Origin of the sequence: Sphingobacterium chuzhouense (assembly GCF_014692525.1) — a bacterium.
Classification (GTDB): domain Bacteria; phylum Bacteroidota; class Bacteroidia; order Sphingobacteriales; family Sphingobacteriaceae; genus Sphingobacterium; species Sphingobacterium chuzhouense.
Window position 1 is genome coordinate 1557126 of the sequence record NZ_JACNYL010000001.1, and the last position, 57671, is coordinate 1614796.

The 57671-nt window shown below is 42.3% G+C and carries 47 protein-coding genes and 1 tRNA gene (2 of these 48 cut by a window edge); 37 read left to right on the forward strand and 11 right to left on the reverse strand.

The window, feature by feature from the left end; genetic code table 11:
* From H8B21_RS06075 to H8B21_RS20875, 10 genes are all read left to right on the forward strand, one after another.
* Positions 1 to 1430: the final stretch of a SusC/RagA family TonB-linked outer membrane protein gene (locus H8B21_RS06075; RefSeq protein ID WP_190312849.1), read on the forward strand. Its footprint begins 1789 nt before the window's first position; only the last 1430 of its 3219 coding nucleotides appear in the window; its start codon lies beyond the left edge, outside the window; its stop codon occupies positions 1428 to 1430.
* 11 nt (positions 1431 to 1441) lie between these two features.
* Positions 1442 to 3301, forward strand: coding sequence for a RagB/SusD family nutrient uptake outer membrane protein (locus H8B21_RS06080; protein ID WP_190312850.1), 1860 nt, complete (start codon positions 1442 to 1444; stop codon positions 3299 to 3301).
* Between the two features lie 30 nt (positions 3302 to 3331).
* Positions 3332 to 5005: a DUF4957 domain-containing protein gene (locus tag H8B21_RS06085; RefSeq protein ID WP_190312851.1), complete on the forward strand. Its 1674-nt coding sequence runs from the start codon at positions 3332 to 3334 to the stop codon at positions 5003 to 5005.
* A gap of 47 nt (positions 5006 to 5052) precedes the next feature.
* On the forward strand, positions 5053 to 6789 hold the full coding sequence (locus H8B21_RS06090; RefSeq protein WP_190312852.1) for a fibronectin type III domain-containing protein: 1737 nt from the start codon (positions 5053 to 5055) through the stop codon (positions 6787 to 6789).
* 229 nt (positions 6790 to 7018) lie between these two features.
* On the forward strand, positions 7019 to 7462 hold the full coding sequence (locus H8B21_RS06095) for a PA2169 family four-helix-bundle protein (RefSeq protein WP_190312853.1): 444 nt from the start codon (positions 7019 to 7021) through the stop codon (positions 7460 to 7462).
* Positions 7463 to 7630: 168 nt separating this feature from the next.
* The gene (locus H8B21_RS06100) at positions 7631 to 8791 is read left to right on the forward strand and encodes a glycoside hydrolase family 88/105 protein (protein WP_190312854.1); all 1161 of its coding nucleotides are present in this window, start codon (positions 7631 to 7633) and stop codon (positions 8789 to 8791) included.
* Positions 8792 to 8828: 37 nt separating this feature from the next.
* Complete coding sequence (locus H8B21_RS20545) at positions 8829 to 11000, forward strand: nucleoside hydrolase-like domain-containing protein (RefSeq protein ID WP_223814856.1); 2172 nt, start codon at positions 8829 to 8831, stop codon at positions 10998 to 11000.
* A gap of 21 nt (positions 11001 to 11021) precedes the next feature.
* Complete coding sequence (locus tag H8B21_RS06110) at positions 11022 to 12530, forward strand: pectate lyase family protein (protein WP_223814857.1); 1509 nt, start codon at positions 11022 to 11024, stop codon at positions 12528 to 12530.
* Between the two features lie 51 nt (positions 12531 to 12581).
* Entirely contained in the window at positions 12582 to 12848 is a 267-nt protein-coding gene (locus tag H8B21_RS06115; RefSeq protein WP_190312855.1) for a hypothetical protein, read from the forward strand.
* 4 nt (positions 12849 to 12852) lie between these two features.
* Complete coding sequence (locus H8B21_RS20875) at positions 12853 to 12957, forward strand: hypothetical protein (RefSeq protein ID WP_380906631.1); 105 nt, start codon at positions 12853 to 12855, stop codon at positions 12955 to 12957.
* Positions 12958 to 12980: 23 nt separating this feature from the next.
* On the opposite strand, the gene pelA (H8B21_RS06120) is transcribed toward H8B21_RS20875, so the two are convergent.
* Positions 12981 to 14120 (reverse strand): pectate lyase, encoded by a 1140-nt coding sequence (gene pelA / locus H8B21_RS06120; RefSeq protein ID WP_190312856.1) that lies wholly within the window; start codon positions 14118 to 14120, stop codon positions 12981 to 12983.
* A 129-nt stretch (positions 14121 to 14249) separates the two neighbouring features.
* Complete coding sequence (locus H8B21_RS06125) at positions 14250 to 14513, reverse strand: hypothetical protein (protein ID WP_190312857.1); 264 nt, start codon at positions 14511 to 14513, stop codon at positions 14250 to 14252.
* Positions 14514 to 14564: 51 nt separating this feature from the next.
* Between H8B21_RS06125 and H8B21_RS06130 the strand changes: the two genes are divergently transcribed.
* Positions 14565 to 15074 carry a hypothetical protein gene (locus tag H8B21_RS06130; RefSeq protein WP_190312858.1) on the forward strand — a complete coding sequence of 170 codons (510 nt, stop codon included), beginning with the start codon at positions 14565 to 14567 and terminating at the stop codon, positions 15072 to 15074.
* Positions 15075 to 15123: 49 nt separating this feature from the next.
* Here H8B21_RS06130 and H8B21_RS06135 read toward each other — a convergent pair whose 3' ends face one another.
* From H8B21_RS06135 to H8B21_RS06165, 8 genes are all read right to left on the reverse strand, one after another.
* Positions 15124 to 17607, reverse strand: coding sequence for a glycoside hydrolase family 95 protein (locus H8B21_RS06135; protein ID WP_190312859.1), 2484 nt, complete (start codon positions 17605 to 17607; stop codon positions 15124 to 15126).
* Between the two features lie 70 nt (positions 17608 to 17677).
* On the reverse strand, positions 17678 to 18655 hold the full coding sequence (locus H8B21_RS06140; RefSeq protein ID WP_190312860.1) for a pectinesterase family protein: 978 nt from the start codon (positions 18653 to 18655) through the stop codon (positions 17678 to 17680).
* Between the two features lie 227 nt (positions 18656 to 18882).
* Positions 18883 to 20928 carry a RagB/SusD family nutrient uptake outer membrane protein gene (locus tag H8B21_RS06145; protein WP_190312861.1) on the reverse strand — a complete coding sequence of 682 codons (2046 nt, stop codon included), beginning with the start codon at positions 20926 to 20928 and terminating at the stop codon, positions 18883 to 18885.
* A 36-nt stretch (positions 20929 to 20964) separates the two neighbouring features.
* On the reverse strand, positions 20965 to 24321 hold the full coding sequence (locus H8B21_RS06150; protein WP_223814858.1) for a SusC/RagA family TonB-linked outer membrane protein: 3357 nt from the start codon (positions 24319 to 24321) through the stop codon (positions 20965 to 20967).
* A gap of 352 nt (positions 24322 to 24673) precedes the next feature.
* Complete coding sequence (locus tag H8B21_RS20550; protein ID WP_223814859.1) at positions 24674 to 24895, reverse strand: SGNH/GDSL hydrolase family protein; 222 nt, start codon at positions 24893 to 24895, stop codon at positions 24674 to 24676.
* Positions 24885 to 25181 carry an SGNH/GDSL hydrolase family protein gene (locus tag H8B21_RS20555; RefSeq protein WP_223814860.1) on the reverse strand — a complete coding sequence of 99 codons (297 nt, stop codon included), beginning with the start codon at positions 25179 to 25181 and terminating at the stop codon, positions 24885 to 24887. The genes H8B21_RS20550 and H8B21_RS20555 overlap by 11 nt, the downstream gene beginning before the upstream one ends.
* Positions 25182 to 25193: 12 nt before the next feature.
* A complete protein-coding gene (locus H8B21_RS06160) occupies positions 25194 to 26189 on the reverse strand; it encodes a pectinesterase family protein (protein WP_190312862.1) in 996 nt (331 codons plus the stop codon).
* Between the two features lie 4 nt (positions 26190 to 26193).
* Complete coding sequence (locus H8B21_RS06165; RefSeq protein ID WP_190312863.1) at positions 26194 to 27828, reverse strand: glycoside hydrolase family 43 protein; 1635 nt, start codon at positions 27826 to 27828, stop codon at positions 26194 to 26196.
* Positions 27829 to 28011: 183 nt separating this feature from the next.
* Between H8B21_RS06165 and H8B21_RS06170 the strand changes: the two genes are divergently transcribed.
* From H8B21_RS06170 to H8B21_RS06225, 12 genes are all read left to right on the forward strand, one after another.
* Positions 28012 to 28785, forward strand: coding sequence for a rhamnogalacturonan acetylesterase (locus H8B21_RS06170; RefSeq protein WP_190312864.1), 774 nt, complete (start codon positions 28012 to 28014; stop codon positions 28783 to 28785).
* Positions 28786 to 28869: 84 nt separating this feature from the next.
* Positions 28870 to 29880, forward strand: coding sequence for a zinc-binding alcohol dehydrogenase family protein (locus tag H8B21_RS06175; protein ID WP_190312865.1), 1011 nt, complete (start codon positions 28870 to 28872; stop codon positions 29878 to 29880).
* A gap of 185 nt (positions 29881 to 30065) precedes the next feature.
* Complete coding sequence (locus H8B21_RS06180; RefSeq protein ID WP_190312866.1) at positions 30066 to 31730, forward strand: glycoside hydrolase family 28 protein; 1665 nt, start codon at positions 30066 to 30068, stop codon at positions 31728 to 31730.
* Between the two features lie 7 nt (positions 31731 to 31737).
* Positions 31738 to 33651, forward strand: coding sequence for a glycoside hydrolase family 88 protein (locus H8B21_RS06185; RefSeq protein WP_190312867.1), 1914 nt, complete (start codon positions 31738 to 31740; stop codon positions 33649 to 33651).
* 9 nt (positions 33652 to 33660) lie between these two features.
* Entirely contained in the window at positions 33661 to 34704 is a 1044-nt protein-coding gene (gene pelA, locus H8B21_RS06190; protein ID WP_190312868.1) for a pectate lyase, read from the forward strand.
* A 4-nt stretch (positions 34705 to 34708) separates the two neighbouring features.
* On the forward strand, positions 34709 to 36226 hold the full coding sequence (locus H8B21_RS06195) for a tagaturonate reductase (RefSeq protein ID WP_190312869.1): 1518 nt from the start codon (positions 34709 to 34711) through the stop codon (positions 36224 to 36226).
* A complete protein-coding gene (locus H8B21_RS06200; RefSeq protein WP_190312870.1) occupies positions 36208 to 37854 on the forward strand; it encodes a UxaA family hydrolase in 1647 nt (548 codons plus the stop codon). The genes H8B21_RS06195 and H8B21_RS06200 overlap by 19 nt, the downstream gene beginning before the upstream one ends.
* 13 nt (positions 37855 to 37867) lie before the next feature.
* Positions 37868 to 39268: a glucuronate isomerase gene (gene uxaC / locus H8B21_RS06205; protein WP_190312871.1), complete on the forward strand. Its 1401-nt coding sequence runs from the start codon at positions 37868 to 37870 to the stop codon at positions 39266 to 39268.
* A 160-nt stretch (positions 39269 to 39428) separates the two neighbouring features.
* Positions 39429 to 40088 (forward strand): beta/alpha barrel domain-containing protein, encoded by a 660-nt coding sequence (locus H8B21_RS06210; RefSeq protein ID WP_190312872.1) that lies wholly within the window; start codon positions 39429 to 39431, stop codon positions 40086 to 40088.
* Between the two features lie 26 nt (positions 40089 to 40114).
* Positions 40115 to 41563 carry an MFS transporter gene (locus H8B21_RS06215; RefSeq protein ID WP_190312873.1) on the forward strand — a complete coding sequence of 483 codons (1449 nt, stop codon included), beginning with the start codon at positions 40115 to 40117 and terminating at the stop codon, positions 41561 to 41563.
* A 40-nt stretch (positions 41564 to 41603) separates the two neighbouring features.
* A complete protein-coding gene (locus tag H8B21_RS06220; RefSeq protein ID WP_190312874.1) occupies positions 41604 to 43223 on the forward strand; it encodes an NADP-dependent glyceraldehyde-3-phosphate dehydrogenase in 1620 nt (539 codons plus the stop codon).
* 82 nt (positions 43224 to 43305) lie between these two features.
* Complete coding sequence (locus H8B21_RS06225) at positions 43306 to 44313, forward strand: LacI family DNA-binding transcriptional regulator (RefSeq protein ID WP_190312875.1); 1008 nt, start codon at positions 43306 to 43308, stop codon at positions 44311 to 44313.
* Positions 44314 to 44316: 3 nt separating this feature from the next.
* Here H8B21_RS06225 and H8B21_RS06230 read toward each other — a convergent pair whose 3' ends face one another.
* Entirely contained in the window at positions 44317 to 45540 is a 1224-nt protein-coding gene (locus tag H8B21_RS06230) for an MFS transporter (RefSeq protein ID WP_223814861.1), read from the reverse strand.
* A 110-nt stretch (positions 45541 to 45650) separates the two neighbouring features.
* Between H8B21_RS06230 and H8B21_RS06235 the strand changes: the two genes are divergently transcribed.
* The 14 genes from H8B21_RS06235 to H8B21_RS06300 all read left to right on the forward strand — a co-directional run.
* Positions 45651 to 45723 (forward strand) — tRNA-Lys (locus H8B21_RS06235).
* Positions 45724 to 45868: 145 nt separating this feature from the next.
* Positions 45869 to 46471, forward strand: a complete 603-nt coding sequence (locus tag H8B21_RS06240) for a TetR/AcrR family transcriptional regulator (protein ID WP_190312876.1) — start codon at positions 45869 to 45871, stop codon at positions 46469 to 46471.
* A gap of 55 nt (positions 46472 to 46526) precedes the next feature.
* Positions 46527 to 47822 (forward strand): TolC family protein, encoded by a 1296-nt coding sequence (locus H8B21_RS06245; RefSeq protein ID WP_190312877.1) that lies wholly within the window; start codon positions 46527 to 46529, stop codon positions 47820 to 47822.
* A 52-nt stretch (positions 47823 to 47874) separates the two neighbouring features.
* Positions 47875 to 48747, forward strand: coding sequence for an HlyD family secretion protein (locus tag H8B21_RS06250; RefSeq protein ID WP_223814862.1), 873 nt, complete (start codon positions 47875 to 47877; stop codon positions 48745 to 48747).
* A 36-nt stretch (positions 48748 to 48783) separates the two neighbouring features.
* Positions 48784 to 49701, forward strand: coding sequence for an ABC transporter ATP-binding protein (locus tag H8B21_RS06255; protein ID WP_190312879.1), 918 nt, complete (start codon positions 48784 to 48786; stop codon positions 49699 to 49701).
* Positions 49702 to 49703: 2 nt separating this feature from the next.
* On the forward strand, positions 49704 to 50441 hold the full coding sequence (locus H8B21_RS06260) for an ABC transporter ATP-binding protein (protein ID WP_190312880.1): 738 nt from the start codon (positions 49704 to 49706) through the stop codon (positions 50439 to 50441).
* On the forward strand, positions 50441 to 51547 hold the full coding sequence (locus H8B21_RS06265; protein ID WP_190312881.1) for an ABC transporter permease: 1107 nt from the start codon (positions 50441 to 50443) through the stop codon (positions 51545 to 51547). The genes H8B21_RS06260 and H8B21_RS06265 overlap by 1 nt, the downstream gene beginning before the upstream one ends.
* Positions 51544 to 52665: an ABC transporter permease gene (locus H8B21_RS06270; protein ID WP_190312882.1), complete on the forward strand. Its 1122-nt coding sequence runs from the start codon at positions 51544 to 51546 to the stop codon at positions 52663 to 52665. Before H8B21_RS06265 ends, H8B21_RS06270 begins: the two co-directional genes overlap by 4 nt.
* 74 nt (positions 52666 to 52739) lie before the next feature.
* A complete protein-coding gene (locus H8B21_RS06275; protein WP_190312883.1) occupies positions 52740 to 53606 on the forward strand; it encodes a bifunctional helix-turn-helix domain-containing protein/methylated-DNA--[protein]-cysteine S-methyltransferase in 867 nt (288 codons plus the stop codon).
* Entirely contained in the window at positions 53593 to 54213 is a 621-nt protein-coding gene (locus tag H8B21_RS06280; RefSeq protein WP_190312884.1) for an alpha-ketoglutarate-dependent dioxygenase AlkB family protein, read from the forward strand. Before H8B21_RS06275 ends, H8B21_RS06280 begins: the two co-directional genes overlap by 14 nt.
* 93 nt (positions 54214 to 54306) lie before the next feature.
* Positions 54307 to 54765 (forward strand): hypothetical protein, encoded by a 459-nt coding sequence (locus H8B21_RS06285; RefSeq protein ID WP_223814863.1) that lies wholly within the window; start codon positions 54307 to 54309, stop codon positions 54763 to 54765.
* Between the two features lie 267 nt (positions 54766 to 55032).
* A complete protein-coding gene (locus H8B21_RS06290) occupies positions 55033 to 55317 on the forward strand; it encodes an HU family DNA-binding protein (RefSeq protein WP_093364748.1) in 285 nt (94 codons plus the stop codon).
* A 12-nt stretch (positions 55318 to 55329) separates the two neighbouring features.
* Positions 55330 to 56163, forward strand: a complete 834-nt coding sequence (locus tag H8B21_RS06295) for a tetratricopeptide repeat protein (protein ID WP_190312885.1) — start codon at positions 55330 to 55332, stop codon at positions 56161 to 56163.
* A 278-nt stretch (positions 56164 to 56441) separates the two neighbouring features.
* A protein-coding gene (locus H8B21_RS06300; protein WP_190312886.1) for an Rne/Rng family ribonuclease crosses the window boundary here: on the forward strand, positions 56442 to 57671 show its 5' portion. 324 nt of this gene lie beyond the right edge of the window; 1230 of the gene's 1554 nt are visible here — the first part of the coding sequence; its start codon is at positions 56442 to 56444; the stop codon falls past the right edge of the window.

The following is a 57671-nucleotide window of genomic DNA, read 5'->3' on the forward strand; positions in this document are numbered from 1 at the left end:
GACGAGATGGTTCCTCTCTTTTTGCGAAAGGCAATAGATGGGGTACTTTCCCATCCATGGCGTTGGCTTGGCGTATTTCCGAAGAAGATTTTATGGAAAGCACACGCGGCTGGTTGCCGGAGTTAAAAATGCGCTTTAGCTATGGGGCTGTGGGTAACAACCGTATCGGTATCGATTTGTACAAAACCATGTATGGTGTACATAGTAACTACTCCTATGCATATGGCGAAGCGATAACGCCAGGGTTTGCTCCGCTTTCGCTTTCTAACTCTGCTTTAAAATGGGAGACAACCGTATCCAGAAACTTAGCGTTAGACTTCGGTATTTTGAATAATAGAATCAATGGTTCGATAGATTTCTATATGAACAATACCAAAGACCTTTTATTGGATGCGCGTGTTCCAGCCACCAGTGGATATGCCACACAGCTAAAGAATATTGGTGAAACACAAAATAAAGGGATCGAAATCCAATTAGCAGGAACAGTGGTGCAAAATCGTAACTTCACCTATCAAGCGCAGTTCAATATAGCGTTTAACCGGAACAAGATTGTCAGCTTAGGCTTGAACTCAGACGGACAACCGCTTAATTCTTATCTGGAACGAGCAGGCTGGGTAAGCAGCCAATTTGAAGATTTTATTGTCGGCGTCGGTGGTCCAGTTGGGCAATTTTATGGATACGTTACGGATGGCTTCTATACAATTGATGATTTTGATTACAATGCTTCATCGCGAGCTTATACGTTAAAAGAAGGTATTCCCAGTTCTTACGCTTTTTTGGGGAACAAAGAACCGCAACCGGGAGATCTGAAGCTAAAGAAATTAAGCGATGATGGTGATCCAAGGATTAATGCTAACGACCGTACTATATTGGGAAATGCACAGCCGAAGTTCATCGGGGGTATGAACCATCAATTTGCTTACAAGAATTTTGACCTCAGCGTGTTTATGAACTGGTCGGTTGGAAACAAGGTATACAACGCGAATAAATTGGAATTTACCACACAATATCTGTATCGGGATAATAATATGTTGACGAGTATGAACGACCGTTTCAAATGGTTTGATGCTAACGGGGTAAAAGTAACCGATCCTGAAACATTGGAGGCTATGAATGCCGATGCTACTATGTGGACACCACCGGGAGGAGCCTATTTCTTACACTCGTATGCAATCGAGGATGGGTCCTTTCTGCGGATAAGCAACGTGACCTTGGGTTACTCTTTACCGGAGAACCTGATTCGTCGGTCTCGTATTTTTTCGAATTTTCGAATTTATGCCACAGTAAACAACTTGTGGACGATTACGAACTACACAGGATACGATCCGGAAGCGAATACACGGCGTAGCAATCCGTTAACACCTTCGGTGGATTATGCTGCATATCCGAGAAGCCGCTACATTTTGGCGGGTGTAAATGTTACATTTTAATCCTTAAAAAAATGAAGAACGTGAAAAATACATATAGGATAGGCGTTGTTTCTATGGCCGCAGCAGCTTTGCTGTTTATTTCATCCTGCGAAAAATACCTGGAAGTAGAGAACCCATCAAACTTGACACAGGATGCGGTGTTCGGAAGTGTGTCGTACACAAATTCTGCCATTACCGGCGTCTACAACCGACTCATGGGTGATGACGGCTATGGAAGCCGATTAGCTATTATTTACCCGCAATCAGCGGATGATTTTAAAACCTCGGGGTCTTATAACGCCCTGGATAGAAGAGGCATCAGCGAATATGGTGTAGCACCACAGAATACAGAGCTGAATAATCCTTTTCGCCAGTTATACGAAGGAATAGAAAGAGCTAATATCTGTATTAAGTTTATTCCGTTATCCGATCCTTATAATAACGGGACGGAGAGCGAAAAGACGCAGATGAGAAAGTTTTTAGGAGAAGCACTTGCTTTGCGGGCATGGTTCTTCCATGAGATTATCCGCAACTGGGGAGACGTGCCGGCTTCTTTCATTCCTTCCGCAGACCAACCGGATCTTTATCTGGAAAAAATGGATCGAGATGAAATCTATGATCAAGTGCTCGCAGATCTGGAACAAGCGATTACGCTGTTGCCTTGGCAAACGGAGTCCAACGACCCTTCCACACGGATCACGAAAGGGGCAGCAAAAGGAATACGGGCGCGTATTGCACTAGCACGGGGAGGTTACTCTCTGCGTCGAGACAGTCGGAAGATGGAGCGCCGGACAGATTATCAGTCATATTATCAAATTGCACGGCAAGAATGTCTGGATGTGATAGAGCGAGGAGATAACGGGCTTAACGCTAGCTTTGAAAATGTGTTTAAGTCATTGCACGGGCAGTCGTCTTTAGATGCTAGCCGCGAGATGGTATTCAAAGTAGGCGCATATGGCGGTAATGCGCGTACTGACAGTAAACTGGGATATGGAAATGGTCTGCGCCAAAACACAAGTTCCAGCTGGGGATATGCCAATGGTGGTGTTCGGGCAGTTCCGACATATTTTTACGAGTTTGGTATTGGTGATACACGCAGGGATGTGACTTTAGGATTGTTTGAGCTGACGGCGCAGGACAATAAACAAGTAGTAACTTCGATAAACATGACGGATGCCAAGTTTCGTAAATATTGGACAAATATCCACGATCAATCCCAGTCATTGGGTATCGACTGGCCTTTATTACGTTACTCCGATATTCTCCTGTTGTTTGCCGAAGCCGATAATGAACTGAACAGCGGACCTTCTGCACAAGCAGTACAAGCGCTAAAAGATGTTCGCATGCGCGCTTATGGAGGTAATGAAGCAAATGTCGGCGCGATTCCTATAGGTAAAGACGACTTTTTTAAGGCCATCGTTAAAGAGCGGTTATTGGAATTTGGTGGAGAAGGTATACGCAAGTATGATTTATTGCGGTGGAACTTATTGAAAACGACACTCGATGAAACACGCGAAAAATTGCGGCAATTTAGACTAAGTGAAGGTGTATATGAAGAAGTGCCGAATCGTATATTTTACAAACAATCGGCTTTTACCAACAGTACGGCTTCAGAGGAACTGACAAGTATTGACTTTGCGGGCGGAGCGATGGATGAGGTGTTTTTTAAACCTACCCCAGGTGGTGATAAAGCTGCTCCACCAGAAGGTTATACCTCTATCAACTGGCGGGAGGCTGTTACCAACGGCTATATCTACGGTGTGAACGAATCAGGAGCAGTCGACGGAAGCGGCTATGCACTATACTTCAAATCAGGACAAAGTGAATTGCTACCGATATACAACGAGATTGTGTCCGAAAATTATCGACTGACACAGGATTACGGTTATTAATAGTGGGGTGTAACGAGAAAAATAAAGAAAATGAAAACATTACATAAATATAGTATCCATTGGCTTCTGGCATTATGCTGTGTGCTTTTGTCGATTGCTTGCGATAAAAATAGCGAGCTTTTTAAGGAGTTCAATCCTGAACGGATGTTTATGCCGAGCAAGGAAATCGGTGCTGAAAGTGGCGAAACAGAAGTAAAACTGACATGGGGCGAGGCACTGAATACGGAAAAAGCCTCATACGTTGTTGAAATTTCAAAAGATACATTATTTGCCAATGGACCGTTGTTTTCCTTGGATACAGACACGGCAGGTGTTATCTTAACAGACCAACAAATAGAAGTGCGTACCAAATATTTTGCTCGGGTTCTTACTGTAGGGACTGGGCAATCAGATGATTCGCATTGGTTACATAGCAACGGATTTATGATAAGAGGTAAACAATTATTCAATTTATTGGATGAACAGGTAGATCTACAAGACAAATCGGTGCGCTTAACATGGCGGCCGGATGAAACAGCTACGACGATTATAATTGGAAAACTTACCGGAGAAATAAACGAAGAAACCGGTGGTGAAAAATTCGATATCATACATCAAATTAATTTAACGGCAGACGAGATTGCGTCGGGTGAACGCCTGGTGGAAGATCTGCAATCCGAAACACCCTATGTTGCCATATTGTATGCACGAGACGTACAAATCGGTATTTTAAAATTCACGACGAAAGCGACCAGTAATTTCACCATAGAGATCGGTCCGGAAGATGATTTAGCGCAGGTAATCGCTGATGCGGAAAACCAAGCTGTCATCGGGTTGCGGGCGGGGACTTACAACCTAACAGAAAATGTAGTACGAATCGAAAATAAACATATTACCCTAGGTTCGGTATCAGGCAATCCGGCAAACACGAAGATAAACCCGAAAGGTTTTGAGTTACGTGGTGATGGTGCGGGTATCCATTTCAACGATCTTACAATAGATATGTTGGGTACGCCAGACCTCTATTTGGTGGATTTGCCCGCCGGAGCGGCTACGTTTACGTCCATCCATCTACAGGGTTGTCGTATACATGGTATCGGTAGGGCACTTGTACGCGGTAGCCGTGCAGGAAATAGAGAACACAAGATTGATTATATCCGTGTGGAAAATAGTATTGTACAGGATAATGACCAAGATTATGCGCTATTTGAATTGCAGAAGTTACAAATGAACCGCTTTGAGCTGGTAAACTCAACGTTCAATAGATTGAGTACGAATATTCTACGTTATGACGTCAATATCGGCACACCTCGGGCAAGCATTCTTATCGATTATTGTACAATCAACGCTTTTGGTAATACAGGAGGCAAGCGTCCGCTGATGGATGTGAATACGCCAGCTGATATCGTGGTCAGTAATAGCATTTTGGCCAACACGGGTTGGATTTCGCCGCGGTTTACTTCGTTATCGATGAATAATGATTTGCTAAGAGCCGCAAATGGTGCTACAGCACGAATAGCAAATACAAATGTTTTCAATTTATTGAACTCCGCTACGCCACGTGCAAAACTTAATATTCCAAATGGGGTCGTGACAGCGACTGTATTAGAAGTGGCGCTTCCATGGGATGTTAATACCGATGATTTTACATTACCGGCTAATTCATCATTGCGTGAAGCAAGCAGTAATGCCGGACCTATCGGAGATCCACGCTGGGCGCGCTAAATGTAGGGGCAGAAGCCCCTACTTTACCATTAACTGTTATAAAAACAATGACGATAAAGAATATTAATTTGCAGATAAAAGATACTTCCCTGTTCTTAGTTGCTTTATGTATACTATGGGCGTCCGTAGGTTGCAGCAAAGATGTACAGGGAGAAGTCGGCAGCGCATTACCTCAACCGGAGAATTTTACAATAACGCCAGCAAGTAAATCAGCAACGTTCGAATGGTCTGCGGTTGAAAAAGCAGATGGTTATTTTCTAGAAGTCGGTACGAACAGTTCCTTTTCGGAGATTGTTGCGAAAACCGATACAACACAGCAAACCAAAGTGCAATTCAATGGATTGACACCGGCAACCTTTTACTATGCCCGTTTGCGTGCCATTCATAAAACCAATCCTTCTTTTACGTCCAACCGATTAGTGGAAACCTTTACCACGGCAGAAGAAGAGCAACCCGAACTGGCACTTGCTTTCCCGGGAGCGGATGGTTATGGCAAGATGACGACAGGCGGTCGTGGCGGTAAGGTTATTAAAGTGACCAACTTAAGCGATGCCGGAACAGGGAGCCTGCGTGCTGCAATTGAGCAATCGGGTTCCCGGATTATCGTTTTTGAAGTTTCCGGAAATATTAAGTTAAATAGCAGGCTGCGTATCAGCAATGGCGATGTCACGATTGCCGGACAGACAGCTCCAGGAGATGGTATTTGTATACAGGACCATGAAATGGTCATTGCAGCGGATAATGTCATCCTTCGGTTCTTACGCTTCCGGATGGGCGATCTTACGCGAAATGAACAAGATGCGTTGTGGGGTCGGTATCAAAAAAATATCGTTATCGATCACTGTTCGATGAGCTGGTCTATTGATGAATGCTCGTCTTTCTATGCCAATAAAGATTTTACGATGCAATGGTGTATCCTAGCAGAAAGCTTAAACAAATCGTTCCACGAAAAAGATGATCACGGTTATGGTGGTATATGGGGAGGTCATCAAGCGTCTTTTCATCATAATCTGTTAGCACACCATAATAGCCGTAACCCGCGCTTTGATGGTGGAAACCGCCCAGGTACGGGCGGACTAAACGCTCAAATTGGTGCCGACAAAGTCGATTACCGTAATAACGTGGTTTACAATTGGCGTGGTAATTCCGCTTATGGTGGAGAAAATGGAGAATACAATATCGTTGACAATTATTATAAATCTGGACCTGCTACCCCTTCGAGTAAACAAACACGGATTATGCAGATATCCAAGGAAAACAATGCGGACTATAGCCCGGGACATGGTGTATTCTTTATCGAAGGCAACCATGTATTTGGCAATGCCAATGTTACGATGAACAATTGGGCAGGAGGTGTTGATTTCGACTCCAGTGTTTCTATCGCACAAGCGCAAAGGACGACACCATTTCCTTTTCAAGCGCTGCGTACTCAACATACAGCCGAGCAAGCTTACGAACAGGTGTTGGAAAAAGCAGGCGCATCTTATAAACGCGATGCGGTAGATCAACGTGTCGTAAAAGAAGTCAAGGACGGAACCACCACCTATAATGGGTCAAAAACCGGCTTTCCAGGCATTATTGATTCGCAAACAGATGTTGGTGGTTGGCCCACATTGGCACAAACAACACCACCAACCGATACGGATGGAGATGGCATACCGGACGCATGGGAAATCGCCAATAACCTAGACCCGAATATACCAAATGCAAATGGAAGGGATTTAAGCGAGGTGTATGATAATATTGAGATGTATTTCAATAGTTTAGTAGAAGAGTTGTATTAATAATATAATACAATAATCTTGCCTATTTTCTTCGGAAGGCGCTCGCTAAGTGTTCGCAGTCTCTTCGCCCATTTACCGGGGTTTTTACGGTAAATTCTCGGTAAAACCTCGTAAAACACGGTAAATGGGCGAACAAGGTTTGAATAAGGTATGAAGCAGGCAATAAAAGAGGTTGAAACTTTTATTACGTTAAACTGTTCTTATCGTATAGTCACAAAACAAAAATATTATGAAAGCGATAGGACACTTAAAAAATTTAATAGAGATCAATAATGATCGTACATTAGGATTTAGAAAAGCATTAGAAGATCTAGAGCCAGTAAACGCTGACCTTAACATCATTTTTACCGAAGCGGCAGCGGAAAGCGAACGTTTTTCCCAAGAACTTACAGCGCTAGCAGAACAATATGGTGCAGAAGTGGACGAAGATGATGAAAGTGTAGCAGGTGCTATTCATCGTGCTTGGATCGATGTAAAAGCACTGTTCGGAGGTAAAGATCGAAAAAGTATTCTGGAAGAAGCCGAACGTGGTGAAGACGCCATTAAGGCTGCTTATAAAAAAGTAATGGATAGTGGAGATGTCACAGGACAGGCACTGGAAACAGTCCTTGACCAAGCCGCACAGATCAGAGTCTCCCATGATAGGATTAAAGCTTTACGCGATAGTGCGTAATAGCTTTTATAAATAACAATAGCACCCAAATTGTGCTACTAAACAGTGCAAACGTTGCCGGCAACGTTTGCACTGTTTTTTTATGCCATTTCCTATGTATTTACTTATCAAATACTTTTTTTTGTAAAAGCATCATATAAACCGAATATAAATATAAACCTCGCTTAGATGAAAAAGTTAATCATATTGCTATTTTCCGTTTTTTTTACCCTACACACTTTTGCGCAGAAAAATTATATCCGTATGGCAGATTCGGATATGAAGCGTAATCCCGAAGCGTGGATGCTTGATTTTTCAAAAACATTGAAATGGAACTATTGCCACGGACTGGTGATGCAGTCTATATTACAAGTTTATGATAAGACGGACAACGCAAAATATTATGATTATGTGTATGATTACGCAGACACGATGGTGAATGCTGACGGAACGATCAAGACATATAAACCTTTGGAGTATAATATCGATCGTATCAATACGGGCAAAATTCTCTTTCCTATTTTGGCGAAGACGAAAGAGGAAAGATTTAAAATTGCTCTGGATCTTCAGCGAGAACAGATGCGTACACATCCTCGTACAAAGGATGGAAGCTTTTGGCATAAAAAAGTCTATCCTCATCAAGTATGGTTGGACGGACTGTATATGGCGGGACCATTTTTGGCTCAATACGCTAAAGAAAACAATGAAACGGCCTTGTATGACGATGTTGCCTTACAGATTCTGGATGTCCGGAAATATTTGTATGATCCAAAAACCGGACTGTATTTCCATGGTTGGGATGAAAGCAGGCAACAACGCTGGGCAGACCCGAAAACAGGTCTTTCTCCCCACTTTTGGTCGCGTAGTATAGGCTGGTATATGATGGCTATTGTTGATGTTTTGGATTTTTTACCGGAAGACCATAAGGATCGACCAGCAATTATTAAGATCCTACAAGAACTATCTGGCTCAATTGCAAAATTTAGAGACACAGAAACTGGAATGTGGTACCAGGTCACCGATTTAGGAGGTCGAGAAGGGAACTATCTAGAATCAACAGGTTCTATTATGTTTATTTATTCCTGGATCAAAGGTGCGCAGAAAGGCTATTTGGATAAAGGATATCTAACGAAAGGAGAGCAAGCGTATGAGCAGTTTCTAAAACGGTTCGTCAAGCAAGAAGCAGATCGCTCCTTGTCCATTACGGACTGTTGTTCCGTCGCCGGATTGGGAGGAGAAAAGAATTATAGAGATGGAAGTTTTGAATATTATATTTCAGAGCCCGTTCGGGATAATGATCCCAAGGCTATAGGACCCTTTATCATGACGAGCGTGCTATTGGATCAGTAGCAGAGAAGAATACGATTATAAATTAACTCGTAACATCATGTTGAAGATATATCTCCTATCCTTGATAGGAATGGTTGCAATTACATTTGTTGTGGCACAAAGCACCACCAAACCTCGAATAATCATAAGTACAGATATAGGAGGAACGGATCCAGACGACAATCAATCCATGATTCATCTATTGATGTATTCGGATATGTTCGAGATAGAAGGACTCATTTCGTCGCCCTATGATAAGGGCAGAAAAAAGGATATTCTCGAAATGATTGATCTCTACGAAAAAGATTACTCTATATTAAGCAAAAGAAACCCAGCACTCCGTTCTGCCCATGAATTGCGGGAGAAAGTTAAGCAGGGAGTAATAGAAGCCGCGCCCTATAAAGGCTACGCTCAACCAACAGAGGGCTCCGAATGGATCATTACTTGTGCTAAGAAAGCAAATGACAAGCCGCTTTGGATATTGGTGTGGGGTGGTTTGGAAGATGTTGCCCAAGCACTTCATGATGCACCCGAAATTAAATCTCAAATACGAGTGTTCTGGATTGGAGGACCAAATAAAAAATGGGGAATAAACGCTTATAATTATATTGTTGAAAATCATCCGGATGTATGGTTCATTGAATCAAATGCAACCTACAGAGGCTGGTTTATGGAAGACGAAAATGCGCCAAAAGATATGCATGGGAGTGCTTACTATGATAAGTATATCAAAGGACGAGGGGTACTGGGGACCGCCTTTATAAATTATTATAAGGGACATATTAAAATGGGAGATACACCTTCTTTGGGTTATCTCATGAAAGGAAATCCGGATGACCCTCAAGATGAAAGTTGGGGTGGTCGATATACCCGAATTCGTCATAGTTCCAAAAAAATTTTTCAAGGTAACAGCGACTTCAGCGATAGTGTTCCGGCATACGGGGTAGTGGAATGGCAATTTCACGGTCCTAAACAATCTATTCCGCACGACTCCGTTTGCTTTACAATGGAAATTTTAGGACAAGTTTGGCCTGGATATTATATTGGCAACGGTATTTATGCTATTCGATATTCATCCAAAAAACCAGAAAAAGTCACGTATCAAACAAAGAGCGCTATTAAAGAGCTAAATGGATTGACTGGAGGATTTATCAGTACGACGCCTTGGCCAGGTAAGCAACAAGCCGGTGATTATAAACTTGGGGAAAATTGGTTTGGGGATCTGCCGGATGAAGAATTTTTTCTGGATGACCAACAAGGCGTGCGTACACTTTCCATTCATCGGGTGGATTTTTTAAGCGATTGGGCTAAACGATGGGCATGGTTAGAAAGTGCAAAAGCTGCGGTTCCGAGGGACACCTCTTTTACCTTGCAGGGAACATATTTGAAAGAGCGGAAATACCACCCGTATATCAGTATTGCGGAGACAAATGTGGATGAATCTATACACACCAGGCTAAACTTGGAGTATGATCGGATAGAAGAGCGACCATTATTTTTAGATGTATTTTATCCGAAGGGCGATACCTCAAAGCGTTATCCGGGTGTGCTGTTGATTCATGGAGGGGGATGGCAATCGGGAGATAAATCCCAAATGCATGCTATTGGCAAAGCGTTGGCTGCTAAAGGATACGTTGCCGTTGCTGTGGAATACCGCTTAACTTTGGAAGCGAAATATCCCGAAGCAGTATACGATTTAAAGTCGGCTGTGAGATGGATGCGTGCTAATGCCGATAAATTCCAGTTAGATATGGATTACATAGCTACCTTGGGAACCTCTGCCGGCGGTCAATTGGCAAGTCTCTTGGGGGTTACAAATGGAAATCCGGACTTTGAGGGAAACGGAAGAGGGAACGTCAAGTATACATCCGATATACAAGCTATCGTTAATATAGATGGAACACTCGCATTCCGGCATCCGGAATCTTTCGAAGGTAACGCAGCATCCAATTGGTTAAATGGTACTTATGAAGAAAACACCAAAAATTGGGAGTCGGCCGCCCCCCTTAACCATGTTTCTCAAAAATCAGTGCCGATTATATTTCTGAACAGTTCTATTCCACGATTCCATGCAGGAAGGGATGATATGATCAAAAAGCTAGATCGTTATGGCATCTATTGGGAAATTCGTGAGTTTCCGGATACTCCTCATCCATTTTGGTTCTTTAATCCATGGTTTCAACCGATGATGGATTATACCGTCGCTTTTTTGGATAGGAATTTTAAATAAAGGATTACATTATTTAATAGCATGAAAAGTCTTTTTATTTTCTTTCTGTCTATTTTTCCTACGCTATCAGGATTTGCACAGCATGACATTCCGGCTTTTCCGGGAGCCGAAGGTTTTGGGCGCTACACTACCGGTGGACGCGGAGGAACAGTATATTACGTAACTACACTGGAAGACAGTAACGAACCGGGTACATTCCGCCATGCTATTTCTCAGAAGGGCACACGCACGGTTGTATTTGATGTAGCAGGAACTATTTTCCTCAACAGCCGCCTGAATATCGTCAACGGCAATCTGACCATTGCTGGACAAACAGCACCTGGACAGGGGATTTGTATTGCACGCCATCAGGTATCCGTTAACGCAGATAACGTAATTATTCGTTACATGCGTTTTCGTGTGGGTAATGAGGGAGGCGGCGAGCCCGACGGATTAGGAGGGTCGAAAAACAAGAATGTCGTCATCGACCATTGTTCCATCAGCTGGTCGGTTGATGAAACCTGTACGTTCTATGGCGGCGAAAACGTAACGGTACAATGGTGCCTGATTTCGGAAAGCCTTCGTACAGCCGGACATGCGAAGGGAAAACATGGTTACGGAGCCATTGTAGGCGGACACCGGTCTTCATTTCATCATAATTTGATGGCTCATCACGAAAGTCGCGTGCCACGTTTGGGTCCTCATGTTTCGACGCAGGAACGCGAATATGTGGATATGCGCAACAATGTGTTTTATAACTGGGCGGGAGCCGGATCATACGGTGGCGAAGGAATGCACGTGAATATTGTCAATAATTATTACAAGCCTGGTCCTGCAACGCCAAAGAACAGCCGTGTCCGCTACCGTATTGCTGCTATCGGCGTGCGTACTTCCGAATATGTGACCGGAAAGAACGGTCAACCCAACGCATGGAAACCTATGGAGCATATTTGGGGACGTTTTTATGTAGACGGAAATGTGGTAGAAGGAGATAAGGAAACAACAAAAAATAACTGGCCAAAAGGAATCTATGAGCAAATTGCCCATAACAATGATAATACTTTTACGGAACAAGTGAAAAAAGAGATACGCCTTTGCACACCGCTGGAAACCGACGTTGTTACCACCCATACCGCTCAGGAAGCGTATCGTTTAGTTTTGCAATATGCAGGATGTTCAAAACAGCGCGACATCATTGATGCTCGAATCGTTGAAGAAACGAAAAACGGAACCGGGACTTATTTCGGCAGCATTTCTTTAGACGCTAAAAATTATCCCGGACTCATAGACGTTCCAGATGATGTAAAGCTCGTCGGGGCAGAGAGTGCATGGCCCGATTTAGCTGGCGGGGAATTTAACCCGGAGCTTCTGGAAGATGCTGACGGGGATGGTATGCCGGATTGGTGGGAAAATTCAAACAGATTGAATCCGAATGATGCCTCCGACGGCAATACCATAACGTTGAACAAAGCCGGATACACAAATCTTGAGGTGTATCTGAACGGTTTGGTAGAAGAGACTACCCAGAAACAAAACAGTGAAAGTCTCTAAAACAAATCGCGATATAAATTAACTTTAAAAACAAGTAGTGATGCGAAGAGGATGGATTGGACAATTAAGCCTTATGATAAGGCAAATCATCCACCTGTTGTGAAGCTTGATCATCCGGAATATATCAAAGCCAAATCCGGGGAGCGTGTGGAGCTTAGCGCCACAAGCACTATCGACCCAGACGGCGATGCGCTTTCTTTTGAATGGTTTTGTTATGAAGAGCGGGGTACAAGGCGAATGTCCAACTCCGCCACAGGTGTTAAGCATGATATTTATGCTTTTGATCAGCCACAGGTGGTTGGATGTAAAAACCAGTAGGGTGATGTCTCCAGGAACAGGTACTATGCATATCATCCTGGCAGTTACGGATCATGGAACACCTCGGCTTACCCGATATAAAAGAGTAATAATTGACGTTCAGGAATAAAATGGGTTAAACGTTGATTTTTTTTAGTCCACTCCCCATTTTTTATGCCATTCGGACTGCGTATCGAGCACGCGTTGCGGAGCGTTCGTATACCAACTGTAGCCATTGCGACGCTCAGCTCCAATTTCGTCCAACGCATACTTCTTTATACCGTCACGATCACAAAAGTATGGCTTACCCATTTCCAAATCATAGAATCGAGCCCATATCGAGGGTGCCTCCTTGTCTGTGACTACGACGGTGTTGCGGTTGCCGCGTGAATCTGTCTGCCGTTCCACGCGTATTCCTGAAATCTTATGCTCCTCAAACCACGCGCACGCACCGTCGACTGCGGCTATAATAGCCGGAGAAGGATGATCTAGATCCATAAGCAACGCGACAATACCCACAGACTCGGATCCGCTAAAAGACGCAAGTTCGTAAGATCGAGCTTTCACTGGAGCAAGCGTTTTGTAATGATGCTGTGCACACCATACCGTTGGTTTAGCATTAACTTTGATTTGCGTTTTAAGGATACAATCTATACCCCTATCGAACGCTTTACGTGCTTTGTCTTTTGTATTCGTGGCAATTTTTAAGGGTGCCAATTCGGGAACATCAGCATAGATATCCTTGAGAAAGTTCATGATGTTCACCATGGCATTATCATTATAGGTGATATGCATAGAATAGGGTTCGGTCTTGTCCGTACGTGTCTCCACCCCAGCATCTCTGACGGGATAGAACTGCGGCCAACCGCCATTATCGTATTGGGCCGAAAGGATGTAATTCAGTCCTTTATTGAAGGCTTCTCTATAGCTTTCGTCTTTAAAATGTGTATATACCTTGGCTAAAAATCTTAGCTCACTGATGGTGGCACCATTATCAAACGTACCCCCAACATCGTTTTTAGTCCGTTTATAATACGCCGTAAGGGAATCGGAAAAGACATGGTGATAGGGTTGATTTTTTACCCAGCCACCGATATCCTTTTGACTGACCAATACGTTCTCTGCGACCCGCTTAGCCTCGTCGGTGCCATACCAGTCTGTCGGCATTCCGGTCGCAACCGTTGTCCATCTCATTCTGAGGTAATTTTGAGCGGTAGAATTAGGTCTGTCTTGACCTATGACAATCGCTGAAGCAAGCAACATAACCAGTATACAAAAGTAGTTTCTAATCATAAGTATATAGCTAGGTTTATAGACGTTAAAGTTACGAATTTGATCAACTTATTTTTGCCTTACGGCGGCAAATAATTGACGAAATTGCCTCATTTTCAGTAATATTAACGTGACAATATATAGGTGTTTTTATGTTGTAGCGTCTATGAACAAGGGAAAAGTTCCCATTTTGCACATGTACATCGTCCCGTTGCGCATGTACTTAGCGACTACGTACAGTGTTTGCATCAACAAATCACTGTAGTTGACGGTTTTGTACCGTGTCAAAACGTACTTGTTGCCTGACATCACGACAATGTCCTTTGGATGGTCGATGACCGCACGGTACTTGTCAAAGATGCCACATGCATGAACAACGATGTTCTTGTAGTTGACCACAAAGTCACGGAACATAATCTATAACTCACGTGACATGTCAGCTTTGTTCTCGTACAAAACAGGAATGTGCTATGCAGGCATTCACATGTACATGTACAAAGCCTCAAAGAAATACGCTGTCGCTATTTTCCCGTACACCGACATGATCTCGTCGTACGACTTGAACCGTTCGTCAGACAACGACACGATGTCGCCGTATTGGGATACGGTCATCCCGTCCAGGGGGGTGATGGGGATGATTATCTGTTCCACCTCTTTGTGCTGAAAGATCATTCTTTTGTATGGCTGTATAGTACTTCCGCCCATCTGGATGAGTTTTCCGTTCGCCGGCATCATCTCCCTGCATATCGATACGTTGTCGGTATACCGGAAAAACGTTTCTTTGGACAGGAGCAACGTTGCCTCATAGGCCGAGATGACTTTCCCATATGCCGACGTGAAAAAGATGGACGGGAGTTGCGTAAAGTAGGGCAACGAAGTGATGTCGGCGTCCGTCGATATAACACTTCCGTCCGCCGACGTTACATTTCCGTTAGGGTCAGTGATAGGTATTTACGATCGCTTATGGCACCTTAGGAGAAGGCTATCATTCGGGTCATAAGCTTTGACTCTCCACATTTCCGCTCTAATGCTGATTAACAAAGGTATACATCCCACCTGCCTTCGTATCAAATTCTACTAATTTCGTGTCGGGTAAAACAAATCCTTTCAAATTCGCCTTTTCCGATCTTAATGGATCTTTGATAGAATGCACCCGATAGAATGGATTCGGGTTTTCTCCTTCTGCGACGTCCATCATGCGATCACCTTTCAAATTTGTTTCCTGCGCCAAGCGAAGACGACAGTTTCCGCCTAATGTTGATGTAACGGTCAACGTCTTTAGTTTGCTATCTGCCCAAGTCATATCGATTTCAAAACCTCCGCGAACTTTCAAACCACTGACGCTGCCATTAGGTAAAGCATCGGGTAAGGCCGGTAGGATAAAAATATTCCCGTCATAAGACTGTACCAACATTTCTGCAATACCAGACGTACAGCCAAAATTCCCGTCAATTTGGAAAGGGGGGTGTGCATCCAATAAATTTGGATAAGTACCGCCGCCCTGTCCTTTGTCGCCCACTGGCGGGCTCAGCTGTTCCTGAATGAGTTTATACGTTTGATTACCATCCAATAGACGAGCCCACCAGTTTACTTTCCAACCCATGGACCATCCGGTGGACTTATCGCCACGGTAGATCAACGAGTTGACGGCTGCTTCTGTCAAATCTGGATTGCGGAAAGGCGATATCTGCCCGGCCGGATATAACCCATACAAGTGAGAGATGTGCCGGTGTTGGTCGGTCGTTTTATCCAAGTCCTCCAACCATTCTTGCAATTGGGTGTGCTGACCGATCTGCATGGGCGGTAGCCTGTTTAGTGCCACTTTAACAGAATCTGCTAATGAGCTGTCTACATCTAATATTTTTGCGGCATCGATAAAATTATGGAACACATCAAAGATCAATTGATTATCCATGGTGGTGCCGGCTGAAACACCTACACTCCCCGGCAGATACGAGTTTTCCGGCGACATGGAAGGGCTGACGACTAACCATTGTCCTGAACGGTCTTCGTGCAGAATATCTAGATAAAACAGTGCTTTCCCTTTCAGAATATCATAATATTTCTGCAAAAAGGATGTTTGTCCGTTGTATAGGTAATGTTGCCATATATGTTGACTTAACCAAGCTCCTCCCATCGGCCACAGACCATAATAACCGCCATCCACAATGCCTGTAATACGCCACAGATCCGTATTATGGTGCATATTCCATCCACGGGCGTGGTACATTTCCCGTGCGCTTTCCTGTCCGGTTACCGAAAGATCTTCTAGCATAGAAAACAGTGGTTCATGCATTTCTGAGAGGTTTGTCACTTCGGCAGGCCAGTAGTTCATTTCGGTGTTAATGTTAACGGTATACTTACTGTCCCATGGCGGAGATAGCTTTTCATTCCATATACCCTGTAGGTTCGCCGGCTGACCACCAGGCTGCGAGGAGCTGATCAGCAGGTATCGCCCAAATTGAAAATATAAAGAGACCAATGCCGGATCGTGTACTGTTGCAAATTCTTGTACCCGTATATCGGTTGTCTTTTTGGCTTGTGCTGAAGTACCCAGATCTAACCGAACCCGATTAAAAAAATGTTGGTATTTTTTGCTGTGGTTAGCCAGTGCCTTGCCGTATTTTACACGTAGTGCCTTGTCCAATATCGTTTGTACCCGTTTGGAGGGGTTTCCACTTAAATCGTTATACCGGTTGAAATTGGTGCCGATAGAAATATATAAGATGACCTCATCTGCATCTGTGATGTCAAAGCTATTCCCGTTTACGGTTAGTTGGCCTCCTTTTAGGACCGGTCGCACGATACCCTCAAAATTTACTTTCCCCGTTTTGCGATCCACTGATCCGCTGGTACCCGAAAGGCTCAGCTGTTTTTCTGTTGCGGCTAACTTGTGCATCTTATGGGGGGTGCTGAGTCCCATGGAAAACGAAAGTGCATTTTTTTTGGAAGAAGTTAAACGAATAATGACGACATCGTCCGTAAAGGAAGTAAACACTTCTCGATGATATTGAACGCCGTCCACCTGATACGAGGTGCGTGCTACCGCATCTTGAATATCGAGCTCGCGATAGAAATCACGGAATGTCTCGTGTCCGGGAAAATTTAGCCATAGACTTCCAAATGTCTGATATGGCATACCGTAGTCTAAATCGTCCGGTGCTTGTCTGGGAAAAGTCGCGTTCGACAGATCTTGTGCTTCCTTGGCTTTTCCTTCGGCCAGTAGTTTTCGGATCGCTACAATCTTGTCGTATGTATTTTTGGGCACATTATTACCCGGTTCACCGGCCCAAATCGTTTCTTCGTTAAGCTGTATTTGCTCCTTCGCCGGATTTCCAAAGACCATGGCACCAAGCCGACTGTTTCCAATCGGCAGTGCTTCGTTCCAATCCGCGGCAGGTTTATCATATATCAGTTTTAGCTCCTGCTGTGCGTGCAACATGGTCCACGGAGCGAATAGTACCGTGGCCGCTAATAAAATCGTCTTTAATATATTTTTATTCCTCATTGTTTCTGTTTTTAGTTGCGTTTTACAGTCTCGATAATGGATATCTGCATAAGATTGTATCTAGGGAAAATTAATTGATCTGGATTTTTTCTTCTACAAATTTAGGGTGTTGATCACCGATAACCTTCTCATAGGTAAAACTCTTCGCTTCTTCCATCGTCAGTTGATGGGACCATGAAACTCGGGTATCTATACGAGCACCTGCACCGGTAGATTTGTATTCGGCATAGAACGCTGTTTTTTCATTGTCCGGGTTCCTCCAATTATGCCAACCGGCTTGCTGTATGTGCTTATCCATAGCACACTCCACGAATACGACCTTTGCATTCGGACGCCAGGGCCTACCAAGATAAACAGAACTTTTGGCTATCTCCGGGCGAGCGGTAAGGGTACAGTGATGAAATACATATCCATAGGTCTGACCTTCAGGAGTAGATGCCGCCGTAATATAACCATTTCGAGTACTCTCCAATTGGCAATGATCAAAGAAGGCGGTAGAGCCACCAAAAATGAAATCCACAGATCCTTCAATATAGCAATCTTTGACATATTGATAAGTTCCGTTGCCTGCGTACCAAGTGTCTTGGTGTCCTGAAAACCTGCAATTACGAAAAGAGGAACGTGCGCCACCAATATTGATCGCCAGCGCCTGTCCCGCATCGATACCTGCTGTATTTTCGAAAGTTATGTTTTCAGCAACGAAATTATTTCCATGTACGAAAAAAGAGGCTGAACCGCTCGTTCCATATTCAGAACCATCCGGTTTAAGTCGGCTGGCATAATTATCATACGTTAAAACGGTGGTTGCTTCGTTTTCCCCGACCAAGTATATATAATCTTTATTCCTCGGCACTGTAATGACCTCTTTATAAATGCCTTTTTTAATATAGATGTAGTAATATTTCGTCCTATTATTTGGTACGGCATTTATCGCGTCTTGCAGGGATGTGAAATCCCCGGTACCATCTGACGCTACAACGGCGTCTGCTTTGATGGTTTTATTCTCTTCTGCTAACGGTATCGCTCCAGAGGATGATTCCAAACTCATAGAACAGGACATCAAAATAGGGTGCACAGCTATTAGCAGGATGGAGCATAACATAGAAATACCCGGCATATAATTTTTTATTTTCAATATTGAAACTATACTATATTTATTTAATACTTACCAGACTGGTTAGAACATGATGTTAAATGACCTACCGCTTGTGAAGAGCCCACAAGCGGTGAGGTACAAAGTAATATGATGCAAAGCGTACGCAATTATCTGATAAATTAATTGTTAGGCAGCCCGTAACCGTTCCTTACTTTACCTTTCGATTGATCAATTACCGTCAATGGCATCGGATGGAAATAGCGGGGAGCTAAGTTTTCTCTACCCACTACGCCATCTAGAATGGCGGCTCGGTACATCGCCGGATTCGTACCAGCAGATATCGTAATCCCCCAATTCGTTCTTACATAACCATCTGCCTCTAAAGCCGCTGCCTCGGCTCCATTCGGATCAATGTAATTGTATAGCCCTTTTATAGCGAGATTTTTAGCCTCAATATTGGCATGGGCAGCTGCGTTCCAGTTAAAGATGCCTCGCCAGCCAGGGTAGAGTGCCGGATTGTTTGCATCTGTGCTTTCTTGGGTGACGACTGCGGCGGAGCTACCTGGGTTTATCTGTATATATTTCGTCCATATATAATTGGAAATCGTCCGACCGCTTGCAAAGGTATAGTAGCCGTTACTAGCCAATCCAGTCATCATGTTTTCCATTTCCTGGCGAACTTTAACAGCTCGCTCATTAAACTTTCCGGAGCGTATCATATCCCAACGGACATCGCCTTCGCCTAATAGTTCCAATCGCCGTTCTTCATAAATAGCGTCCAGGAGTGCTTCGCCCGATAGGGAAGCAATAGGATGGTTTGAATTACCGAAAGCCCTACTGCGGATCTGGTTCACTAGATTCACCGCACCGGCATCGTCTGTTCCGAGGATGGCTTTCGCTTCCGCCAACATCAACATAGCATCCGCCATGCGCATGACGGTGTAATTCATTCCTGAGTTACGAAAAGCATTATTTGGAATTAGTGGATTATCGCCGCGGTTTTGATCCCATTTGTTGATCGACGGACCACCGCCACCAATACGTGTACCTGCTCCGAGAGGCATTAATGCTTCCCGGCCCGTCGCAGCATCGCTACCCGTTACGACCATACTGACATCGCGACGTTTGTCGCCATCCTCGTAACCGTTGTAAAAGAAAGAAGGCACAATACGGATAGCGGCAAATGTATTTAATACAGAGACAGCTCCGTTATTGGATCCCGGACGTCCTTGCGAGTAGGGATGCTCTCCACCAAAGCCCGGAGAACAAGCAACTTCGTATAGCGATTCAGGGCTCACACGTCTGGAATTGATATGCTGCCAATGCATCTGAAATGGATTGTTGACCGATCTATCGTCCGAAGTGATCAATCGTGTTGTTCCATTATGCGTATTGACGGCGAGGGTAAGATATTGTTCTGCCATCCGGATGTAATCCATATAATCTTTTCGTCGGGCGTACACACAAGTACCGTCGTCGGTACCTTTATAATCAAACTGTACATCTCCATATAATCCCGGTACATCTGTACGGATGGTCTGCCAGCCACCAGCATGTAGGGCGATTTCTCCAATAAGCGCGTTGGCATAGGAGCGGTTAAGGCGTTCTGCTGTAACACCACCCTCACCTACTTTATACATAGAACCTTCTACCAACTTCAGTTCGGCGATAAGGGTATCCATAATGGCAAAGCGAGATTTCAGCTCGTAGTCTTGTACGTATTGGTTTTCGTAGCCAAAAGGTACATCTCCAAAATGACGTACTAATTCCCAACCACAGAGGGCCCACATGGTTTTCGCCTCACCATAGAGTTGCGTCCACTCATTGGTCTCGGTAGTCTCAACTACGCCTTTGTCCTGGATAACCTGCGCGATCCGGGAAGCACGGGCCAATATAATATTCAGACTGTTGTATTGTGTGGCAGCATTGTTCACGGCCGAGGCTTCGGGCTGTAGTCGTGCAATCACATTATTTCCGGTGGGATATTCACTCATGTATTCGGCATCGGAGCCTAACGGATCCTGCCAATTGTAATTTCCTCCGGCGGCTACGTTAGTTCGGTATTCTCCGTAAGCCCAGGATAAGGTTTTGGCTGCTTCTTCCGGGCTTGACATGACAAACTCGTTGTCGCTCTGCCCTGGGTTGGTGACATCTAGGTAGTCTTTACATTGGAGGAACATCGAGGATGTTATCGCCAAGCATATATATAAAGCTGTTCTTTTCATGGTTCTTTTGTTTAATTTTCTAATCAATCATCTTGCTTAAAATGTAGCACTTAATCCGATCACAAATTGACGTGGACGTGGATAAGTTCCCCAATCAAAACCCGGTGTTGGATAGCGGGAATTATTGATGTTTGGGTTCGCATTCACTTCTGGATCGATCCCCGAGTATCCAGTCAATGTCGCCACATTATAGATAGTACCATAAATACGTAAATTGCTTAAACCGATCTTGTTCATTAAAGATTTCTCCATGCTATAACCAAGTGTCAAGGTGTTCAACCGGAGGTAAGAACCATCCTCTATACCAATATCACTGACATAGCCTTGGTGTAAGTACGTAAGTGGTAGTGTAGCATTTTGGTTTAGCGCATCCAATGCATTTGGATCTGTTATTCGTTGGAGGTTTCCACTGGCGTCGATATCGTAGATTTTATAACCATCATTCACGATATCCAGTTTGTTGCCGTATAACCCGCCTCCCTTGTTACCGTTGTAAAGGGTAGCCAATTTGTTCGCATTGTAAATCTGGTTCCCGTAGCTCCAGTTGAAATAAGCTGCTAGGTCAAAGTTTTTATAATTAGCAGTGAGGCTAATCCCTCCGGTGTGCTTAGGAGTCATGTTTCCTATTTCTACGTAGTCTTTGGTATCGATTATACCATCCCCGTCGGTATCTATGAATTTAGGCATACCGGGATAGGCTTGTTGCCCATCGGGTACGACACCTTTATGGTGGGCAACGAATGCTGAGGCAAGATCTGCGATACCGTCTTTCAGCGTATACATTTGCGTAGCCGCATCGTAGTGGAAATCGCTCGTTTCGTAGTACCCTCTACCGGCCGTTTGATATCCCATGACGATACCCACCGGTTTACCTTCTTGCAAGATGTAATCGCTCGCCGGGATACCCGATTGTAAAAAAGTAGTGCCATAAGCACTTTGTACACCTTCTGCGAGCTCTTCAATTCTGTTTTTGTTGAAATTGATATTACCGCCTGCGGTGATGTTCCAGTCGTCGTTCTTGAATAGGGTGCCCGATAGCGAGAACTCAACCCCTTTATTGCTGGTTCTTCCTACGTTGGCATAGCTTGTATTGAAACCGGTGATCGAAGGGATATCGGTAAGCATCAACAGGTCTTTGGTACTGTTCTTGTAAACGTCCAACGTACCCCATATCCTGTTGTTCCATAACGTGAAATCAAGACCAAGGTTGCGTGTAACCGTGGTTTCCCATTTTAAATTGCGGTTGGCTAACTGTGCCGATGCCAAATCATAGGCCGGTTGAATGACGTTGCCCAAGGCCTGTTGGTAACGCGCATCGCTCTCTGCTTCCCAAAGCTGTGACCATTGGTTCGGATCCACCGCATCGTTACCCACTTCGCCGTAGGAAGCACGTAACTTTAGATCGTCTATCCAGGTTTGATTTTTCAGAAACGGCTCGTTTGAAAGGCGCCAAGCCGCAGCTACGGCGGGGAAGTAACCCCAGCGATGCTCTGGCGAGAAGTTTGATGAACCATCCGCGCGCATCGTTATGGTGAGCATATATCGATCTAAAAACGAGTAATTACTCCGGGCAAAATAAGAAAGGATCCTAGATGGGGTGGTAACACCACTTGAAACGACTAAGTTCGTTGAAACGCTGGTATCATACTGGTTGATCATAGCGAAGGCGTTGTCTTTCGTGAAGTTTGCCGGAAACCGCATAGCGTCGATACGCATATTATTTCCGCCTGTGTTGGTGACTTCCTGTCCCGCTAGGACGTTAAGCCGATGGGTATCATCCTGGAGGATGTCGTAGTTCAAAGTATTTGTCCAACGTAATCCCCACGAGTCACTTTTTCTTAAATCTGCATTACCGGCATATATAATCTTATCGATTGTTTCCATCGTGCCGGTAGCTATGTAGTAATTCGGATCGATGGTAGGACCTTCCCAGTTTTTATTGGTCGTATACGAGCGGGACAGAGTCAGTTCGGTACGATAGGTTAAATTATTAAGAATGTTCCAGTTAAGTCCTGTGGTGCCAAGTAAGGATTGGTTCGCGGTCAAGTTATCGTTATCCAAGGTTCTATTTACCCCGTTGGTTACATCATACATTACGGTATTTTCTTCACCTAAACTAGAATGGGTGAGGTAGGACAAATCTCCTTTAATATCTGCAATTGCGATTGGACGGAAACGGTAGGCCGACGATAAGATTGAACCTGCACCACTGACGGTACCTTCGCTTCCTAGAGACTTTCTATCGGTGTAACGCAAATCGAGATTGAATTTTAAGTTATTGCTGAGTTTTTGTTCAATCTTAAAGAAGGCAGAGGCACGTTTGGCATAGGACATCAATTTCATCCCCTGGTCGTCCATATAGTTTGCAGCAAACAATATTTTTGTTTTGTCATTTCCACCGGCAATGGACAAGTCATGGTTATGCGAAAAAGAGCTATTATAGAGTTCTTTTTGTAGGTTATAGGTTGGTACATCTTTATACGCGTCTATACCAGCACTGTTGCTCCCTCTGTTTTCACCAAGGGCAAATAATTGGGTGAAAGGCGTCACATAATCAATGTCTTCATAGGCATCTAACATGGCCCATTTAAATGCGAGGTAGTCATAGGGGCTTAGTGCCTCCATATAGCCGGTAGGTCTATTGAATTTGCTATATCCCGTATAGGTTACCGAGCTCCTGCCTTCTTTTGCCCTTTTGGTCGTGACCAGCACAACGCCATTGGCGCCGCGTGCACCATAAATAGCGGTGGCCGAAGCATCTTTTAAGACGTCGACACTCTCTACCATATCGCTGGGAATGTCCGAAATATTACCGGGTATTCCGTCAATGAGAATCAGTGGTTCGTTGCTTTGCGATATCGAACCTCCTCCACGTATACGGATGGAAACATCACCGTTAGGACGACCATCTTGTGACATAACGTTAACACCGGGCATTTTCCCTTGTAATGCTTGTGCGACGTTAATCACCGGAGCAGTTGCTAGATCTTTTCCTCCGACAGAGGCCACGGATCCGGTCAGATCGCGACGCCGAACAGTTTGATAACCTATCACAACCACTTCATCTAGCGCCACGTCATCTTCTGTCAATGTAATAGATAGGCTGGTGTTTTCTTTTGGAAGAACTTCCTGCATACTATAGCCTGTATAAGTGATTACCAAAATACTTTCGGCTGACACGCCAGGTAATACAAAATCACCGTTTTTATCCGTAGCTGTTTCGATTGTTGTGCCTTTTATTTTTACACTTGCACCAGCAATGGGTGCGCCGGTTTCGTCTATGACATGCCCTTTTTGAGTCATCGTTTGAGCGAAACTCCTAACATACATCGATAGAAGCAGGACTAGAATTAGCATGAAGCCATTTCTTCGCTTAAAGTTTATTCTTTTCATAACAGTATAAGGTTTAATTTAATAGTGCTTTAGCGATTGACCAAGATGGAATATTTCAAATTGCAACCGGTTGTTTAATTTTTCCAAAAAAACAAATTGCGAGACACTCGTCTAGCTTAAATTTGCTTTTAAAATGATATCTATTAAAAAGTTTATTAACTGGACTATCACTCCGTTTTTGAAGCATTACGCTTTCCTAGAAAGTGTATGCGGTTTATTAATTATGTTATTACAATAATAGGTTACTAACAAATTAATACCTAAGAATGTCGATAGAAAAGTTACGCAAACGTTGCCGGGAACGTTGCTCATACACTTGAGCAGATGTAATTTGTAACAACCGGTTGCATGATTACAGATCTTTCATCGCGTCAAAAACTAATTTAGCCACAGCTTTACCTCCTGCTACCTGGAAATGAGTATTATCTTTTTGTCCATTGGGATACGCTTGAAACCGTCCTGCAGGAAAATTCATAAAATAATTTTCTGTAACATAATCTTGTCCTTTTTCAGAAAAATGAGCCATAGACAGTTCGTTTAGATCAATTAATTTGACGTCCAATTCAGCTGCCACCTCTTTTGCAGCTGCGCCCACCTTTCGCACGATTGTCGATTTTCACCTGGTCTACTTTGCCCAAAAGATGTTCCACGTGTTTTAAACTATCTGTGACAAAGAAGGTTTGAAAAACTTGTCCCCATCCCACCAACGGATAGCGTTTGCTATCGTAATCGTCTTCTAGGGAATAATCCGCTACTGTCGAATCCCCAATGAGATATATCTTCGTTTTCTTTTGGTAGGAGAATGAGATGAGTACGACTGACAGTAGGAATACAACAGCGATTACGATATATTTATTCATGATTTTATGTTTTTATAAAGGATCCCATCCGTTTAAAACAAGTTTTAGACTATATTTTTTTAGATCTGATTTCTTTAACTGATGCGACCAAGTTACTCTTTTGGACAGATCCTTTGCACCTAATCCACGACTACCGTATTCGGCATAGAAGGCCGTTTTCTCTTTATCGGGAAAGTTTTTGTCTCCCGGCCAAGGATGCCAGCCCTCTGGTGTAATATGCGCGTCCATTTCCGTATTGATGAAAACCGTCTTGGCATACGGACGCCAGGGCCTGCCGAGGTAAACCTTATTGACCGTACTATCCCGAGCCGTTAAAGTACACGACTCAAATACAAAACCATAGCGATCTTGTTCATTAGTAGACGCTGCGGTAATATAGGAGTTGGATAAGCTCTCGATACGGCAACGGTAGAAGTATGCCGTTGCCGCACCAAAGATAAAATCAGTAGTACCGTTAATCGTACAGTTTTCGAGATAGATATGTGTACCTGCCCTTGCAAGATATAGTGTGTCTTGATTTCCGAGAATATGACAGTTGCGTACAACAATGCGGTCTCCCTCGGTATGCAAGGCTACGGCCTGCCCTACTCGACCAGCTGTGTTGGCAATCGTTAGATCCTCTAAGGAGCAATCGTTGGCGGTAACCAATACGGTATACGATGTGTAAGTGCTGTATTTGGCGTTTCCCGTAACATCGATTCCTCGGAACGGTTTGCCCGAGTAATCATCGAATTGAATAATGGTTTTTGCTGCGCCTTCGCCCTTTAAGGTAACGTTACGTTTAAACGATGGAATAACCACTTTCTCATTATAAGTACCCGCTTTGATATGGATGATTACACGTTTTTCGGCATGATCCCTTACCTGGTTGATAGCTTCTTGTATAGTCGCAAAATCACCCGTCCCATCTTGAGAAACGACGAGTTCAAACTTATTATCTACTGTTTGCGACATACACCCCAGGCTGATGAACCAAATAGATAAAACCAACAATACTTTACGTAACATACTCTTATTTTATCGCTTCTACTCTAAACCAATCAAACTCTGCATAACTACTATCATTGATCTGATTATCCCGTACGGCGTATAAACCTAATGTTGCACCAATCCATTTGCCAGGCTGTGCCGTAAAAACTTCGCCTACTGCGGTATACTTTTTACCATCCAAGCTATAGTACCATTGGCACATTGCGCCTTTGTTTACTTTTACACGCAGGTATATGTACTCCCCTTCTCTTAAATCGGTAATATCGGTGACCGATTCCTTGCCTGAAGTTAACCCTTTTTTACAACTCGCGTAATGTAGGGTTTGTTTACCTTTATCTTGCTTGATATACAGCTGGCTATAGTCTTCTCCTACCACGGCAAAACCAGCGCGTTCATTCTCGATTTTTTCGTGGCCGATAAGTCGCATTTTGGTCGTTGCGATAAATTCCTCAGCAGGAAACTTCTGCGTCAGCACGTTAGGAATATCCAACAAGTTTTTATAGCTTTCCGGAACTTGCTGCGTATACAATGTTAAGTGTCCATACTTGCTCGGCATAAGCCATGTACCATCCGGATTGGCTTGCCATTGCCATTGCTTGCCAAGTAACGGTGTTTCAAACTCATCTGATTCGGCAGGTGTTTCTACTGGGTAAGTTTTCCCAACATTTGGTTTTTTATGTATTGACACCGGCTCACCGGTACCCTTTATGTCGTTTTCTATACCAATAATAGGCCAATCGTCAACCCATTTCATCGGTTGCAAATGAACAATACGTCCATAAGCGTCCTTATCTTGGAAATGTAGAAACCAATCCTCTCCAGTTTTTGTGTCTACCCATGCGCCTTGATGTGGTCCATTAGTGGCGGCGTTTCCTTGATGCATAGCCACGTGGCGCTCATAAGGTCCATAAATGTTTTTCGAACGTAATACTAACTGCCATCCGGTAGATACGCCCCCTGCGGGAGCAAACAAATAATAGTAGCCATTGCGTTTATGCATTTTCGTACCTTCGATAGTGGGGTCATGTTCATGACCATCATATACTATAATACCACGATCTAGCACTTTGCTACCGGTTGCATTAAGTTTTGCAATAGCAACAACACTTTTTAGTCCAGCACGACTCCCCGCGTAAGCGAAAGACAAATAATTGTTGCCATCTTCGTCCCAAAAAGGACAAGGGTCTATTAATCCTTTTCCTTCAAATACCAACACAGGTTCTGACCAATCCCCTGCGGGATTTTTGGTCTTAATCATGTAAATGCCAAAATCGGGATCTCCCCAATAAATATAAAATTCACCCTCGTGATAACGAATTGCTGGTGCCCAGACGCCATTTCCATGTTGGACAGTACTGAATACATCCTCGGGAATTTGGCGAGGTAATGCGTGAGAGATAATTTTCCAATTCACGAGATCTTTAGAATGCAATATAGGAAGACCCGGTGCGTGATTAAAGCTTGACGCAATCATATAGAAATCGTCTCCGACACGTATAGCGTCAGGGTCGGAGTAATCAGCATACAAAATGGGATTTTGGTATTTCCCGTTCCCAAGATCAGCAACCCAAACCGAAGAAACATAGGGTGTCTGCGCGTAAGCGATAGCACCTGATGATAAGATTAAAGCAAATGAAAATAATGAAAATTTGTTCATAGTCGCGTATTTGATTTATGTATTGGTAATCACAAGGATACATATTTTTTAGGAGCGTAGCAAAAAGGAAATATGCAATCGTTGCCGGTAACGTTTGCGTGTAATTTTATCGATTAATTTTAAAAAAATACAGATATTAACATCCTTTAAGCAGGGAAATAAATATACATAAACCAGAAATAAATGAGCAAGCATATTTTTACCTCGTTAGGAGGATTACTTTTATTGGTTTTGGTATATAGTTTTATACCACAGCCTAAAAAAACAGTTTGGATGATAGGCGATTCCACGATGTCTATAAAGGTACCTGACAAATTTCCGGAAACGGGCTGGGGTGAAGCATTTGCCAAGATGTTTAAGACTAATGTGGATGTGATAAATAAGGCAAAGAATGGAAGAAGCACAAAGTCCTGTATAAATGAAGGTATTTGGAAAGAAGTATACGACGGGCTGAAACCGGGGGACTATGTTATTATCCAATTTGGTCATAACGATGAGAAGGTCCATAAACCGAATACAGGAACGACTATCGATGAATATAAAGCAAATCTATCGCTCTTTGTAACGGAAACACGTTCAAAAAAAGGGCAACCAATTTTGTTAACATCTATTGCCCGTCGTGCTTTTGAAGAAGGAAAGCTTGTCGATACGCATGGTGCGTACCCGGATGCAGTGAGAAAAGTGGCGGACAGTTTAGATGTACCACTTATCGACTTGACAAGACAAACTTCGGAACTATTGACAGAACTGGGGGAAGAGAAATCCGCAGGCATATTTTTGCATCTTCCCGAGGGGCATACCAACTATCCAAAAGGTGTCGTCGACAATACGCATCTTAACGAACATGGTGCCAGGACTATTGCCACGCTTGTTGCTCGAGAACTAGAACGGCAGCAAATGCCTTTAGCGAAAGATTTACTCGAGCTCTCATCAGCCGTAAAAAATAAAAATAAATAAATGAAACCATCACGATTTATTCAAACCACATAGGGGGATGAATAAATCTGATAGCTTCATCACCATTGAAAACAATTTTATACGATGAAAAAATTAGTTTGTGCCGAGCCAGGACGATTTGTGTATGAAGAGGCAGATATCCCAAAACCGGGAAAGGGGGAATCCTTATTACGTATCCGAAAAATCGGAATTTGTGGGACAGATATCCATGCATTTGCGGGTAAACAGCCTTTTTTTACCTATCCACGCGTGCTGGGACATGAAGTGGCTGCCGATTATGTAGAGGGTGATGCAGAAGGGATTGTGACAGGGGATAAGGTGACGGTAATTCCATATTTTACAGAAGGGAAGGATATCGCTTCGCGAATGGGGAAACCTAATTGTACGAACGATATGCGAGTTCTGGGTGTTCATATCGATGGGGCTATGGCGGAGTATGTGGCCGTCCCGTCGCATGCGATACGCAAAGCCGAGGGTTTGGATTATGACGATTTAGTACTTGTCGAGCCGTTGTCCATCGGCGCCCACGGTATACAGCGTGGAAATATTATTCCTGGAGAGTTTGTACTCGTTATGGGAGCGGGACCAATAGGTTTGGGCATCATTGCGTTGGCAAATATTGCCGGTGGAAAGGTTATTGCGATAGATGTTGACGATAATCGTCTAGCCTATGCAAAAGAGTTGGGAGCGTCATACACAGTTTCCGCACGGGATGTGGATATACAGGAGCAATTGGCCACGATTACAAATGGCGATATGCCTACGCTTCTGTTTGATGCAACCGGAAATACAGGAGCTATCAACAATGCTTTTCAGTATATGGCGCATGGTGCACGCTATGTGCTCGTAGGATTGCAAAAAGAAGAAATACACTTTAGTCACCCGGAATTCCATAAACGGGAGGGTACATTGATGAGCAGCAGGAATGCTTTGGCAAGTGACTTTGAATATGTTATGCAGCATTTGCAAGACAAATCGCTGGACGCACAACAGTTTATTACCCGACGTGTCAAATTCGAAGAAGCGTCGGACTTGTTTAGTGATAACAGTAAGCCATTGCTTTCGGGAATCAAGACGGTTATCGAGTTTGATTAACCGAGGCCTACGGAAAAAACTATTGCGCAAACGTTACCGATAACGTTTGCGCTTTTAATTTTAAGCTAACCCACTGTTAAACTGAATATTAATGTATAAATTTATCTTCAACCAATAGAAAGGGAGTAATGGAAAGGTGTAGTCTTTCTAAGAGAAGTAACCAAAATTTAAACAATAAGGGGGAAATGATAAAAAAACAACAACATATCAATATAATAATATATATCACCATACTGATGATGTGGATGGGTGTATGTGCATTAAAGGCACAGGAACCTGCACGTCCGGTTATTCAGCAGGTGAGTTTTCCGAAAGATACGTTGCGTATTACCGAATTTGGGGCAAAAGGTGATGGACAATATCTAAATACCGAAGCGATCAATAAAGCAATTACGACCATTAGTGAGAAAGGCGGAGGTGTGATAGTGGTTCCTGAGGGCCTATGGTTGACAGGCCCTATCGAAATGAAAAACAATGTAAACCTGCACGTTCAGCGGGATGCTATACTTTTGTTTACAGATGACTTTGATACGTATAAGCTCGTAGAGTCAAACTGGGAGGGAGAACCTGCCTGGCGAAATCAAAACCCAATTTCGGGAAAAAACTTAGAAAATATAGCGATCACCGGAGCGGGTGTCATTGATGGAAATGGGGGGGCTTGGCGTATGGTGAAACGAGATAAGATGACAGACTCGCAATGGAAGAAGCTTGTTGCATCGGGTGGTGTTGTGGACGAAGCGGGTAAGATTTGGTATCCGTCCGAAAGTTCACTACGTGGCGCAACAACGCAGAATGCAGGTAAAGGTCATGCCGGACAAACAGCAGCTGATTTCATGGATGTGAAAGATTTTTTACGTCCAAACCTATTGGTGTTTACTTCCTGTAAGCGTATTTTATTGGAAGGTGTAACCATTCTAAACTCGCCGGCTTGGAATATTCATCCTTTAATGTGCGAAGACTTGACCGTACGGAACTTAAATGTGCGAAATCCTTGGTATGGTCAAAATGGTGATGGCTTAGATATCGAATCTTGTAAAAATGTGTTAGTTGAAAATAGTACGTTTGATGTTGGGGACGATGCAATATGTATTAAATCAGGACGTGATAAATCAGGTCGCGATAGAGGAATGCCAACCGAGAATGTTATTATCCGTAATAATATTGTATACCATGGACATGGAGGTTTCGTCATCGGTAGCGAGATGAGTGGCGGTGCCAAAAATATTTGGGTTGAAGACTGTTCGTTTTTGGGGACAGATATTGGTTTGCGTTTTAAGACCACACGAGGTCGCGGAGGTGTGGTGGAAAATATATTCATCAACAACATCAATATGGTTGGAATTCCTGGAGAAGCGATATTATTCGACATGTATTATGGCTTAAAAGGGCCGCTTCCGAAAGCAGGAGGGCAAGGTGATGCGGTAGCGGAGATTCCGCCAGTGACGGAGGAGACGCCTCGATTCCAAAATTTTGTTATTCGTGATATCAATGTAAATGGTGCGGAAAAAGGAGTTTTCTTTCGTGGTTTACCGGAGATGTCCATTAAAAACATCATGATTGAACGTGTCAATATTGTCGCGAAAAAGGGTGTAGAGCTTATCGAGGCTTCAAATATCGTGGTTAAGGATCTGACGCTCAAAACAGCCGAAACGGATCCACTTATTCATGTCGATAACAGCAAAAACATTGTGTTCACAGATTTGAAACCGGGAGATGATATTGATCTACTTGTCCATGTATCCGGTGCACAAACTGAAAAAGTAGTGCTTACAGGAGCGAAAATAGAGGGAGTGAAAGAAATAAGTACGTTTTCGAATGGTGCATCGAAAAAAGCGTTAGTGATAAAGTAACAGGAAAATGAAGAAAAGTATAAGTTTCATAATTTGTTTGCTGTTGTTTATACTATTCGGTTTTGGACAACAAGCGTTATCCGAGAAGATGGCTATTACGGCGATGGATTCGCTGTATAAAGATGCCCGGTTTACGAATAAAAAGAAGGGGCCTGTGTGGACCTATGACATGGGGGTCGTATTGGAAGGCATGGTGGAAGTCTGGCGGAATACCGGAGATAAAGCGTATTTCGACTATGTACAGGGTTGGATGGATCAATTTGTAACCGAAGATGGTGATATTCGCAACTACAGACCAACCGAATATAATATTGACCACATCAAAAATGGCCGTTCGCTATTGTTTTTGTATAAAGTTACAGGGAAGCAAAAATATCTGAAGGCAAGTGAAAAGATATATAATCAGATCCTGAAACACCCTCGAACCAATGAAGGAGGGTTCTGGCATAAGAAAATCTATCCTTATCAAATGTGGTTGGACGGACTTTATATGGCACAGCCATTTTATACCGAATATGCTGCTCTGATGGGGATAGATAGCGCGTTTGACGATATCGTGAATCAGTTTATCTATATGGAAAATCACGCGCGTGACGAAAAAACAGGCTTGCTATATCACGGTTGGGATGAATCCAGAAAAGAAAAATGGGCAGATCCCGAAACGGGGCTTTCCAAACATTTTTGGGGGCGTGGCATGGGGTGGTATGCAATGGCTTTGGTCGACGTGCTAGATTTCTTTCCGGAAGAGCATGCTGGAAGGGAAAAACTAATACAAATTCTAAACCGTACATTAACGGCTGCTGCAAAGTATCAGGATCGCAAAACAGGCGTATGGTATGATATTGTTGATTTAGCGACTCGCGACGGGAATTATGTAGAAGCATCAGCATCGAGCATGTTTGTGTATGCAATGGCGAAAGCGGTGCGAAAAGGGTATGTCGCGAAAAAGGATTTTCAAAAGCATATTGATAAAGGATATTCCGGTTTAATAAAGCAATTTATCACTACGGGTGGTGCGGACCGGGTAGATATCAACCATGTGGTGACGGTTTCTGGATTAGGGGGCGCTAAGAATTATCGTGACGGTAGCTTTGAATATTATATGAGCGAACCGGTGAAGCCTAACGACCCTAAAGGTGTCGGGCCATTTATTTTGGCCGCCTCGGAAGTGGAGTTTGCGCAGTCGGCAAAAAGCCAAAAGACAGTTCATGTTACGTTAGATAACTATTATAATAACGAGTACAAGAAAGCACCGGACGGTCAACTGAAACCTTATCATTACCTTTGGGACGGTCAGGATAACAATGGTTTCTTTTTGTTGGGCCGTATCTTTGAACAGTATGGAGGGGTTTTGAACACATTGCGGGAAGCGCCGACACAACAGAAATTAGCGAATAGTAATGTCTATATTATTGTAGATCCGGATACTGAAAAGGAAACGACAAGCCCTAATTTTATGAATGAGGCCGAGGCGAATGAAATCGCACAGTGGGTTCGTGGAGGAGGCGTGTTAGTTTTATTGGCAAATGATGCGGGAAATTGTGAAATAGCAAAATTTAATACGCTGTCGCAGAAATTTGGGATTACATTTAATGAGGATAACCGCAATATGGTAAAAGGAAGCAATTATGCGGACGGCGCGGTCGTTATCCCTTCCAAAACAGGAATATTCAAAAAGACCCAAAAGATTTATGTGAAAGAAATCTCTACGATAAATGCGGTAAAACCAGCGAAACCGCTTGTGCAGGAGCAAGGGGATATTGTCATCGCGACCGCAAAATTTGGCAAAGGAACTGTTTTTGCCATTGGCGACCCGTGGTTGTACAACGAATATGTAGACGGACGTAAGCTTCCGGCTGAATTCCAGAACTTCGATGCAGCTCATGAGCTGGTGCAGTGGCTGATGAAGAAAGCAAAATAACGAGATAAAATGGCTTATATTAGATTTTCTATATCATTCTGTTGCTTGCTAGCCTTAGCTCAATCGGTTTTTGCACAGGAAAAACTGAAAGATAGCTTAGCGGAAAAAGTATTGATATACCAACTTCCGAACGGAGCATGGGGAAAACAATTGATAGATAAGAAAGCGATCAACTATGCTCTTCCATTAACGAAAGAATTGCTTCAGAAAATCAAAGCGACGGATGAAAAACACGCCACGATTGACAATGGTGCGACCACGCGGGAAATTAACATATTAATAGAGGCTTACGCTAAAACACAGAATGCCGATTATTTAAATGCAGCTCGCCAAGGGGTAAAATATCTGTTGGAAGCGCAATATGAAAATGGGGGTTTTCCGCAATACTATCCCAACAAATCCCTTTACCGAGCGCAAATTACGTATAATGATAATGCGATGATCAACGCATTGACGGTATTGGATAATCTAGCGAAAGAAATAGGTGGTTTTGAAACGTTAGCAGACGAGGGATTGAGAAAGCGTGCGGCGGAGGCGGTGGCAAGAGGCGTAGATTGTATATTGAAAACGCAAGTTTTACAAGATGATTCTTTGACCATTTGGGCAGCGCAATATGATGAAAAAACACTTCAACCCGAACAGGCAAGAGCGTTCGAACCAGTTTCGTTAAGTACATCAGAATCTGTCAATATTGTGCGTTTTTTGATGAAACAACCAGTCACACCAGCAATAGAAAAAGCGATAGAAGCGGCTATTCGTTGGTTCGAAGTACATGACCTAGAAGGTTATCGATTTGATAAGACAAAAAATCCAAAAACAGGAAAAACAGTTCGTGATTTAGTGCAAGATAGTACTTCTGTTATATGGTCGAGATTCTATGATATAAAGAATAATAAACCGTTGTTTGGTGATCGGGACAATAGCGTGACCTACGATTTTTCGGAAATATCAGATGAACGGAAAGATGGGTATGCATGGTTTGGTAATTGGCCTGCTAAGTTATTAGAAAAGGACTATCCCAAGTGGAAAAAAAATAAGGAGATAAAAAAGTAAAAAGATGATACTTTCAAGAGAGAATATAGAGAAAATAGATGCAAGCAAGGTCGAGTTGCCTAAAGGCAATTCCTTTGGGTTGCCGGAACGCGTATTGCAATTTGGAACGGGAGTGCTATTGAGGGGGCTACCCGATTACTTTGTTGATCAGGCTAACAAGGCCGGTGTGTTTAATGGACGGATTTTAGTGGTTAAATCGACGTCTTCATCGGGTACGGATGAATTTGCGGAGCAAGAGGGGCTATATACCTTATGTATCAAGGGCATAGAGGATGGACGCGAAGTCGTTCGATATAGTGTAAATAATGCGATTTCACGCGTATTATCGGCCTCGAAAGACTGGCAGGCTATCCTTGAAGCAGCGCACAACCCCGATATGCAAGTTGTATTTTCCAATACGACCGAAGTGGGAATCGTGTTGAGCAACGACAAGATAACGGACAGTCCACCCGCATCGTTTCCAGGGAAATTGTTGTCATTCCTATACGAACGTTACCGACACTTTGAAGGAGATACAACAAAAGGACTCGTTGTGTTGCCCACAGAATTGATTTCTGACAACGCCACAAAATTGAAGAAAATTTTACACAGTCTGGCTGCTCAAAATAGCTTGGGAAAAGACTTTTCGACATGGTTGGACGAAGCGAATGACTTCTGCAATACCTTGGTAGATCGTATTGTGCCGGGGCGTTTGCCAAAAGAAGAACAACAGCAGACGGAACAGGAACTAGGCTATCAGGATCAACTCATGATTATGGCAGAGCCATTCCGTTTGTGGGCAATCGAAACCGATTCACCACGTGTAAAGCAAATTCTTTCTTTTGCCGAAGTGGACAATGGCATCGTGCTTGTCCCGTCTATTGAGAAATTCAAGGAGATTAAATTGCGTTTATTAAACGGGACGCACACGCTAAGTTGTGCTGCAGCGTTATGGAGTGGCTTTATAACAGTCAAAGAAGCGATGCAAAACGATTCATTTAATGTATTCGTGCGTGACCTGATGAAAAACGAGATAGGCAAGTCTATTGTCGATGAAAATATCAAAACGCAGGATACCGAGGATTTTTCTAATAGCGTAATCGATAGGTTTAGCAACCCTTTCCTCGAGCATCGATGGGAAAACATTGCGTTAAATTATACCTCGAAGATGAATATGCGCAATATCGCGCTATTGGAGAAATGGTATACAAAAAATTTAGTCCCACCTCAGCACATTGCACTCGGTTTTGCGGCGTATATTAAGTTTATGGATACCAAAGAGCAAGACAAGCAATATGTGCAAGAGATTAATGGACAGAAAATAGTACTTCAGGATGAGTTTGCGCCAGTTCTATTTGGGTATTGGAAAAATAAGGAGAAGGTCGTACATGAGGTTTTGCGCGATGATAGTCTGTGGGGAAAAGACCTAACAGCGTATCCCGAGTTTGAATCGACTGTCGCGCAATATTTGGATGAGATAAACGCTAACGGCGTATTAAAAACAATTGAAAAGTTAAATGCAGCATGGCAAGTAGAATATTAAGGATCCACCCGAAAGATAACGTGTTGGTCGCGTTGCAGGATCTATCAAAAGGTGAGCATATAGAATTTGATGGTGTTATCTATATCTTACAGGACGATATACCAGCGAAGCATAAGTTTTTTATGCAGGACATGCACCTAGGGGATGAAATATATATGTATGGCGTACTTGTAGGGAAAACACAGTATACGGTGCCGCAAGGAGGGATTATGAACACAGATAATACAAAGCATGCCGCCGATCCATATACTTTTCGCCCTTATGAATACACATGGGAGGCTCCCGATGTTTCACGTTTTGCAGGCAGAACCTTTAATGGTTATGTGCGTGACGATGGCAGAGTTGGCACAGCTAATTATTGGTTATTTGTTCCAACGGTATTTTGTGAAAACAGAAACCTGGATGTTATCAAGGAAGCGCTTCATAATGAATTGGGGTATTCTGTAACGGGTAAATATCGAGCTTTTACACATGAACTGTTGACAGCTTATGAAGCGGGACAAGACATCAGTAGCCTATCTCCTGAGCAACTAAGTGTCACGACACATCAGCGGAATCGTGTGTTTAAAAATGTCGATGGTATTAAATTCTTAAATCACCAAGGAGGATGTGGTGGTATCAGGCAGGATGCTGCGGTTTTAGGAAAACTGTTGGCAGCATATGCTGACCACCCCAACGTAGCAGGCGTAACGGTATTGAGTCTAGGTTGTCAGAACCTACAGCTGAGTGACTTGCTGGCAGATATAAAAGAGCGAAATCCAAACTTTAAGAAACCGATTTATGTCTTCGAACAACAACAGTCGAAAAGCGAAGAGCAGCTTATCAAAGAAGCAATACAAAAGACCTTTATAGGGCTTATCGAGATTAATAAACTGGAACGTCAGCCTGCGCCGCTGAGTAAATTAACCTTAGGGGTGAAATGTGGAGGCAGCGACGGTTTCAGTGGGATATCAGCAAACCCGGCTGTAGGATATACGTCTGATTTGCTGGTTGCTTTGGGAGGTAAAGTGTTGTTGGCCGAATTCCCAGAGCTATGTGGAGCCGAACAAAACTTAATCGACCGAACAATAGAACCCGAAGCGGCGCATAAGTTTATTCGATTGATGTCGTCGTACAGCCAAGCAGCGGAAAATGTCGGTTCTGGGTTTCACATGAACCCATCACCTGGAAATATTCGGGATGGTCTCATTACAGACGCCATAAAAAGTACAGGAGCAGCAAAAAAAGGAGGAACGTCGCCTGTAGTAGACGTATTAGATTACACGGAAGAAGCAACTAAACCGGGATTAAATCTTGTGTGCACCCCCGGCAACGATGTAGAGGCAACAACAGGAAAAACAGCATCCGGAGCGACACTAATTTTGTTTACCACCGGGCTGGGTACGCCTACCGGCAATCCTGTATGTCCAGTTATTAAAGTAGCCACCAACAACGCATTGGCACAACGTATGGGCGATATTATTGATATCAATACCGGACCGATCATCGATGGCGACAAAACTATTGAGCAGATGGGCGAGGATATTCTCGAATATTGTATCAAAGCAGCCAGTGGCGAAATCATACCAAAAGCAGTTCAATTAAATCAAGACGACTTTATTCCTTGGAAAAGAGGGGTTAGTTTATAAAACTATTACGATCATGAAAGCATTTTTAGACGATAACTTTTTATTAAATAGCAAAACGGCAGAAACGTTATACCATCAGTTTTCAAAGAGTTTGCCGATTATTGATTATCATAACCACTTGATACCGGAACAAATTGTAAATGACACGCAATTTGAAAATATAAGCCAGGTATGGTTGAACGGAGACCACTATAAATGGCGCGCGATGCGTGCCAACGGGGTGAACGAGAAATATATTACCGGGGATGCATCTGATAAAGATAAGTTTTTGAAATGGGCGGAAACTGTTCCATATACATTGCGTAATCCGTTGTACCACTGGACTCATTTAGAACTTCAACGGTATTTCGGCATCAAGGATTTGCTATCCCCTAGAACGGCAGAAAAGATTTATGAGGAAACAGCCGCTAAATTGGCGGAGCCGGGCTATTCCGTACGGGGATTATTAAAGATGATGAATGTGGAGGCCGTGTGTACCACAGATGACCCGATAGATTCCTTGAATTTTCATCAGCAATTTGCACAAGAGCAGGAGAGCTTCAAGATGCTACCGGCTTTTCGTCCGGACAAAGCCATGAATTCCGACGATATTGAAGCATTGAATGCGTATATCGATCAAGTGGAGGCAGTGACCAATACATCTATTGGAAGTTACTCGGCTTATGTCGGCGCATTGAAGGCGAGGCATGATTTCTTTGCTGAAAATGGTTGTTCCGTATCTGACCACGGACTGGAACAGATTTATGCCGAAGATTATACCGATCAAGAGATTTCCCTTATTTTCGAAAAAATAAGGACAAAACAAACACTGACACATAGCGAGAATCTGAAATTTAAATCGGCTATGTTGGTGCAGTTTGCAGAATGGGATCACGAAAAAGGATGGGTTCAGCAGTATCATTTAGGAGCCTTACGTAATAACAACGCACGCATGTTACGTTTGAATGGGCCGGATACGGGTTGGGATTCCATCGGTGACTTTAGTCAAGCAAGAGCGCTTTCTAAATTCTTGAATAAATTGGATAACCAGGACAAATTGACGAAAACTATATTATACAATCTTAATCCGGCTGATAATGAGTTAATAGCAACCATGATTGGTAATTTTAATGATGGATCAATTAAAGGAAAAATTCAGTTTGGATCGGCTTGGTGGTTCTTAGATCAAAAAGATGGTATGACTAAGCAGATAAATGCGTTATCGAACATGGGGCTATTGAGCCGTTTAGTAGGAATGCTAACCGATTCCCGAAGCTTCTTGTCGTTTCCAAGACACGAGTATTTCAGACGATTAGTATGTGATATTTTTGGGGAGGATGTGGAAAAAGGAGAGTTGCCAAATGATATCGAGTGGATAGGAAAGATTGTAGGTGACATCAGCTATCATAACGCGAAGGAATACTTTAATTTCTAAACCTTCTGTTATCTGGACGCAACAAGAATCTTTAGCCAACTTAGGCAAGGTTATGGATTCTGCGTTCAAATGTTTATCTTTCCGAAATATTCTAATGACACCTAAACCGGTCAGCGAAAGATTGAAGGGAAGATCTTTAAAACAGAACAAGATTATTATAATGAGTAAAAAAAAAGAAGTTTTAGATGCGATTTTAAAACAGGGGATGTTGCCTTTGTTTTTCCACACAGATGTGCAAGAGAGTATAGCTATCGTAAAGACGTTATATGCCTCTGGGATTCGAGTTTTTGAATTTACAAATCGCGGAGACGAGGCGAAAAAGGTTTTTAAAGCGCTGATAAACGCCCGAAACGAGGAGATGCCTGAGCTTCAACTAGGTATTGGCACAATCAAGACAAATACGGAAGCAGAGAAATTTATCAGCTTAGGAGCAGACTTTATTGTTTCACCTATAGTTACCCCTAGCGTAGGGGATTTAGTGCATAGTCACGATCTATTATGGATCCCAGGTTGTATGACTCCGACGGAGATTGCCCTGGCACAACAAAATAAAGCTTCTTTGATTAAACTTTTTCCGGCAAATGTGCTGGGTCCAGGATTTGTATCTGCTATTAAAGACTTATTTAAAGGGCAGCTGTTCGTTCCTACCGGTGGCGTAGATATTGAAATCGAAAATTTAAAATCCTGGTTTAAGGCTGGTGTTTGTGCCGTGGGGATGGGGAGTAAATTGATCAATCCTAAGGATGTGGACGGACTTGCAGAAAAAACGCAACAAGCGTTGCAACTTGTCGCACAAGCGAAGGCTGAAAGTGAGTTATAAGTTATAAAAATAAAAAAGCTATACCAATGAATACGGAAAAGAAAAGCAATTATAGATGGACGATATGTAGTCTATTGTTTTTTGCTACGACGATTAACTATTTAGACAGACAAGTACTATCGCTTACGTGGAAGGATTTTATTGCCCCTGAGTTCCATTGGACAAATAGTGACTACGGATTGATTACCGCGTTATTCTCTATATTTTACGCTGTCAGCATGCTATTTGCGGGTCGTTTTGTGGACTGGCTGGATACCAAAAAAGGATTTCTATGGGCCATCGGTATCTGGTCTATAGGAGCAGTAATACACGCTTTTTGTGGAATTGCGACCTCTGGGATTGTTGCCGGAGAATGGTTCGTAGGGTTTGAAGGAGCGAAGGAAGCGATAGCACGGGTGAACGACGTTGGACTAGTGGTTAGCGTCAGTGTTACACTCTTTATTTTTGCCCGCTTCGTGTTGGCAGTTGGGGAGGCAGGTAACTTTCCGGCAGCTATTAAAGCTACCGCAGAATTTTTTCCTAAGAAAGACAGAGCTCTTGCTACCAGTATTTTTAATGCCGGAGCAACGATTGGTGCATTAGCAGCCCCATTAACTATACCGGTGATTGCTGCACACTGGGGTTGGGAGATGTCCTTTATTATTATTGGCGCGCTCGGTTTTGTGTGGATGGGTTTTTGGGTCTTCATGTATAACAAACCGGATGAGCATCCCAAAATTAACAAAGCAGAGTTAACGTATATCATGCAAGACGGCGATCATGTTATGCCGGAGGATGTCGTGGGTGTAGCTCCTGTGGAGAGGAAGAAAATGTCGTTCGGAAGTTGTTTTAAATACAAACAAACATGGGCTTTTGCTTTTGGTAAATTTATGACTGATGGCGTGTGGTGGTTCTTCTTGTTTTGGATGCCTGCATATCTTTCTTCCGTTTATGATATTAAATCGTCAGATACCGAAGGGCAACTGGCGTTATTTGTATTATATCTCATAACGTTATTATCCATTATTGGCGGTTGGCTACCTACATATTTTGTGGATAAAAAAGGCCTCAATCCCTATGATGGACGTATGAAGGCCATGTTGCTGTTCGCTTTTGTACCACTACTTGTATTGTTGGCACAACCGCTGGGCCATCTATCTTATTGGGTACCTGTATTATTTATTGGTTTTGCCGGAGCAGCACATCAAGCCTGGTCCGCGAATATCTTTTCTACTGTCGGCGATATGTTCCCAAGAAGCGCTATCGCAACAGTCACCGGTATCGGCGGTCTTGCAGGTGGGGTCGGTTCGACTTTCATCAACTTTGGTTCCGGAAAACTATTTGATCATGCCGCGGAAACGCAAATGGTCTTTATGGGTTTTCAAGGAGAAGAGGCCGGTTATTTTATCGTTTTCTCTTTCTGTGCGGTTGCTTATTTAATCGCTTGGTCAGTGATGAAGACCTTAGTGCCGAAAATGGAAATAATTAAAGAATAAAGTAAAATAGATAGATTTCAACCTAAACAGTTTTAAAAAAATGGATTTAGATTTAGAAAGCATTTTCTATAAGGAAGAAGACATTCCTGTAGAATTTGCTTTGGGGGAACAGATTGATCAGCGAGAGTTCCTGTCAAACGGAGAGATGTTGACCTGGACCGGTCAGATTAGTGAGGTGTTTTCGCCCATTTGTGTAAAAACAGAAAAAGGACTTGAACGAAAGCGTATAGGAAGCTATCCGGTATGTACTGAAAAAGAATCTATGGTGGCACTAGAAGCTGCTGTAAGGGCCTATGATAATGGTCGGGGCGAATGGCCTACAATGAGTGTAGCAGACCGGATTTCTTGTGTGGAACGATTCACAGAACAAATGTTGGAAAAGAAAGACATTGTAGTGAAGTTGATTATGTGGGAAATCGGCAAGTCATACGCGGACTCTGTTAAAGAATTTGACCGTACCGTAGAATATATTTATGCAACAATTGATGCTTTGAAAGATGTGGATCGAGACTCCTCCCGTTTCCAGATCGAACAGGGTATCATCGCACAAATTCGGCGTTCACCGTTAGGTGTTGTTCTTTGTATGGGACCCTTTAACTACCCATTGAATGAAACGTTCACAACGCTCATTCCAGCCCTGATTATGGGAAACACGTTATTATTTAAACCGCCAAAGCACGGTACATTGTTGCACTACCCGTTGTTGGAGGCATTTCGTACTAGTTTTCCGAAGGGAGTGGTAAATACGATCTATGGTCGCGGGAATAAGATTGTACCGCAATTAATGCAATCGGGCAAAATTAACGTATTAACACTTATAGGTTCCAGCCGTGTAGCGGATGAGTTGAAAAAACTCCACCCACGTGTGAATAGATTACGCGCGATATTAGGACTAGACGCTAAAAACGCAGCTATCGTTACTAAAGACGCAGATCTTGATTTGGCTGTATCTGAAACGGTATTGGGTTCGCTCTCCTTTAATGGTCAACGATGCACGGCTTTGAAGATTGTTTATGTGCATCGTAGCATCGCACAAGAGTTTTTGAAAAAACTAAGTGCCGAAGTTGGTAAATTGAAATATGGCATGCCCTGGGAAAAAGGTGTCGCATTGACTCCGCTACCGGAAGTAAATAAACCCGCTTATTTGACAGAGTGTTTGGAAGATGCGAAGACTAAAGGAGCTAAAGTGATTAACGAACACGGAGGAGAGTTTCTCGAATCGTTTTTCTATCCTGCCATCGTTTATCCTGTAAACTCACAGATGAAACTTTACAGAGAGGAACAATTTGGTCCGGTAATCCCTGTTATTCCATTTGATGATTTGGAAGAACCTATCGAGTATCTAATTGAATCCTCTCATGGGCAGCAAGTGAGTATATTTAGTAATAACCATGCTGTTATTTCGTCTTTGATAGACCCGTTAGTCAATCAAGTAAGTCGTGTCAATATCAACTGCCAGTGCCAGCGTGGTCCGGACACGTTCCCTTTCACTGGAAGAAAGGACAGTGCCGAAGGAACATTGTCGGTCGTGGATGCGCTAAGGTCGTTCTCCATCCGATCGCTCGTGGCAACTAAGAATACCGACGGCAATAAAAAAGTGCTTAATGAAATAGTGGGTGATCATAGCTCCAATTTCTTAAGTACGAAATATATTTTTTAATTCGTAAAATGGGCAGGTTAAATATCCTGCCCATTTCAATATGTCAGCTATTTTAGGTATTATTACAAGATAATTACCTATTATGGCGTTCGAGAACTATACGATAAAAGATATTGCAAAGGCTTTAAACCTTTCTACTTCCACCGTTTCCAGAGCGTTGCGGGACAGCTATGAAATCAGCACTGAAACCAAGAAATTGGTGTTGGAATATGCAGAAAAAATAAATTACCGTGCAAACCCTATTGCCCGCAGTTTAAAGGAGAGGAAAAGTTATAGTATTGGAGTAATTGTAACAGAAATTGCCAATAATTTTTTCTCACAAGTCATTGAAGGAATAGAATCGGTGGCGTATAGCAAGAACTATCAAGTTGTCATTTCTCAAATGCATGAATCCTTTGAACGTGAACGGTCGAATGTCGAGTATCTTTATTCGCGTTCAACAGATGGTCTGCTGATCGCGCTATCTTCTGAAACAACTGACTTGTCCTATCTAGAACAGCTGATAAATAAAGGCTTTCCAATAGTTTTTTTTGATCGGGTACCCAACGATCTACAGTCCCATAAAGTAATAGCAGATAATCGCCAAGGAGGATTTGAAGCTATTCAGTATCTTGTCAAAAAAGGAAAACGTAAGATTGCCCATCTTACCGGAACGAAAAAGCTTTCTATTACGAGAGAGCGGCTGGAAGGATATAAGATGGGGCTAGCAGCGAACAGGCTCCCATATCGACCCGAACTTGTTAAACATTGCGAATATGGAGGTCTTCACCAAGATGAAATTGAACAAGCGGTAAAGGAACTTCTACAAGAGGAGTATGATGCTATTTTTATCTCTGGAGATAAATTAAGCATGGGATATTTACAGGCTATGAAGGCACGTCCGGAAACAAACTTGACGAAAATAGAAGTAACAGGTTTTACAAATTCTAAAGTTGTAAATCTCTTTTCGCCTCCAATTACAGCAGTCCGACAGCCAGCATTTGAAATGGGCGAAAAAGCCGCAGAACTATTGATTCAGCAAATTGAAGCTAAACATCCAATAGAGAAGTTTGAAACCATTGTGTTTCCGACCACACTAGTAGAGCGGTAATCTTCACTTTTCATTAAACACGGTCAACCGACTGGTTAACCCAAACATCAATAAGCCAAAACAGGCGAATACGCCAAAAGAGTACCGTAAACTAAATACCTCGGCTATATATCCAATAAGCGGGGGACCCATCAAAAAACCTAGATAGCTTACGCTGGATACCATCGCTAATGCCACTCCGGAAGAGATGGTTTTGTGTGTTCCTGCAACTGAATACACAGATGGGATGTTACATGCAACACCTAATCCTACAAGCATAAAAGCGAGCGTACATAGAATAAGTTGTGGAAAAATAACCGCACCCATCATGCCAGCAAACATGAGGACTCCGCTAATCTGTAGTGTTCGTTTACGGCCGATTCGGCTGATAACAGCATCACCAACAAACCGGCCTAGCGCCATCATAATCATGAATGAGGCATATCCGAGAGTAGTCCATTTTTCTGGAGCGTGGACAATATCATGAAAATATACGCCACTCCAGTCAAACATCGCGCCTTCCGTTGCCATGCTACAAAAACCGATGACACCCAAGGATATTAACAAACGATCGGGTTTAAATGAGAAGGATTTTTTTTCGGTTGTACTGGCAATGTCCTGTACGAGATAAGCTTTATTCAAAAAAATATTAATAAGCATCAATCCCATAACAATATAGAAATGCGTTTGTGTGGATAAGTCTACATTAAGGGAAATCAAACCAATTATTGCGCCGGTAAAACCGGCAATGCTCCATGACCCATGAAAGGACGACATGATTGATTTCTTATAGAGGCGCTCCGCTAATACGCCTTGTGTGTTGACAGAGATATTACAGATATTACCCACGATGCCGAAAAGCAAGAGCGTGCCCCCAAGTTGCCAAGCGTCTGATGCAAAAGGGATGCTACATAAAACCATTAGATAGACTACGGCCGCAATAGGCATAATGCGGTGGCTTCCGTATTTACTAACAAGCTTTCCAGAAACGGGCATCGTCAACAATTGGCCGATAGGCAATGCCAGCAAAACCGTACCTAATTGTGCTTCCGTAAGTTGTAATTGTGACTTTATAACGGGAATACGACTTGCCCAGCTGGCGAAGGCTAATCCTTGTCCGAAATAGAATAGCGAAACCGCTAAACGTATCCGTTGTTTATTCCCATACACTCCGGTTTTTTGTGTGTTTGTTGACGAGTCCATGGCGACATCCTGATTTTGAGGCAAAAGTACGATAATTTTACGCATTAAATAAGCGAAAATAGTTAGATCGGAAGACGACAAATCTTAAAAAAATGAGCTGAAAAATTAAGAAATGGTTGTTATTTTATAGGAGAGCCCTTACATTTGTGTCAACAGACTCCGTAGCTCAGTTGGTAGAGCAACTGACTCTTAATCAGTGGGTCGAGAGTTCGAGCCTCTCCGGGGTCACCTATAAAAGTCATTTTCCTGCATGGGGAGGTGGCTTTTGTTTTAAACACACGTTACCATTACATTTTTTAATCATCTGATTAAAATGTTTGGTTAATTGAAAAATTAGTCTTTATATTTGTGGTTGTAAAGGACGTTTGGTTACATGGCGAAAAATAAAGAAGTAAAAAATTTAGATACATCTACAGAAGAGAAAATCATACAGGCAGCGAGTAAGGTATTTACACAAAAGGGCTATGTAGCGACACGTACGCGTGATATTGCCGAAGAAGCTGGAATCAATTTGGCTTTGCTTAACTACTATTTCCGTAGTAAAGAAAAATTGTTCCAGTTGATTATGGCGGAGAAGCTGCAGTTGTTATTTAGCGTAATATTACCCATAATCAATAATGATGATCTAACATTGGAAGAAAAGGTAGAAACCTTGGTGGAAAACTATATCAATTTGCTGGTTGATAACCCCGATTTGCCCCTATTTGTTTTAGGCGAGATTAAGGCCAATCCGGAAGGCTTTAAAGACAGGTTACAGATTAGGAAGCTATTGCAAAATTCTTCTTTTATCCGTCAGCTGCGAGAAAGAAGACCGAATATCGAGCCCGTACAGTTTATCACCTCACTTCTTGGGATGACGGTTTTCCCTTTCATAGCCAAGCAAATTCTATTTGCAGATGATAAAAGCTTTAAAATATTAATGGAAGAAAGAAAAGTATTGATTGCTAAATGGGCGAAAATGATATTGGAAACATAAAATATTTTTTTTATATAGATGTTAATCAAATGATTAAAACGAATTAATTAAAATCATGATTAGAATAATAAAGAACATAGTTTTTAGGCAGTCGGTTGTCGTCATAAGTTGCTGGCTCATAACTACCAACAATATTTATGGGCAGTCATCCCAATCACTAAACTTAGATGTTTGCTATCAACTTGCAGAAAACAATTATCCTTTGGTAAAACAATATGCACTGTTAGACAAGACCCGGGAATATTCATTGACCAACGCTTCAAAAGGTTATCTACCACAAATAAATGTAGGAGGACAAGCGAGTTATCAATCTGACGTAACACAAATACCTATATCCCTTCCGAACATCGATATTCCTTCTATAAGCAAAGATCAGTATAAACTATATGGAGAAGTGTCGCAGCCGCTCACGGATTTGTTTACGGTAAAACACCAAAAGGAACTTATTCACGCTAATTCGGCTGTGGAAGAACAAAAAGTAGAAGTGGAATTGTACAAACTGAAAGAACGTATAAACCAATTCTACTTTGGTATCCTATTGATTGATGCGCAGTTAACTCAGGCTGAGACCTTAAAAAAAGACATCCGTTCTGGGATGAACAAAAACGATGTTGCCATAGCCAACGGGATCGCTTTAAAAAGCAGCAGCGATATACTGCGAGCAGAGTTATTGAAAGCAGATCAGCGTACAATCGAGCTGAAAGCCATGCGGAAAGGATATGCCGATATGCTTTCCCTATTTATCAATCGTCCCGTTAAAGAAAACACGATATTGGAAAAGCCATATCGGGCAGCTTCGTTGATGACGAAGATCAACCGTCCAGAACTAAAATTGTTTGAAACACAGAAGAGCACCTTTGATGTGCAGAGCAAACTGATAGATACTAAGGCTTTACCCCGTTTCAGTCTTTTCTTCCAAGGAGGATATGGCAGACCAGGGCTAAATATGTTGAACAACAATTTTGATTTGTATTATATCGGTGGTGCCCGTCTGACATGGAACATCTCCAGTTTCTATACACAAAAACAGGAAAAACAACTGCTCAATCTAAGTCAGAACGCGCTGGAAGTACAAAAAGAAACGTTCGTTTTCAATACCAACCTTACATTAAAACAACAGGATAGTGAAATAGCAAAACTGGAAGAACTGATACAAACGGATCAGGATATTGTTCGCTTGAGGGAAAGCGTAAAGCTATCTGCGCAAAACCAGTTGGCGTACGGCACAACGACCACAAACGATTATCTCACGTATATCAACGCAGAAGACCAAGCAAAGCAAAATCTGATTATCCACGAGATACAGCTTTTGATGGCACAGTATAATTTTAAAACAACATCAGGAAATTAAACCGACAACAATGAATACAGCTCCAGAAAATCGTTACGTTTTATTTAAAATAATGGTAATAATTATTTTATCCGCGTGCAACACCAATCGACATTCTTTCGATGCATCAGGTTCGTTTGAAGCCGAAGAAACGATTGTATCAGCTGAGGCGCAAGGGATGCTGAAAGCTTTTGATATCCAGGAAGGGCAATCCCTACAAGCCGGGGAACGAATTGGTTATGTTGACAGTGTGCAATTGCATTTAAAGAAAAAGCAATTGGAGGCACAGATACGTGCATTGACCGGAAAGAAACCGAACATTCCGGTTCAGTTATCTGCCCTGCAGGAACAATTACGAACGGCCGAAAAAGAGAAAGTTAGAATAACCAATCTGGTAAAAGGTGATGCAGCGACACCCAAGCAGTTAGACGATATGAACGCACAGATTGAAGTACTGAAAAAGCAAATTGAAGCACAGCAATCATCGCTAAATATTTCTAGTGAAGGTATCAGCAAAGATGCTATCCCGTTGCAGATACAGATTGAACAATTGGAAGACCAACTGAGTAAATGTCATATTGTAAATCCTATAGCGGGAACCGTGTTAACCAAATATGCCGAAGCTAATGAGATGGCCACAGTGGGAAAGCCGCTGTACAAAATTGCAGATTTATCCAATATCATCCTGCGGGCTTATATTACGGGAGATCAATTGTCCCAAATCAAGCTCAACCAAAAGGTAAGCGTAAATACGGATGATGGAAATGGAGGGTACAAGAAAACAGAAGGAATAATAACCTGGATAAGCGACAAAGCAGAGTTTACACCAAAAACCATTCAAACGAAAGATGAACGGGCAAATATGGTCTATGCGATAAAAGTGAAGGTTAAGAATGATGGTGTGTACAAAATAGGCATGTATGGTGAAATTTTATTTGATGAGTAGGGGAAATCAGAAAGTGGAAAATAAGGGTCAATTATAATGAAAGACGTTGTTTTAAATAATATCTCTAAGACCTACCATAAAGGAATGGTGCAGGCGGTAAATGATGTAACATTTCACGTAAGCAAAGGCGAACTGTTCGGGTTGATTGGACCCGATGGTGCCGGTAAAACCAGCATTTTTCGTATCCTCACTACCTTACTTTTACCGGATGGAGGAACAGCTTCCGTAAATGGATTTGATGTGGTAAAAGATTATAAGGCCATTCGTAAAAATGTAGGCTATATGCCCGGTAAGTTCTCTTTGTATCAGGACCTCTCCGTACAGGAGAACCTGAACTTTTTCGCGGCTATATTCCATACCAGTATAGAGGAAAACTACGATCTTATCAAGGATATATACATACAGTTAGAGCCGTTCAGGGATCGGAGGGCAGGAAAGCTTTCGGGGGGTATGAAACAGAAATTGGCACTATGTTGTGCGCTAATACATCGTCCAACGGTACTCTTTCTCGATGAACCAACGACGGGTGTGGACGTTGTTTCCAGAAAAGAATTCTGGGATATGCTGAAACGTCTGAAACAGCAAGGAATTACCATCCTGGTTTCCACTCCTTATATGGATGAAGCCATGCTTTGCGAACGGATCGCCCTGATACAGAATGGCCAGATCATGTCTATCGATACACCTGAAAATATCATAAAACAATTCCCCGAAAACCTTTTTGCTGTGAAATCTGATACTATGGGAAACCTATTGCATGATTTAAAAAATATTGAAATAATAAAAAGCTGTAATGCGTTTGGTGCATATCACCATGTGACATTCAATCATGATGATCCAGAGATGAAAGAAAAACTCATCCGTATTTTGGAAGAAAAAAAGCATATGAATATAGAGCTAAAACCGATTACGCCAACCATCGAGGATTGCTTTATCAAATTAATGGAGAATTAGGTATGGACACTGTAATACATACTGATAAGCTTACCAAACGATTTGGCGATTTTATTGCCGCCAATGAAATCACCTTTGAGGTATATCAGGGCGAAATCTTTGGTTTTCTAGGGGCAAATGGTGCAGGAAAAACAACAGCTATGCGTATGTTATGCGGCTTATCCACACCTTCATCGGGAACGGCTACAATTGCTGGATTCGATATCTATAAAGAAACCGAAAAAATCAAAAAAAACATTGGTTATATGAGCCAGAAATTCTCGCTGTATGAAGATTTAACCGTCTTGGAAAATATCCGTTTTTTCGGCGGTATCTATGGTTTGTCGGATAAGCAGATAAAAGAAAAGAGCGGCCAGCTCATAGAATCATTAGGTATGAAAGGCGAAGCCAAAAAGATGGTAGGTTCATTGCCATTGGGCTGGAAGCAAAAGTTATCATTTTCGGTAGCCATTCTCCATGAGCCCAAAATTGTTTTTCTCGATGAACCAACAGGAGGTGTTGACCCGGTAACCAGACGTCAGTTCTGGGATTTGATATACGAAGCGGCGGGCAATGGTATCACGGTTTTCGTGACCACACATTATATGGATGAAGCTGAATATTGCAACCGCATCTCGATGATGGTGGATGGGGAAATAAAAGCACTCGATACGCCGGCAAAATTGAAACAACGGTATTCCGCCATATCGATGGACGAGGTTTTTTATGAATTGGCTAGAGGAGCAAAAAGAAGCGAATAATGAATAACATTTCCATTTTTATAAAAAAGGAGTTTCTGCATGTTTTTCGCGACCGGAAAACCTTGTTGATGCTGTTTGGTTTGCCCATAGTACAGATTATTCTATTTGGTTTTGCGCTGACCAATGAAATCAAAAATGCAAAAATCGTGGTCTGCGATTATGCAAAAGATGCCGCTTCAAAGCAAATTATCGGAAAGCTGCAAGCAAGCCAACAATTTGAAATACAAAATGCGTTGTTAAGCCATAATCAGATAGAAGCAGCTTTTAAAAATGGGAAAATAAAAATGGCGATTATTTTTCCTGCCAATTTCAATAACGACTTATTGCATCAGAATAAGGCGCAAGTGCAGTTGATTACCGATGCATCCGATCCCAATACAGCAACGACAATCAGTGGATACGCCAGCCAAATTCTCATGGATTATCAGAACGAACTGATGCAATTACAAAACCTACCCTATCAAATCCATACAGAGATGAGAATGATTTATAATCCCGAACTGAAGGCCGCTGTAAATTTTGTCCCGGGAGTGATGTCGTTGATTTTATTACTCGTCTGCGTACTGATGACTTCCGTTGCCATCGTGAAAGAAAAGGAAATCGGCACAATGGAGATATTGCTGGTCTCACCTTTTAACCCTTTTTTGGTTATCGTATCTAAAGCGGTTCCCTATCTTGCCTTATCCTTGATTAACTTAACGGTCATTTTATTGCTGAGTGTATTTGTGTTGGGAATGCCGATTAACGGTAGTGTTTTGTTGCTATATGCGGTGAGTACATTGTTCATCATTACAGCCCTTTCCTTAGGTTTGCTAATTTCGAATAGCACGGCTTCGCAGCAGGCGGCTATGTTGATTTCCCTGATGGGGATGTTAGTGCCGTCCATTCTATTTACAGGCTTTATGTTTCCGTTGGAGAATATGCCCTATCCCTTACAGCTCGTGTCCCATATCATTCCAGCCAAATGGTATTACATTATCGTTAAATCTATTATGGTAAAAGGGTTAGGTTTCTCGGCAATATGGAAAGAAACATTGATTTTATTGGGAATGACGCTCGTGCTATTGGTCGTTAATATCAAAAAATTTAAAATACGTTTGACATGAGAACGCTGAAATTTTTATTGCATAAAGAATTTAAGCAGATATTCCGCAATAAAGCCTTATTGCCGATGCTGTTTGTCGTGCCTATCATGCAATTGCTTATTCTTCCTTTGGCTGCAGATTATGAAATAAAGAATATTAACATAACGGTTGTTGATTACGATCATTCAACCTATTCACAAAAATTGATTTCGAAAATAATCGCCTCTGGATATTTCAAGTTGGCAAATTATGCAAAGGGGTTTAATGGAGCGTTTGATGATATTGAAAACGACCGAGCCGACTTGATATTGGAGATACCACAAGGTTTTGAACGCAACCTTATTCGTGAAGATGAGCAACAACTATATATAGCCGTCAATGCCATTAACGGTGTAAAAGCCAGTCTTGGAGGCACATATTTAAATCGCATCATCGCCGATTATAATGCAGACGTTCGTGTAGAATGGGTACAGATGCCGAGATTCCACCTCTTTCCAACTATTGAAACAGTCTCGGCCAATTGGTTTAATCCTACGATGAATTATCGTTTTTATATGGTTCCTGGTATTCTCGCGTTGTTGGTGACCATGATTGGCGCTTATATGTGTGCGCTTAATATCGTTAAGGAAAAAGAAGTCGGTACGATCGAACAAATCAACGTTACACCAATCAAAAAATATCAGTTTATTTTAGGAAAACTTATACCATTCTGGCTTATTGGCGTCGTGGTATTCAGTATAGGGCTATTTGGTATTGGATGGCTCGTCTATGGCATCGTCCCTATAGGGAGTCTATTCTTATTATACGCATACCTTTCGGTATATTTGATTGCGGTATTAGGTTTGGGGCTGTTGATTTCCACATATGCGGAAACCCAACAACAGGCAATGTCGATAGCTTTTTTCTTTATGATGATTTTTATCTTGATGAGCGGCTTGTTTACGCCTATTGATAGCATGCCCAAATGGGCTTATGTAATGACGCAGTTCAGCCCTATAACCTATTTTATAGAGGTCATGCGGATGATTGTGTTGAAAGGAAGTGAATTTTCGGATGTAAAAATTCATTTTTTAATCATGATAGGTTTTGCGGTATTCCTTAATGGATGGGCGATCTATAACTATAAAAAGACCAGCTAACAGTATATCGCATATTTCGGATTTTACTGTTGCAAAAGATTGTGGAGATTTGTAAAATAAGAGATAAGAAGAAGATGGAAACACAGGCAACCATGAATTATAATCGTATAGCAAAGGCCATTGATTATATTAAGATACATTTTAAGAAACAGCCCAATCTAGATGATGTCGCGGAAAAGATAAATTTAAGTCCGGCGCATTTTCAGCGTATGTTTACCGAATGGGCAGGAACAAGCCCTAAAAGATTTTTGCAGTACATCTCTATAGAACATGCTAAGAAGATGTTAAAAGAGGAACAAGCAACCTTGTTTGAAACTACTTTTGAAACAGGACTTTCTAGTACGAGCCGTCTCCATGATCTGTTTGTAAACATCGAAGGGATGACACCGGCAGAATATAAAAATGGAGGTAAAAACCTGTACATCAACTACAGTTTCGCCGAAAGCCCCTTTGGAGCACTGATTACTGCTGCAACGGCGAAGGGTGTTTGTTATATGGCTTTTGAGGACGACGAAGAAAAAGCTTTGAGTAACCTAAAAGCAAAATTCCCAAATGCCACATTCCAAAGAAAATTAGATTTATTGCAACAAAATGCTCTATTTATTTTTCAAAATGATTGGAGCAAGTTAAGCGAGATTAAATTACACTTGAAGGGCACTGATTTTCAATTGAAAGTGTGGGAAAGCCTATTAAAAATTCCGATGGGTAAATTGTCGACTTATGGTTATATTGCCGAGCAAGTAGGCAGTCCTAAAGCTTCCCGTGCCGTTGGAACGGCTATAGGGAGTAATCCCGTTGCATTTCTTATCCCTTGTCATCGTGTCATCCAATCATCAGGCGTTTTTGGTGGATATATGTGGGGGGCAACGAGAAAAACGGCCATTATTGGCTGGGAAAGAGCGAAAACCTACAAAGAAAACGCGCAGCATGGACTTGTTTAGCCAAATCCCGGATACGCATAGAAATTGGCTTCCCTACGATGGTACAGTCCATTATTATGGTAAATTGATGTCCAAAGAACAAGCGGATTTTTACCTAAACAAATTATTGGAAACCATTAATTGGAGAAATGACGAAGCTGTTATTTTTGGAAGGAAAATAATTACAAAAAGAAAAGTAGCGTGGTATGGCGAAAGACCTTATGCATACACGTATTCCAACACAACAAAATATGCTTTGCCTTGGACAAAGGAATTGTTGGAGTTAAAGATATTAATAGAAAAGGAAACAGGCGAAACGTTTAACTCTTGTCTGCTCAACCTGTACCACAGCGGGGACGAGGGAATGGCATGGCATAGCGATGGAGAACGTGATTTAAAAAGAGACGGAGCAATCGGATCAATGAGTTTTGGAGCAGAAAGGAAATTTGCGTTTAAGCACAAGCAAACCAAAGAAAAAATAGAGCTTTTTTTAGCACATGGAAGCTTGTTGGTCATGAAAGACATTACACAAACTCACTGGCTACATAGATTGCCGCCCAGCAAAAAGATAACAACGCCAAGGGTAAACTTGACCTTTAGGACGATAGAAAACCAAGCGAAAGATTAAAGCAATGCGAAAAATGAGGCAATAATACGTGAAGATTACATTCCGATTCCTAATATACCAAAATTTAGGCTAAATTTAACCGGAGAAAGTTATATGAAGAAATTAGGAATTTGGTTGATCATTTGTTGTTGTTCTATAGGAAGCATGCAAGCACAGAACCCACAAAAATTAGGTTGGATATGGGGGCCATCTGTGGGATGGCAATACCAAAGTGGAAATTTTCTGAAAGCATCAGGCTGGGGATTGTTCGCGCCGAACGATCACCAATACATAAAGATGAATGTCGGAGCAAACTTTACTTGGATGCAAGACAAGACCACTGTTATCCCCGAGCTGGGTTTTACCTATTATCTAAGCAATAGTTTAGTGTTTCCATTTGTTCAGGCAGAGGTTACACCGTATACATTGACGCCTAAAGTTGGAATGAGTATTCTTTCCGTTTTAGACTTAGGGGTGGGCTATGGCTTTGAAATGAACACAAAAAAAGACTTTAAACCACTGAAAGGATGGACGGGGTCGGTCACGTTGAACATTCCATTGAATTTCTATTAAAATATTGAAAATCTGCATAAACTATCATAAACATAAAGAATATGAACAGAGCGAAACGAACTTTTGAACACCGCCGGAAACCAATAAATAATCCACGTTTTCTCTCTAAAGTATATAAATAGTTGATACAGAAAAGTTTTTGAATAGACGAAGTTTAGTAAAAAAACAAAATAAATTTTTAAACATCATAAAAAAAAGATACTTTTGCATCCCCAAACGGCTGTTGCGTTAAGGGTTGAGAAATAAATAATTACAGTAAAAACAGATATGACTAAAGCAGAAATTATTGCGGAGATCTCTAATAAAACAGGTTTAGAGAAAGTAGATGTTCAAGAGACAGTAGAAGCATTTTTTAAGGTGGTGAAAAATGCTATGATTAGCGGAGAGAATGTGTACGTTAGAGGTTTCGGAAGCTTCGTTGTAAAGAAAAGAGCCGAGAAAACAGCTCGTAATATTTCAAAAAACACAGCGATCATTATTCCGGCGCACTATGTGCCAAGCTTTAAGCCGGCAAAAGTTTTTGTGGAAAAAGTTAAACAAGGGAACAAGTAAAACTTAACCAAGATGAATACCAAGCAAATAATAGTGATTGTCATTGTAGTCGCCTTAATGGGTGGACTTCTTGCGCGACCTATTAAAGGTTTGGTAGACGAAAACAAAGGAGCTAATGATTCCGCAACTGCAGCGTCTTCGTCAGCTTTCACGTTCCAAAGTGTATCTGAAATAACCAAACAGTCCATAAACGCTAGTATAGCGCAGGAAATTACAGATTTGGAAGGAAAAGTCGCAGAGGCCAGTGGAGAGGAAAAACTCGCTTTGTTGGAACAATTAGTACAAAAATGGGATGATGTTGCTAAGTTTGCTCCTCAAGGATTTATCTATGAGGAAATGGCAGAAACTTCACCTAAATTTGAGTATTGGTTGAAAGCAGGCGATGCTTATCGGGCGGCATATACGAACCTGCAAGATACAGCGATGTCAGCGGAGCTGAACAGACTGGCGATTCGGTCGTATGAAAAAGCAACAGAACTGGACGAAAACAATTTGGACGCAAAAACAGGTCTAGGTGCAGCTATGGTTACAGGAGGTGGTAACCCAATGGCAGGGATCGCTTTATTGCAGGAAGTTGTTGCGAAAGAGCCGAAAAACATTAATGCAAACAAAACATTGGGATTGTTTTCTTTACAATCTCGACAATTCGACAAAGCTATTGAGCGATTCAAAACGGTCGTCGAATTGAGCCCCGATGCAGAATCGTACTTTTATTTAGCAACGGGCTACGAAAATATTGGATTGAAAAACGAAGCCATAGCAGCTTTTCAAAAGAGTAAAGAGCTGGCTGCGGATCCAACCCTATCTCAGTTCATCGACAGACGTGTGGAAGAACTCAGCAAGTAATTAACATATTAATTTAATCATTAAAAAACATTAAAGCTATGCCAAGCGGAAAAAAGAGAAAAAGACACAAAATGGCTACGCACAAGCGTAAAAAACGTTTAAGAAAAAATAGACACAAGAAAAAATAAGCTTGTTGGTCTTCTAGGTTAACACCTGTAAGACGTCATACAATCTATGGTTTTCCATTTGAAAAACGATAGATTGTATTTTTTCATTAACGAGTTTTTATGTTTCATCAGGCTATATACAACTCGTATAAAGCCGTAAATGAGTAGCTGTTGGTAAAGGAATTAATTATTGATTCAACTCCTGACAAGGGAGTGACTATTGCTTTACTACAGGACAAACAGCTTGTTGAGCTGAACAAGGAACAGGCCGATAATAATTTCGCCGTGGGCGATATTTATCTAGGGCGGATCAAAAAGATTATGCCTGGCCTTAATGCCGCTTTCGTAGATGTAGGCTACGAAAAAGATGCGTTCTTACATTATTTGGATTTAGGACCTCAGGTTCAGTCTTTGCTCAAGCTAACAAGGATAGTAAAGAACGGCAGCTATCAAGAGAAGCTGCTCAATAGTTTGAAGCTTGAAAAGGACATTGATAAAGCAGGAAAGATTTCGGATATACTAAGCCGAAACGTGCTTTTACCAGTACAGATCGCTAAAGAACCTATCTCGACGAAAGGCCCCCGATTAAGTTCGGACCTATCCATTGCAGGTAGATTCGTTGTATTGGTTCCATTTTCAAGCACAGTTTCCATATCCAAGAGAATTAAAGGAAGTGCTGAACGGAATAGGCTGAAGAAAATAGTGGAAAGTATTAAACCACCAAACTTCGGCGTTATCATACGAACAGTTTCGGAAGGAAAAGGTGTTGATGAGTTAGAGAAAGACCTTTTAGATTTAATCTCGAAATGGGAACTTTTTACCAAACGCCTTAAAAGTGTTGAACCCGCCCAAAAAGTATTGGGAGAAATGGATAGAGCTTCTACCATTTTACGCGATATATTAACGGACGAATTCGCACATATCCATGTCAATGACTATGCATTATATGAAGAAGTAAAATCGTATGTGCAGGAAATTTCGCCCGACTTGGAAAAAATAGTGAAACTTTATAAACATAAAGAACCTATTTTTGACCACTTCGGTATCGAAAAACAGATTAAGGCGTCTTTCGGCAAAACGGTAAACCTGCATGGTGGTGCTTATCTTGTAATTGAGCACACCGAAGCCCTCCACGTAGTGGATGTTAATAGTGGTAACCGAATTGCTAGTAAAGAAAATCAAGAAGAAAATGCGCTGCTTGTAAATAAGGAAGCAGCAAAGGAAATCGCAAGGCAATTGCGATTACGTGATATGGGTGGCATCGTCGTTATCGATTTTATCGATATGCATAAACCAGCCAATCGAAAAGAGTTGTACGGGTTTTTGAAAGAATGCATGGCAAATGATCGCGCCAAGCACACCATTCTTCCACCAAGTAAATTTGGATTGGTGCAAATAACC

Coding starts and splice junctions, on each gene's coding strand:
- H8B21_RS06180 (WP_190312866.1), top strand. CDS start 30,066: ATGATAAAAAAACAACAACATATCAATATAATAATATATATCACCATA.
- H8B21_RS06100 (WP_190312854.1), top strand. CDS start 7,631: ATGAAAAAGTTAATCATATTGCTATTTTCCGTTTTTTTTACCCTACAC.
- H8B21_RS06085 (WP_190312851.1), top strand. CDS start 3,332: ATGAAAACATTACATAAATATAGTATCCATTGGCTTCTGGCATTATGC.
- H8B21_RS06260 (WP_190312880.1), top strand. CDS start 49,704: ATGGACACTGTAATACATACTGATAAGCTTACCAAACGATTTGGCGAT.
- H8B21_RS06250 (WP_223814862.1), top strand. CDS start 47,875: ATGGTAATAATTATTTTATCCGCGTGCAACACCAATCGACATTCTTTC.
- H8B21_RS06150 (WP_223814858.1), bottom strand. CDS start 24,321: ATGAAAAGAATAAACTTTAAGCGAAGAAATGGCTTCATGCTAATTCTA.
- H8B21_RS06230 (WP_223814861.1), bottom strand. CDS start 45,540: ATGCGTAAAATTATCGTACTTTTGCCTCAAAATCAGGATGTCGCCATG.
- H8B21_RS06090 (WP_190312852.1), top strand. CDS start 5,053: ATGACGATAAAGAATATTAATTTGCAGATAAAAGATACTTCCCTGTTC.
- H8B21_RS06170 (WP_190312864.1), top strand. CDS start 28,012: ATGAGCAAGCATATTTTTACCTCGTTAGGAGGATTACTTTTATTGGTT.
- H8B21_RS06225 (WP_190312875.1), top strand. CDS start 43,306: ATGGCGTTCGAGAACTATACGATAAAAGATATTGCAAAGGCTTTAAAC.
- H8B21_RS06140 (WP_190312860.1), bottom strand. CDS start 18,655: ATGAGTTTGGAATCATCCTCTGGAGCGATACCGTTAGCAGAAGAGAAT.
- H8B21_RS06175 (WP_190312865.1), top strand. CDS start 28,870: ATGAAAAAATTAGTTTGTGCCGAGCCAGGACGATTTGTGTATGAAGAG.
- H8B21_RS06165 (WP_190312863.1), bottom strand. CDS start 27,828: ATGAACAAATTTTCATTATTTTCATTTGCTTTAATCTTATCATCAGGT.
- H8B21_RS06125 (WP_190312857.1), bottom strand. CDS start 14,513: ATGTTCCGTGACTTTGTGGTCAACTACAAGAACATCGTTGTTCATGCA.
- H8B21_RS06295 (WP_190312885.1), top strand. CDS start 55,330: ATGAATACCAAGCAAATAATAGTGATTGTCATTGTAGTCGCCTTAATG.
- H8B21_RS06115 (WP_190312855.1), top strand. CDS start 12,582: ATGGATTGGACAATTAAGCCTTATGATAAGGCAAATCATCCACCTGTT.
- H8B21_RS06160 (WP_190312862.1), bottom strand. CDS start 26,189: ATGTTACGTAAAGTATTGTTGGTTTTATCTATTTGGTTCATCAGCCTG.
- pelA (WP_190312856.1), bottom strand. CDS start 14,120: ATGATTAGAAACTACTTTTGTATACTGGTTATGTTGCTTGCTTCAGCG.
- H8B21_RS06195 (WP_190312869.1), top strand. CDS start 34,709: ATGATACTTTCAAGAGAGAATATAGAGAAAATAGATGCAAGCAAGGTC.
- H8B21_RS06275 (WP_190312883.1), top strand. CDS start 52,740: ATGGAAACACAGGCAACCATGAATTATAATCGTATAGCAAAGGCCATT.
- H8B21_RS20875 (WP_380906631.1), top strand. CDS start 12,853: ATGTCTCCAGGAACAGGTACTATGCATATCATCCTGGCAGTTACGGAT.
- H8B21_RS06280 (WP_190312884.1), top strand. CDS start 53,593: ATGGACTTGTTTAGCCAAATCCCGGATACGCATAGAAATTGGCTTCCC.
- H8B21_RS20545 (WP_223814856.1), top strand. CDS start 8,829: ATGTTGAAGATATATCTCCTATCCTTGATAGGAATGGTTGCAATTACA.
- H8B21_RS06185 (WP_190312867.1), top strand. CDS start 31,738: ATGAAGAAAAGTATAAGTTTCATAATTTGTTTGCTGTTGTTTATACTA.
- H8B21_RS06145 (WP_190312861.1), bottom strand. CDS start 20,928: ATGAAAAGAACAGCTTTATATATATGCTTGGCGATAACATCCTCGATG.
- H8B21_RS06270 (WP_190312882.1), top strand. CDS start 51,544: ATGAGAACGCTGAAATTTTTATTGCATAAAGAATTTAAGCAGATATTC.
- H8B21_RS06080 (WP_190312850.1), top strand. CDS start 1,442: ATGAAGAACGTGAAAAATACATATAGGATAGGCGTTGTTTCTATGGCC.
- H8B21_RS06095 (WP_190312853.1), top strand. CDS start 7,019: ATGAAAGCGATAGGACACTTAAAAAATTTAATAGAGATCAATAATGAT.
- H8B21_RS06265 (WP_190312881.1), top strand. CDS start 50,441: ATGAATAACATTTCCATTTTTATAAAAAAGGAGTTTCTGCATGTTTTT.
- H8B21_RS06255 (WP_190312879.1), top strand. CDS start 48,784: ATGAAAGACGTTGTTTTAAATAATATCTCTAAGACCTACCATAAAGGA.
- H8B21_RS06215 (WP_190312873.1), top strand. CDS start 40,115: ATGAATACGGAAAAGAAAAGCAATTATAGATGGACGATATGTAGTCTA.
- H8B21_RS06245 (WP_190312877.1), top strand. CDS start 46,527: ATGATTAGAATAATAAAGAACATAGTTTTTAGGCAGTCGGTTGTCGTC.
- uxaC (WP_190312871.1), top strand. CDS start 37,868: ATGAAAGCATTTTTAGACGATAACTTTTTATTAAATAGCAAAACGGCA.
- H8B21_RS06200 (WP_190312870.1), top strand. CDS start 36,208: ATGGCAAGTAGAATATTAAGGATCCACCCGAAAGATAACGTGTTGGTC.
- H8B21_RS06110 (WP_223814857.1), top strand. CDS start 11,022: ATGAAAAGTCTTTTTATTTTCTTTCTGTCTATTTTTCCTACGCTATCA.
- H8B21_RS06220 (WP_190312874.1), top strand. CDS start 41,604: ATGGATTTAGATTTAGAAAGCATTTTCTATAAGGAAGAAGACATTCCT.
- H8B21_RS20555 (WP_223814860.1), bottom strand. CDS start 25,181: ATGAATAAATATATCGTAATCGCTGTTGTATTCCTACTGTCAGTCGTA.
- H8B21_RS06135 (WP_190312859.1), bottom strand. CDS start 17,607: ATGAGGAATAAAAATATATTAAAGACGATTTTATTAGCGGCCACGGTA.
- H8B21_RS06210 (WP_190312872.1), top strand. CDS start 39,429: ATGAGTAAAAAAAAAGAAGTTTTAGATGCGATTTTAAAACAGGGGATG.
- H8B21_RS06290 (WP_093364748.1), top strand. CDS start 55,033: ATGACTAAAGCAGAAATTATTGCGGAGATCTCTAATAAAACAGGTTTA.
- H8B21_RS06285 (WP_223814863.1), top strand. CDS start 54,307: ATGAAGAAATTAGGAATTTGGTTGATCATTTGTTGTTGTTCTATAGGA.
- H8B21_RS06240 (WP_190312876.1), top strand. CDS start 45,869: ATGGCGAAAAATAAAGAAGTAAAAAATTTAGATACATCTACAGAAGAG.
- pelA (WP_190312868.1), top strand. CDS start 33,661: ATGGCTTATATTAGATTTTCTATATCATTCTGTTGCTTGCTAGCCTTA.